This is a genomic window from Pseudomonas sp. 10-1B (assembly GCF_000935045.1).
GTDB lineage: Bacteria > Pseudomonadota > Gammaproteobacteria > Pseudomonadales > Pseudomonadaceae > Aquipseudomonas.
Map to the genome: position 1 here is coordinate 1 of NZ_JYKS01000018.1, position 48,971 is coordinate 48,971.

A 48,971-nucleotide genomic window follows, 5' to 3' on the forward strand; every position below is an offset into this window, starting at 1 on the left:
CCGGAGATGCCACGGTAAATCACAACCCCATCTGGCGGAAGGTGGGGTTCATGGATCGCACTCGATCTTCCAGCCGGCCGAGGAGGGCCAGGGTGGTGCCGAGGCGATGCTGGCCGATGGTCTGCTGGAGCGCTTCCCCTGCGATGCGCTGTTCGGCATGCACAACATGCCGGGGCTGCCGGCCGGGCACCTGGGCTTTCGTGAAGGGCCGATGATGGCCTCGCAGGACTTGCTCACGGTCACCCTCGATGGGGTAGGCGGGCATGGCTCGATGCCGCACCTGACCGTGGACCCGCTGGTAGCGGCGGCCAGTGTGGTGATGGCGCTGCAAACCGTGGTAGCGCGCAATATCGATGCGCAGGAGGCGGCGGTGGTCACCGTCGGCGCCTTGCAAGCCGGCGAAGCAGCCAACGTGATCCCGCAGCAGGCGCTGCTGCGCCTGAGCCTGCGTGCGCTGAATGCCGAGGTGCGGGCGCAGACCCTGGAGCGGGTGCGGGCGATCATCGTCAGCCAGGCGCAAAGCTTTGGCTGCCGTGCCACTATCGAACATCGCCCGGCCTACCCGGTGCTGGTCAACCATGCCGCGGAAAACGCCTTCGCCACGCAGGTAGGGGTCGAGTTGCTCGGCGCCGATGCGGTAGACGGCAACACCCGCAAGCTGATGGGTAGCGAAGACTTCGCCTGGATGCTGCAACGCTGCCCGGGTGCCTATCTGTTCATCGGCAATGGCGTATCGCGGCCGATGGTGCACAACCCGGCCTACGACTTCAACGACGACATCCTGCTGACCGGCGCCGCCTACTGGGGCGCGCTGGCAGAGCGCTGGCTCGCGCCCGCCTGACCTCTTTTGACGACTGCCGCTGGAACCCGGGCGCGACCGCGCCTGGGCGATCACCCAATCATTGTGTGGAGTGTTCCCTATGCAGACTTCGAGCACCGGCGTGTCGCGTACCCGGCAAGTGGTTGCTGCCGTCATCGGCAATGCCCTGGAGTGGTATGACTTTATCGTGTATGGCTTCCTGGCCAGCATCATCGCCCGGCAGTTCTTCCCGTCCGACGACGAGTACGCCTCGCTGCTGATGGCCTTGGCCACCTTCGGCGTCGGCTTTTTCATGCGCCCGGTGGGCGGCGTGTTGCTGGGCATGTATTCCGACCGCAAGGGCCGCAAGGCGGCGATGCAGATGATCATCCGCCTGATGACCGTGTCGATCGCCATGATCGCCTTTGCCCCCGACTACCTGGCCATCGGCATGGCCGCGCCGCTGCTGATCGTGGTGGCGCGCATGCTGCAGGGCTTTGCCACGGGCGGTGAGTACGCCAGTGCCACGGCCTTTCTGGTGGAAAGCGCGCCGGCCAATCGCAAGGGCCTGTATGGCTCCTGGCAATTAGTGGGGCAATGCCTGGCGGTGTTCTCCGGGGCGGCGATGGTGGCCCTGGTTACCCATTTGTGCTCGCCTGAAGCGCTGGACAGCTGGGGCTGGCGCATACCGTTCGTACTCGGCCTGCTGATCGGCCCGGTGGGGCTGTGGATCCGCAAGCACATGGAAGAGCCCGAGGAATTCGTCGAGGCCCGCCGCCAGGCCAAGGGCCAGTCGCCCAGCCTGTGGCAGGTGTTGCGTGAACACCGGCGCAGCCTGCTGGTGTCGATGGGCCTGGCCTGTGGCGCGACGGTGTCGTTCTACGTGGTGCTGGTGAACATGCCGACCTTCGCCCACAAGAACCTCGGCCTGCCGCTGGACCAGGTGCTGCTGGTGCAGATGCTGGCCGTGGGGTTGATGACCGTGGTGATTCCCCTGGCCGGGGCGTTGTCTGACCGGCTGGGGCGGCGCCCGGTGCTGATGGCCTTCACCCTGGCATTCTTCGTGATGGTCTACCCGCTGTATGTATGGGTGGCCGCCGCGCCGTCCCTGGAGCGCCTGCTGGTGATGCAACTGCTGCTGTGCACGGCCATTGGCGGCTTCTTCGGGCCGGCACCCACCGCATTGGCCGAGCAGTTCCCGGTCGAGGTGCGTTCCACCGGGGTGTCGGTGGCCTACAACGTGGCAGTGATGGTGTTCGGCGGCTTTGCCCCGTTGATCGTCACCTGGCTGAGCAAGGTGCTCGACACCCCGGTGGCGCCGTCGTTCTACGTGCTGTTCGCCTGCCTGCTGACGCTGCTGGGCACCTACTGCCTGAAAGAAGCCCCCCGGGCGGGCAAGCCAGCCGCCTTCAACCTTGGAGTAAAACCGTGATGCCACTAGCCATCGACCCCATCGTTGCCCTCGATGCCGAGGCATTGTCCCAGGCCATCCATGCCCGCCAGCTATCGTGCCGGGAGGTGATGCAGGCCTACCTGGCGCATATCGAACGGTTCAACCCGCAGGTCAATGCGCTGGTCTCGTTGCGCCCGGTTGAGGCCATGCTGGCCGAAGCCGATGAGCGTGACCGCGAACTGGCCGGTGGCCATTCGCGTGGCTGGATGCATGGCATGCCGCAGGCGATAAAGGACCTGGCCGCCACTGCCGGGCTGCGCACCACCCTGGGCTCGCCACTGTTCGCCGAGCAGGTGCCCGAGCAGGATGCGATCAGCGTGGCGCGAGTGCGGGCGAGCGGGGCGCTGATCATTGGCAAGAGCAATGTGCCGGAGTTCGGCCTTGGCTCGCAGACCTACAACACCCTGTTCGGCACCACCACCAATGCCTATGACCTGGGCCGGGTGGCCGGTGGCAGCAGTGGCGGTGCAGCAGCGGCACTGGCCATGCGCCTGCTGCCGGTGGCCGACGGCAGTGACATGATGGGGTCGCTGCGCAACCCGGCGGCGTTCAACAACGTGTTCGGCCTGCGCCCGTCGCAGGGCCGGGTGCCCCATGGGCCGGCGCCGGAACTGTTCGTGCAGCAGCTGGCCAGCGAGGGGCCGATGGGCCGCAGCGTCACCGACGTGGCGCGCTTGCTGTCGATTCAGGCCGGTGCCGATGCGCGTGTGCCATTGGCACTGAGCGATGGCCAGCGCGACTTTGCCGCCGGCTTGCAGCGCGATTTCCGTGGCGTGCGGGTTGGCTGGCTGGGCGACTACAACGGCTACCTGCCGATGGATGACGGGGTGATGAGCCTGTGCGAGTCGGCGCTGGCCGACTTCGCCGAACTGGGCTGCCGGGTCGAGGCCTGCCAGCCGGCATTCGACCTGGCGCGTTTGTGGCAGTGCTGGCTCACCCACCGCCACTTCCTGGTGCACGGCAACCTCGGCGCGGCCTATGCCGACCCAGGCAAGCGCGCATTGCTCAAGCCCGAAGCGCAGTGGGAAGTGGAGGGCGGACTACAGCTGAGTGCGGCGGCGTTGTACCAGGCCTCGCTGGACCGCAGCGATTGGTATCGCGCACTGGGCAAACTGTTCGAACGTTACGATTTCCTGCTGCTGCCATCGGCCCAGGTGTTCCCTTTCGATGCACGGCAGCCATGGCCGACGGTGGTCGGTGGGCGGGCGATGGACACCTACCACCGCTGGATGGAAGTGGTGATCGGGCCAACCCTGGCCGGCTTGCCGAGCATCAGCGTGCCGGTCGGTTTCAACGCCGCCGGTTTGCCCATGGGCCTGCAGATCATTGGCCCGGCCCAGGCCGACCATGCCGTGTTGCAGCTGGCGTATGCCCATGAACAGCTCACCCGTTGGGTCGAGCGGCGCCCACCCCAGGGCCTGCAAGCGCCATGAAGTTGCTGGGCAGGCGCGGATATTGCTGGCTATCCTGAGCATCCAGCTACAGGGAGGTCATACACATGGGTATAACGGCGGACAGTGGCGGCGTGCGTTCGGTGGAGCGGGCGCTGGCCATCGTCGACCTGCTGGGCGAACACCAGGCACTGGGCCTGGAAGAACTGCATTACCTGACGTCCCTGCCCAAGGCCACGGTGTCGCGCATGCTCGCCACCTTGCAGGAGCAGGGCTGGGTCTATCGTGGCCTGAGTGACCGGCGTTATCGGCTGTGCGCGCGGCGCCTGTTCGGTGATCGCCAGCAACGCTTCAAGCGGCGCCTGGTGGAAAGCGCCGCGCCCATGCTGCTGGAGCTGAGCGAGCGCACCGGGCTGGTGGCCGATTTGTCGTGTTTCGATGGTGAGCGGCTGGAGGTGATGGAAAGCGCCATCCCCCAGGTCTTGCGCAAGCGCTACCCGCACACCTGCCAGATCGTCGGGCACCATGCCAGCCTGTTCCACTCGGCGATGGGGCGGGCGTGCCTGGGTGAGCTGGCGGTCGATGAAGTGCAGCGCCTGGCGGCCCATGAACGGCTGCGCGACGACACGCTGCTGCGCAATATCGAGGAGGAGGCGCACAAGGGCTTTGGCCAGCGTACCGAAGGGCATTGGGAGTATCCGGTGCGGTTGCCGTTCCTGATTCGCGCCATTGCCCTGCCGGTGCATGCCGAAGGGCGCCTGGCCGGAAGCATTGCCTTGCACTGGCCGCTGGACCAGGCACCGGTGGAGCGGGTGCTTAACCTGCACCTGAGCAGTTTGACAAGCACGGTGGGCGAGGTGCAGCGGGCCTTGGCTGTCTGAGTCATCCTGCACCGGCCTCTTCGCGGGTAAACCCGCTCCCACAGGGATTCCACAATGTTCAAGGCTGTGGTGAATCCTGTGGGAGCGGGCGTGCCCGCGAAGAGGCCGGCACAGGCCACGGCAAAAGCCTGCAGGTGTTACTGACCCTCGCGAAACCCGCTAGGGCTCACTCCCGCCTGCTTGCGAAAGAACCGGCTGAAATACCCCACATCGACAAACCCCAGCTCATGGGCGATCTCTTTAACGCTCAGGCTCGAATGCCCGAGCATGCGCTTGGCCTCCAGCACCAGCCGGGCATTGATCACGCTCATCGGCGTCATGCCCAGGTGCTCCTGGCACAGCCGCCCCAACGTGGCCAGGGTCATGCCCAGTTCTGCAGCGTATTCACCCAATGACCAGTGCGCGCGGTAGTGCATGTCCACCAGCTCCCGAAAACTGGTCAACTGCTGGCTGCGCCGGGACGTCGGGCGCTGCTCGCCCTCGGTCACTTGCGGTTCATGGCGCAGCACCTGGATCAACAGCGTCAACAACAGCGCCATGCTGCTGGCTACATGCTCGCGGGCGCGGTTGTGGTATTCCTCGCGCAAGGCACGGCACAGTGGCAGCAACGGGTCTTCGTCAGCCGCCCACCGCGGCAGGGCGATCACCTGGGGTTTGCGCACCTGCGCCAGCAGTTTGGGTGCCAGCACCTGGGTGATGCTTTCCAATGGATGCTGGGCGGCAGTGATCACCTGGCCCTCGACCTGGCCGGCCCAATGAAAGCCATGCACCACTTGCGCCGGCACATACACCACGCATGGCGCCCGGGCTTGCAGCCGGTCGCTGTCGAACAGCACTTCACCACCACCGCTTTGCAGGTACAGCAGCTGCAGCAAGCCTTCGTGACGGTGGGCGGCAATCTCCCAGTTGTACGCGCCGGAGCGCTTGGAGATCTGCTCCACATGCAGGGCTTCGTGCCACACCGGCTGCGCGGTTTCACCGTACAGGGCGTAGTTGGGGATCTTGTTCATGTTGTTGTAGTTGTTCTGTTCGGTACCTGGCTACTGTGCCACAGCTGCACGCAGGCTTCAGGGTGCAAGGGGAAAATTGACGGAAATGTGGGGCTGGTTGCAGGTTTTGTCCATTCTGCCGGTGCGCCTGCCGGCCCTAGGCTGTGGCCCAGATCAAGCGACACTCTGGAGAGCAGCATGCACAACAACAAGATCCCCTCTCAGTGGCTGGGCCTGGATTCGGCCGTTTGCGTGATCACCGGCGCTGCCGGTGGCATTGGCGCCGCGCTGGCCGCCGCGCTGGTCGGGCAGCAGGCCCATGTGGTCCTGCTGGACCGCGACTTGGACAAATGCCGCGAGCTGGCTGCCACCCTGGCTGAGCATAGCCTCGGTGAGGTCAGCGCCCTGGCTTGCGACATCGCCGACCCGGCTAGCGTGGAGCAGGCCGCCACCCAGGTACAGGCGCTGCATGGTCGCTGCGATGTACTGGTCAACAACGCCAGCGTGCTACGCCCCGGCGCGCTGGACACGCTAGGCCTGGAGCAATGGAACCAGGTGCTGGCGGTCAACCTCAGCGGCTATTTGCTATGTGCCCAGGCCTTCGGCCGTTCGATGCTGGCCCGCGGCCAGGGCCGCATCGTGCATGTGGCCTCCATTGCCGCCCATTACCCACAACCCAACAGCGGTGCCTACAGTGCGGCCAAGGCCGGGGTCAGCATGCTGTCGCGGCAGATTGCCGTGGAGTGGGGACCACGCGGTGTGCGCAGCAACGCGGTATGCCCTGGGTTGATCCGCACGCCATTGTCGGCGGCGTTCTATGCCGACCCGCAGGTCGAGCGCCAACGCAGTGCCATGACCGCCAACCGGCGTATCGGTGAGCCGCAAGACATCGCCGAGGCCGTGCTGTTCCTGGCCAGCCCGCGCGCCGACTACATCAACGGTGCCGAACTGACCGTGGATGGCGGCCTGGAGAGCATGCCCATGGCCCTGATCCCGCGCCCGGGCTTCGAGGGGGCAGGCCAATGAACACACGCAGCTGCGATGTACTGGTGATCGGTGCGGGGGCTGGCGGCCTGGCCACGGCGATCACGGCGAAAAAGCTTGGCCTGGAGGTCATCGTCATCGAAAAGGACGACTGCTTTGGCGGCACCACAGCGTTTTCTGGTGGGGTGTTGTGGGTGCCAGGCAACAAACACGACGCCAACGACAGCCACGCGGCGGCCATGACCTACCTGCGCAACGAAACCGGCGCCTGCTTCGACGCGGAGGCGGTCGAGGCATTCCTGCGCCATGCGCCGCAGATGGTGGATTTTTTCGAGCGCGAGACGGCGGTGAAGTTCGTGCCCACGCTGTACCCCGATTATCATCCGCAGGTCGAGGGCGGTGTCGACGTTGGCCGTTCGATACTGGCCGCGCCTTACGACATCCGCGGCCTGGGGCCAGACATGGCGCGCCTGCGCCCGCCGCTGAAAACCATCACCTTCATCGGCATGATGTTCAATTCGTCGAATGCCGACCTCAAGCACTTCTTCAATGTGACTCGTTCGCTGACTTCCTTCGTGTATGTGGCCAGGCGCCTGCTGACCCACCTGAAGGAGCTGGCCCTGTATCGCCGCGGCACTCAGGTCACCAGTGGCAATGCCTTGGCGGCGCGGCTGGTGCGCTCGGCACTGGACCTGGGCATTCCGATCCTCACCAGCACCCCGGCGCGGCAGTTGTTGCGCGAAGGCGGGCGAGTGGTGGGGGCACTGGCCGGGCAAGCCGACGGCGAGCTGCGCATCCAGGCCCGGCGCGGAGTGGTGCTGGCCTGTGGCGGGTTCTCCCATGACCTGCAACGGCTGCGCCAGGCCTACCCGCATGTGCGTCGCGGTGGCGAGCACTTTTCACCGGTACCGGCGGGTAACACTGGCGATGGTGCACGCATGGCCGAGGCGCTGGGGGCCAAGGTCGATATCCGCCTGCAGGCGCCAGCAGCCTGGATGCCGGTGTCGAAGGTGCCAGTGGGTGGCGGCCGGCATATCGCCTTTCCGCATTTGCTCGACCGCTACAAGCCGGGTGTGATCGGGGTGTTGCGCTCGGGGCGGCGTTTCACCAACGAGTCCAACTCCTACCATGACGTAGGCGCGGCGTTGATCGACGCCTGTGCCGACCAGGCGGAAACCGCCATGTGGCTGGTGTGCGACCGTCGCACCCTGGCCAAGTACGGCCTGGGGTTCGCCAAGCCTGCGCCGATGCCGTTGGCGCCATTGCTGCGCAACGGCTACCTGTTGACGGGCAAGACCCTGGCCGAGCTGGCAGGCAAGGCCGGTATCGACGCGCAAGGGCTGGAGCGGACCGTGCGCGAGTACAACCTTGGCGCGGTACAGGGCGAGGACCGCCAGTTCGGCCGCGGCAGCACCAGCTTCAACCGCTACCTGGCCGACCCGCAGCAGCGGCCCAACCCGTGTGTGGCTGCGGTAGGCGAGGGGCCGTACTTTGCCGTGAAGGTGATCATGGGCGACCTGGGCACCTTCGACGGGCTGCGCACCAGTGTTGTCGGCGAGGTGCTGGCAGTCGACGGCCAAGCCATCGACGGCCTGTATGCGGTAGGCAACGACCGCGCCAGCATCATGGGCGGCAATTATCCCGGTGCGGGCATCACCCTGGGGCCGATCATGACGTTCGGCTACATCACTGGGCGTCATCTGGCAGGTGTCGAGCAGGGGCTGGCGGCGGTGGGCAATGCGCGGGAGGTGGCGTGATGGCCCCGGCAGTTGTCGATCACCGCATCTACACCATCCGCCCGCGCTGCATGGCGGCCTTTCTCGAAGCCTTCGACCAGTTGGCGATGCCGATACTGCTGCGTCACCTCGGCGCACCGTTGGCGTTCTACACCAGCAGTATCGGGCCGCTGAACCAGGTAGTGCACTTGTGGGGCTATGCCAGCCTCGATGATTTTGAAAAACGCAGCGCAGCACGGGATGCCGACCCGGACTTTGCCGCGTATCTGCACGCCACCCGTGACCTGGTGGTGGCGCAGGAGACACGCATCATAAGGCCTGTGCACTTACCCAGCCTCGTACTCGGATGACAGCGCACTTGTGGGAGCGGCCGCATAGGCCTCAGGCCCTGTGCAGTACCTGTGGGAGCTGGCTTGCCGGCGATGAGGCCGGTCCAGGCAATACAAGACAGTTGCTTCCACAGGGACCGCGCAAGTTGTCATTTCTTGAGCACGACTCCCGATACACCGTCATAAAAACAACAACAGGTGATACCCCTATGAACAACACGCTCGACGTGCGCCAACTGATCGACCAGCAACCCATCGGTCGCTACCAGAAATGGGTGGTGTTCCTTGGCTTTCTGATCATTGCCCTGGACGGCCTGGACGTGGCCATCATCGGCTTCATTGCCCCGCAACTGAAAAGCGACTGGGGCCTGGGTGCGCAAAGCCTGGGCCCGGTATTGAGTGCCGCGCTGATCGGCCTGGCCCTCGGCGCCCTGGTCGCCGGCCCACTGGCCGACCGCTACGGGCGCAAGGCGGTGTTGCTATGCAGCGTGCTGCTGTTCGGCATCTGGACCCTGGCTTCGGCCTTTTCCCCCAATCTGGAAGCCCTTGTCGCGTTGCGCTTTCTCACCGGCCTGGGCCTGGGCGCCGCCATGCCCAATGCCAGCACCCTGGTCAGCGAATATGCCCCGGCGCGCAGCCGCTCGCTGCTGATCACCCTGGCGTTCTGCGGGTTCTCCCTCGGTGCGGCGGCCGGTGGTTTCGTCAGTGCCTGGATGATCCCCAACCTGGGCTGGCGCAGCGTACTGGTGCTGGGCGGGGTGTTGCCGCTGTTGGTCTTGCCGCTGCTGTACTGGCGCCTGCCGGAGTCGGTCACCTTCCTGGTCAGCAAGGGCGCGGACCGCCAGCGCATCCTGGCCATTGTCCGCCGCCTGGCCCCTGAGCGGGTCAACGCCGACAGTACCTTCGTCATGCCTGGCAAAACGCCGGCCGCTGGTGGTGCGATCGGCACCATCCTCTCGCCGCGTTATCGCTTTGGTACCTGCATGCTCTGGGCCGGCTACGTGCTGGCGCTGTTTCTGGTCTACCTGTTCAGCGGCTGGCTGCCGACGCTGGTGAAGGAGGGGGGCGGTTTTTCGGTATCGGAAGCTGCCATCGTCACGGCCTGTTTCCAGATTGGCGGGCCGGTGGGAGCAATTTCAGTAGGTTGGGCCATGGACCGTTATCCGGCGCAACGCGTGCTGGTGCTGACCTTCCTGTTCAGTGGCGCGGTAATCTTTGCGATTGGCCAGGTAGCTGCGGATTTCGCCTGGTTGTGTGCGATTGCCTGGGCGGTGGGCTTTGGCCTGAACGGTGCCAGTGTGGGCATGAACGCATTGGCAGCAGGCTTTTACCCAACCGAGGCTCGGGCGACCGGTGCCAGTTGGATGAGCGGCATCGGGCGCCTGGGGGCGATCCTCAGTGCCTTTGCCGGGGCGCAGATGCTGGCGCTGGGCTGGAGCTTCGCCCAGGTGTTCGCCTCGCTGCTGCTACCTGCCGGGCTGGCGGCATTGGCAGTGTGGTTGCAGGGGCGGCAGGCAACGCAGCGGTTCAGCGCTCCAGGCTGTACATCCGGCACTCCGCCAGCAGTGCCAGCAGGTTCGGCTCCCGCTCCCGCGCCTTCAGGAACACCACGCCGATATGCTGCTGCAGGCGATATTGCGCCTTCAAGGCAATCAACCTGACCCGGTTTTCGTACACCGCCGCGATGCGTCCGGGCAGCAGGGCAAAGCCCACGCCCGAGCTGACCATGCTCAGCAGGGTGAAGATATCGTTCACCTGCATGGCCACCTTCGGTTCGAAGCCGGCCTGCTGGAACACCCGCGCGCCATCGCGGTGGGTGGCGAAGCCTTGGGTCAGGGTGATGAAGGTGGAGTCGGCCAGGTCGGCCAGGTCCACCTCGGCCTGCTCGGCGAACGGCGAGTTGGTGGGGACGGCGAGGAAGATGTCGTCGGAGAACAGCGGCAGTTGCTCGCAGGCCGGGTCGCTGACGCTTTCGTCGAGCGACACCAGGATGGCCTCCAGCTCGTGGTTCTTCAGGCGCTGCAGCAGGTCGACGTTGGAGCCCAGGGTCAGGTCGATGTTCAGTTCACTGCGGCGCAGCTTCAGGCCCATCACCAGCTTGGGCACGGTTTTTACCGTCAGCGAGTAGAGCGCGCCCAGGCGGAAGCGCTCGGCATAGAAGCCGGCGGCCTCACGGGTCTGGCGCACCATCTGCTCGGCGTCCTGGATCAGCTGGCGGGCTTTCTTTTCCAGCACGTAGGCGCTTTCCAGCGGGATCAGCTGGCGGCCTTCGTGCTTGAACAGCGGGCAGCGCAGGGCGCTTTCCAGCGAGTGGATGGCGCGGTGCACGCTGACGGCGCTGGTGGACAGCTCGGCGGCGGCGCGGCCGAGGTTGCCGCTGCGCATGAAGGCGAGGAAGGTTTCCAGCTTCTTGAGGGTCAGTTCTTCGTCGATGAGCATGGTATGGCCTGGGGGCGCGCAATGGCAGGGTCATGCATGTTGTTTTGGAATTCCGGGGCCGCTTCGCAGCCCATCGCCGGCAAGCCCCCACAGGTATTGCACATGGTTTGAAGCCGATGCGGTCGGGGTGGGAGCTGGCTTGCCGGCGATGGGGCGCGAAGCGGCCCCGAATGCTCATTGCATGGAATCTATCAACGCCCACAACGCTGGATCGTTGAAGTCATCTATCACCAGTTTCGCCCCCGCCGCCAGCAACCGCTCCGGCGTCTGGGTCGTGGCCACGCCCACGGTAAAGATCCCCGCACCACTCGCCGCCGCTACCCCCGGCAGCGAATCCTCGAAGGCCAGCGCCTGCCCGGCCTCTGCGCCCAGGCGCTGCAGCCCGGTGAGGTAGGGTAGCGGGTCCGGCTTGGGCCGCGCCAGTTCCTCGGCCACCAGCACATGCTCGAAGCGCTGGCCCAGGCCCATGGCGCTCAACATGTGTTCGGCGTTGAGCCGCGGTGCGTTGGTCACCACGCACATGCCAAGACTACGGGCCTGGGCATGTTCCAGCAGGCGCAGCAAGCCCGGCATCGGCTCCAGGCAGGGGGCCATCTCCCTGAACAGCGCTTCTTTGCGCTCGGCCAATGCCTGGCACTGTTCGGCATTGGCGCCCGTGAACAGCTCGGCGAACAGCTCGCCATTGGCGCGGCCACTGACCTGGGCATCGAACTGCGCCTGGCTCAGCTCGCGGCCGTCATGCTCACGCAGCAATTGGCGAAAGGCCTGCAGGTGCAGGGTATCGGTGTCGGTCAGGGTTCCATCGAGGTCGAACAGCAGGGCGGTCAGCATCAGGTATCCAGGTATGAAAAACACAAGCCCGCTGATGATAGCGAAAGCTGACGACGAAGGGGGCTGTTCAGCGTGCTCCGAAAAGAGTACAAATGTGCTCCATGAACGATCTCACCCCCAAACGTCGCGCCATTTTCGATTTCATCCGTGAACGCATCGCCGACCACGGCCAGCCGCCGAGCCTGGCCGATATCGCCACGCGCTTCGGTTTCGCCTCGCGCAGCGTCGCACGCAAGCACATCACCGCCCTGTGCCAGGCCGGCTATATCGATGTCACGCCGAACCAGGCGCGGGGCATTCGCCTGGCCGAACCCCTGCGCCGCCCGGAAATCCTCGAAGTCCCCGTCCTCGGCCAAGTGGCGGCAGGTGCGCCGATCGGCCCGGACCTCGACATCCACGAGCAACTGCTGCTCGACCCCAGCCTGTTCCGCCGTACCCCCGACTACCTGCTGAAGGTGCGTGGCGACTCGATGATCGACGACGGTATCTTCGACGGTGACCTGGTCGGCATTCGCCAGCAGGGCGAAGCCCGCGATGGCCAGATCGTGGTCGCCCGGCTGGACGGCGAGGTGACCATCAAGCGCCTGCAGCGCCAGGGCGGCAGTTACCGGCTGTTGCCACGCAACCCGGCTTATGCACCCATCGATGTACAGCCCGAGCAGGAGTTTTTCATCGAAGGCGTGTTCTGCGGCTTGCTGAGGCGTGACTGATGGGCGCAGTGGTCGACCTCGACAGGTTGCTCGACCAGCGCCGCGTATGGCGCGGCCGGCAGGCCCAGGCGCGGCCGCTCGGGTTGCAGCCGACCGGCCATGCCGCCCTCGACGAACGCCTGCCGGAAGGCGGCTGGCCAGCGGCAGCGCTCAGCGAACTGTTGCTGGCCAGCCCCGGCTGTGGCGAATTGCAGTTGCTGTGGCCAACCCTGGCCCGCCTGAGCAGTGAAGCCAGCCGAGTCGTGCTGGTGGCCCCGCCCTTCATTCCTTACGCACCGGCCTGGCAGGCAGCGGGGGTGGACCTGCGCTGGCTGGTGCAGGTGGAGGCCGAAGCTGCCGATGCCCTGTGGGCCGCTGAACAGTGCCTGCGCTCGGGCAGTTGCGCGGCAGTGCTGTGCTGGCCCGAACGTGCCGATGACCGCAGCCTGCGGCGCTTGCAGGTGGCCGCCGAAACCGGCCAGGCGCTGGCGTTCGCTTGCCGGTCCCAACAGGCGGCGCACAACCCCTCACCAGCAGCGCTGCGCATTGCCGTCGACACCCGGCCAGCGCAATGGCGCGTGCTCAAAAGCCGCGGTGGCATGCCACCGGCGCTGCCCATTGCCTGCCCGGGGCGGGGCTGATGCACCATGCTCTGGGCCTGCATCCTGTTTCCCCAGCTGGCGCTGGACACTGTCCTGCGTGAGCGTGACGACCCCGATACGCCGCTGGTGCTGCTTGGCGGGCCTGGCCAACGGCGGCTACTGCAGGCGGTCAACCCGGCGGCAGCCGCGCTCGGCCTGCGGGCCGGGCAAACCCTGACGGCTGCGCGCGCTCTGGCCGATGGTTTCACCTGCGTCGAAGTCGACTCTAAGCGTATCGAACGCGTGCAGCACTTGCTGGCCGCCTGGGCGTACCGCTTCAGTGCCCAGGTCAGCCTGCACTATCCACGGGCGCTGTTGCTGGAGGTGGGCTCCAGCCTGCAATTGTTCGGCCCCTGGCCATTGTTCGAGGCGCGCCTGCGCCAGGAGCTGGCTGAGCTGGGTTTGCGCCAACGCATCGTCCTGGCCAGCAACCCGGTAGCGGCACGTATGCTCGCCAACGGCCATGACGGCCTGGCCGTGAGCGATGCCGACGCCACCCGGGCGGCGATGCTACGCATGCCCATCGAGCGTATCGGCTTGCCCATGGAGGCCGCCGAGGCTTTTGCCCGCATGGGCCTGCGCCAGCTGGGCCAGGTGTTGGCCTTGCCGCGTGACACCCTGGCCAGGCGCTTTGCGCCTCAGGTGCAACTGCACCTTGACCAGTTGCTCGGCCTGCGCAACCTGGGGTTGGACTTCTACCAGCCACCGGACCGTTTCGAAACCCGGCTGGAGCTGAATTTCGATGTCGAGTCGCACCAGGCCCTGCTGTTCCCGCTGCGGCGCATGCTCAACGACCTGGCCGCCTTCCTGGCCGGGCGTGACTGTGGCGTGCAGCGTTTCTGCCTGCACCTGGAGCATGCCGAAGGGCCGGACACCTTGCTGAAGGTGGGCCTGCTGGCGGCCGAACGCGACGCCGCGATGCTGTTCGAACTGGCCCGTGGGCGCCTGGAGCCGCTGCGCATTCCCGCGCCGGTGCGCAACCTGCGGCTGGTCGCCGAGGATTTGCCGCCCTTCGTCCCGCAGCACCAACCGTTGTTCGCTCCCCGTGCACAACAGGCACAACCTTGGGAGCAATTGCGCGAACGGTTGCGCGCGCGCCTGGGGGATGAGGCGGTCAAGGGCCTGAGCGCCGCGGCCGATCACCGCCCCGAGTGTGCCTGGCAGGCGGTCGAGCAGGGTACCCAGGGCAGCATGCCGGTTACCCCCGGCAGCCGCCCCGGCTGGTTGCTTGCGGCGCCCATGGCGCTGGATGAGGCCGGTTACCGCGTGCAGGGGCAGGCCGAGCGCATCGAGTCGGGTTGGTGGGATGGCGGCGACGTGCGCCGTGACTACTACCGCATCGAAACCCGTGACGGCCTGCGCGGCTGGGCCTACCGCGACCTGAGCCAGGCCGGCCCGTTGTGGCTGCAGGGTTGGTTCGCATGAACGCCCCGGGTTATGCCGAGCTGCATTGCCTGTCCAACTTCAGCTTCCAGCGCGGTGCGTCGAGCGCCGACGAGCTGTTCCGGCGTGCCCATGAGCAGGGCTACCAGGCCCTGGCGATCACTGATGAATGTACCCTGGCCGGGATCGTTCGGGCCTGGCAGGCCGCCAGGCAGCACCAACTGCGCTTGATCGTGGGCAGTGAGGTGCAACTGCAGGACGGCCCCAAGCTGGTGCTGCTGGTAGAGAACCTGGTTGGTTACCAGAACCTGTGTGCGCTGATCACCCGCGCTCGGCGGCGGGCGCAAAAGGGGCAGTACCAGCTGTTTCGCGACGATCTGCAGCAGCATTCTGAAGGCCTGCTGGCGCTTTGGGTGGCCGATGACAGCGGTGATGGCGCCCCGGGCCAGTGGCTGCGAAGTGTCTTCGGTGAGCGCTTGTGGTTGGCCGTGCACCTGCACCGGGGGAACGACGATGCCCTGCGCCTGGAGCGCTTGCGCGACTTGGCGGCCAGGCTGGGTATCCGCGCCGTGGCCTGTGGCGACGTGCACATGCATGTACGTGGCCGCCGTGCGTTGCAAGATTGCATGACCGCTATCCGCCAGAACTGCCAGGTGGCGCAGGCCGGGCGCTTTCTGTTTGCCAATGGCGAGCGGCATCTGCGCAGCCAGGCGCAACTGGGCGAACTCTACCCCGCCGAACTGCTGGCCGAGACCTTGGCCATCGCCGAGCGCTGCCGCTTCGAACTGAGCGAGCTGAAATACCAATACCCACGCGAACTGGTGCCCCAGGGCCATACCCCGGCGAGCTGGCTGCGTGAACTGTGCGAACGCGGCTTGCCGTTGCGCTGGCCGGATGGGCCAAGTGACAAGGTGCGTGCAGTGCTGGCAAAGGAACTGGCGCTGATCGAGGAGCTGGGCTACGAAAGCTACTTCCTGACCGTGCATGACATCGTCACCTTCGCCCGCAGCCAGCGCATTCTTTGCCAGGGCCGGGGTTCGGCGGCCAACTCGGTGGTGTGTTTCGTGCTGGGCATCACCGAACTCGACCCCATGGAGCACCGTTTGTTGTTCGAGCGCTTCTTGTCACGAGAGCGCAACGAGCCGCCTGATATCGACGTGGACTTCGAGCACGACCGGCGCGAAGAAGTGATCCAGTATGTGTTCGCTCGCTATGGCCGACACCGGGCAGCGCTCACCGCGGTGGTGAACACCTACCATGCCGCCGGCGCGGTGCGGGATGTAGCACGGGTGCTGGGGTTGCCGGCGGACCAGGTGGATGCCCTGGCCAAATGCTGTGGCCGCTGGAGCGATCGCATTCCCGATGAGCAGCGCCTGGCCGAGGCCGGTTTCGAGGCGAGCAGCCCTTCGTTGCGGCGGGTGCTGGTGCTGGCCGGTGAGCTGGTTGGCTTCCCCCGGCACCTGTCCCAGCACCCAGGCGGTTTTGTCATTTCTCAGCAGCCCTTGGACGAGTTGGTGCCGGTGGAGAATGCCGCGATGGCGGAGCGTACGGTCATACAGTGGGACAAGGACGACCTGGACATGGTCGGCCTGCTCAAGGTCGATGTATTGGCGCTGGGCATGCTCAGCGCCTTGCGCCGTTGCTTCGACCTGCTGCAATACCACCGCGGCCAGCACCTGACCCTGGCGACCATCCCCAGTGAAGACGCGGCCACCTACGCGATGATCAGCCGCGCCGAGACCATGGGCGTATTCCAGATCGAATCGCGTGCGCAAATGGCCATGTTGCCCCGGTTGCAACCCAGGACGTTCTACGACCTGGTCATCGAGGTGGCCATCGTCCGCCCCGGGCCGATCCAGGGGGACATGGTGCATCCTTACCTGCGCCGGCGCCTGAAGCAGGAACCGGTGACTTATCCCTCGGCGCAATTGAAGGAAGTCTTCAAGCGCACCCTGGGCGTGCCATTGTTCCAGGAGCAGGTAATGGAGCTGGCGATGGTCGCGGCCGACTACTCCCCGGGTGAGGCCGACCAGTTGCGCCGCAGCATGGCCGCCTGGAAGCGCCATGGCGGCCTGGAGCCACACCGCGAGCGGCTGGTGCATGGCATGTTGCGCAATGGTTATGAGCTGTCGTTCGCCGAACGTATCTTCGAACAGATCAAAGGCTTCGGCAGCTATGGCTTCCCCGAGTCCCACGCGGCCAGCTTTGCCTTGCTGTGTTATGCCAGCAGCTGGCTGAAGTGCCATGAGCCGGCGATTTTCACCTGCGCGCTGGTCAACAGCTGGCCCATGGGGTTTTACAGCCCCGACCAGTTGCTGCAAGAGGCCCGGCGCCAGGGGATCGAGGTGCGGCCGGTGGATGTTTGCCACAGTGACTGGGATTGCACCTTGGAGCCTGAAGCTGAAGGGGCCCTGGCTATTCGCATGGGCTTGCGTCTGCTGCGCGGTTTTGCCGAGGCCGATGCCAAGCGCCTGGAGCAGGCGAGGGCGCAGCGGCCATGGCGCGATGTCGAAGACCTGTGCCTGCGCGCCGGGCTCGACGCGCGCGCCCGTGCCCGCCTGGCCGATGGCGGCGCATTACGCGCCTTGGCGCGAGACCGTCACCAGGCGCGCTGGCAGGTGGCGGCGGTGCAGCCGCAACTGCCGTTGTTCGCTGACGTGCAAGCCTTGCCGGAAAGCGCTGTGGAACTGCCTGTACCCACCGTGGGGGAGGACCTGGTGGCCGATTACCAGACCCTGGGTACCACGTTGGGGCCGCACCCGTTGACCTTGTTGCGCTCACGCTTGAGGGCTCTGGGGTGTCGCAGTTCCGGCGAACTGCAAGGTGTCGGGCATGGCGACAACATTGCCGTGGCCGGGTTGGTGGTGGGGCGCCAGCGGCCACAGACCTCCAGCGGGGTGACCTTCGTCACCCTGGAGGATGAACACGGGATGGTCAACGTGGTGGTGTGGCGTGACTTGGCCGAACGGCAGCGGCGAGCGCTGGTGGGGTCGCAGTTGCTCAAGGTCAGTGGGCGGCTGGAGCAGAAAGATGGCGTGCGACACCTGATTGCGCGGCGGCTGGAGGATGTGAGCCCGCTGTTGCAGGGGCTGGATGTGCGCAGCCGGGATTTCCACTGAGCCCTGGGGCTTACTCTAAACTCTGATATTTGCGCCGTCGCTGTGGGAGCTGGCATGCCCTAATAAGGCACATTGGGGCTGCTGTGCAGCCCATCGCCGGCAAGCCAGCTCCCACAGGTACCGTGCAGAATTCAGGAGTTGCGCGATCCCTGGAGCAACCGTCTTCCTCAAAATCTAAACAGCTTGCGCGGTATAGCGTGCGCCCGAAACCTGCACAGTACCTGTGGGAGCTGGCTTGCCGGCGATGGGCCGCACAGCGGCCCCATGCAGCCCTTTCGCGACGCAAGGCCGCTCCCACAAAATCGATTTCGTGTCAGTGGCTAGACCATCGCCAAACGCTGCTTGCGTGTCGGCGCCGGGAACGCTCGGTCGATTGCCCGCAAATCTTCGCTGCTCAAGGTCAGCGCACCTGCCGCCGCATTCAGCCGTACGTGCTCGGGCGCCACGGCCTTGGGGATGGCTATCACGCCGTCATTGCGAGTCACCCAGGCCAGGCTGACCTGCGCCGGCGTGGCGCCATGGCGCTCGGCGATTTGCGCCAGCACCGGGTGTTGCAACAAGCGCCCGGCCTGGGCCAGCGGGCAGTAGGCCATGGTCGGCAGCGCGCGTTTTTCGCACCAGGGCAACAGGTCGAACTCGATGCCACGTTGGGCAGGGTTGTACAGCACCTGGTTGGTGGCGCAAGCGGGGTTATGCAGTTCGCGCAGGTCGTCGACGTCGAAGTTGGACACCCCCCAGCGCTTGATCTTGCCTTGCTCGCGCAAGCGCTCGAACGCTTCGACGGTTTCTTCCAGCGGGTACTGCCCAGGCCAGTGCAACAGGTACAGGTCGATGCAGTCGGTGCCCAGGCGGGCGAGGCTGCGTTCGCAGGCCGCCGCCATGCCGCGCCGGCTGGCATTGTGCGGGTAGACCTTGCTGACCAGGAACACCTGGTCGCGGCGCCCGGCAATGGCCTGGCCAACGACTTCCTCCGCGCCGCCTTCGGCATACATCTCGGCGGTGTCGATCAAGCTCATGCCCAGCTCGATGCCTTGTTGCAGGGCTGCCACTTCGGCGGCCTTGTGGCCTGGGTCTTCACCCATGTACCAGGTGCCCTGGCCGATGGCCGGAACGCTCGAACCTGCCAGTTTCACGTAACGCATGTCACCTCCGGGATCCGGGTATTGGAAAGCACGACCTCGAGCAGCGCTTGCGCTGCAGTGGAAAGCTTGTGTTCGCTGAGGGCAATCACGCCGATGCGCCGCTCGACCGTGGGCTCGACCAGGGGCACGCAGCGGGCGCCCAGCTCTTGCATCTGGTTGATGCACAGCGCCGGCACGGCACTGACCCCCAAGCCACTGGCGACCATGCGGCCGATGGTTGCCAACTGGTGGCTCTCGAAGGCCACCGCCAGCTTGCCGTGCTGCGCGGCCACATTCTGCTCCATCAGCAGGCGTACTGCCGAAGGGCGTTGCAGGGCTACGAAATCTTCGGCCAGCAGTTGCGCCCAACTCACCTGGGGCAACAGCGCCAAGGGCGAATCGGCGGGTACCACCGCCACGAAGCGGTCGGTGTACAACGGGTGGAAGTCCAGGCCATCGATGTTGTCCGGTTCGAAACCGATGCCCAGTTCGACGCGGCGATGACGCACCAGTTCCTGCACCTGCTCGTTGATCACGTCATGCACGGTAACGTTGACCTTCGGGTAGCGCTGGCGAAACACCTTCAGAGAACGGGGCAGCAGGTTACCGGCGAAGGCCGGCATGGCCGCCACCGAAACCCGGCCCAACTGCAGGGTGAAGCGCTGGCGCAGCATTTCTTCGGTGTCGTCCCAGTCGGCCAGCAGGCGTCGCGCCAGGGGCAGCAGTACCTCGCCTTCGGCGGTCAGGCTGACGCTGCGCGTGGTGCGGCTGAGCAGGGCACCGCCGAGGTTTTCTTCCAGGGCCTTGATGGTCAGGCTCAGGGCCGGTTGCGAGATATGCAGGTGCTCACCGGCCTGGGCGAAGCTCTGGTACTTGGCCACGGCGACAAAGGCGCGTAGTTGCTTGACGTTCATGACTGGCCCGTTGGTTATTTTGCAAAAGTTATCAATCGATGATGAAAACAAAATTAACAAATCAGTCGCTTGCGGTGAAGATGTCTCCACACGCTCACCGACAGCCTCGTCGGTTCAACAACTACAAAAGGCGGATCAGCATGGCCGGACTGGACAAGCGCGTTGCAACCTATGAACAGGCCCTCGACGGCCTGACCGACAACATGACGGTACTGGCTGGTGGTTTCGGCCTGTGCGGCATCCCGGAAAACCTCATCAGCGAAATCAAACGGCGTGGCGTCAAGGGCCTGACCGTGGTCTCCAACAACTGCGGCGTCGACGGCTTCGGCCTGGGCGTGCTGCTGGAAGACCGCCAGATTCGCAAGATGGTCGCCTCCTACGTGGGCGAGAACGCCGAGTTCGAACGCCAGCTGCTCAGCGGCGAGCTGGAAGTGGAACTGACCCCGCAGGGCACCCTTGCCGAGAAGATGCGCGCCGGCGGTGCCGGTATCCCAGCCTTCTATACCGCTACCGGCTACGGCACCCCGGTTGCCGAAGGCAAGGAAGTGCGCGAATTCAACGGCCGCAAGTACATCCTTGAAGAATCCATCACTGGTGACTTCGCCATCGTCAAAGGTTGGAAGGCCGACCACTACGGCAACGTGGTGTACCGCAACACCGCGCAAAACTTCAACCCGCTGGCGGCCACCGCCGGCAAGATCACCGTGGTCGAAGTGGAAGAAATCGTCGAACCCGGCGTGCTGCTGCCCAGCGAAATCCATACCCCAGGCATCTACGTGGACCGCGTCATCGTCGGCACCTTTGAAAAGCGTATCGAAAAGCGCACCGTCAAGGCCTGAGCGCCATTCACCAGAACAACAAAGAGATCCTGACCATGGCACTGACCCGCGAACAGATGGCGCAACGCGTCGCCCGTGAACTGAAGGACGGCTACTACGTCAACCTGGGCATCGGCATTCCGACCCTGGTGGCCAACTACGTACCCGCCGACATGGATGTGATGCTGCAATCGGAAAACGGCCTGCTCGGCATGGGCGAGTTCCCTACCGAAAGCACCATCGATGCCGACATGATCAACGCCGGCAAGCAAACCGTCACCGCCCGCCGCGGCGCTTCGATCTTCGATTCGGCGCAATCGTTCGCCATGATCCGTGGCGGCCACGTCGACCTGACCGTGCTGGGCGCTTTCGAAGTGGACGTACAAGGCAACATCGCCTCGTGGATGATCCCCGGCAAGCTGGTCAAGGGCATGGGCGGTGCCATGGACCTGGTGGCCGGCGCCGATAACATCATCGTCACCATGACCCACGCCTCCAAGGACGGCGAATCCAAGCTGCTGCCGCAGTGCAGCCTGCCGCTGACCGGTGCGGGTTGCATCCGCAAGGTGCTGACCGACCTGGCCTACCTGGAAATCGAAGACGGCGCCTTCATCCTTCGCGAGACTGCACCGGGGGTGAGCGTCGAGGAAATCATCGAGAAAACCGCCGGCAAGCTGATCGTGCCGGACGATGTCAAGGAAATGACCTTCTAAAGCTTTACGCGATCCCACCCTGTGGGAGCGGGCATGCCCGCGAATGCGGCGGTGAATCTACCGACGCATTCGCGGGCGCGCCCGCTCCCACAGGGTTTTTGCGTTATCTGGCAGTACTGTTTCATCTCATAAAACCAATAAAAGGAATTCAACTGTGGCCGCTGAGATCCAAGACAGCCGCTCCGCCCGCTTTGCCTTGCGCTGCTCCAACTGGGCCGAACGCTGGTTCCCCGATTCCTGGGTGTTCGCCGCCCTGGCGGTGATGCTGGTGGGCATCGGTGCCCTGGCCATGGGCGCCAAACCGACCGACACCGCCAAGGCGTTCGGCGATGGCTTCTGGAGCCTGATCCCGTTCACCATGCAAATGGCCTTCGTGGTCATCGGCGGCTACGTGGTGGCCAGCTCGCCGCCTGCCGCACGGCTGATCGATCGCCTGGCGCGCATCCCTGGCAATGGCCGTTCGGCAGTGTGCTGGGTGGCGCTGATCTCGATGCTGGCGTCGCTGCTCAACTGGGGCTTGTCGTTGGTGTTCGGTGGCCTGCTGGTGCGCGCACTGGCCCGGCGCACCGAGCTGAAGATGGACTACCGTGCCGCGGGTGCCGCCGCCTACCTGGGCCTGGGCGCGGTGTGGGCACTGGGCTTGTCATCGTCGGCTGCGCAGCTGCAGGCCAACCCGGCCAGCCTGCCACCGTCGATCCTGTCGATCACCGGGGTGATTCCGTTCACCGAAACCATTTTCCTTTGGCAGTCCGGCGTGATGCTGGCGGCGCTGGTGGTGGTTTCGCTGGTGATCGCCTATGCCACGGCCCCGGGCCCGAACAGCGCGCGCAGCGCCGAAGACTGCGGCGTCGACCCCAGCTTCAGCGCGCCGCCGGCACCCAAGCGCACCCGCCCGGGTGAATGGCTGGAGCACAGCCCGCTGCTGATCCTGTTGCTGGTGGCGCTGGCCGGCGGCTGGTTGTACCAGGAGTTCGCCACCAAACCCGCGATTACCGCTATCTCCGGGCTCAACACCTACAACCTGTTGTTCATCATGCTTGGTGCCTTGCTGCACTGGCGCCCGCGCAGTTTCCTCGACGCGGTGGCGCGCGCGGTGCCCACTACCACCGGCGTGCTGATCCAGTTCCCGCTGTATGGCTCGATCGCCGCCATCCTCACCCAGGTCAAGGGCGTGGACGAACAGACCCTGGCGCATCACATTTCGCTGTTTTTCACCCAGATCGCCACCCATGACACCTATGCCGTGCTGATGGGCGTGTATTCGGCGGTGCTGGGCTTCTTCATCCCCTCGGGCGGCGGCAAGTGGATCATCGAGGCACCTTACGTAATGCTGGTGGCCAATGACCTGCAGTACCACCTGGGCTGGGCGGTGCAGATCTACAACGCCGCCGAAGCCTTGCCGAACCTGATCAACCCGTTCTACATGCTGCCACTGCTGGGGGTGCTAGGGCTCAAGGCGCGCGACCTGATCGGCTTTTCGTTCGTGCAGCTGCTGGTGCATGTGCCGCTGGTGCTGGTGCTGCTATGGGCGCTGGGCACGACGCTGCAGTACCTGCCGCCGGTGATGCCGTAAAGAAGGGGCCGCCTTGCGGCCCATCGCCGGCAAGCCGGCTCCCACACCGACCGCATAAGCCTCAAGCCCTGTGCAGCACCTGTGGGAGCCGGCTTGCCGGCGATGAGGCCAGTCCAGGCAATACAAGACAGTTGCTCTCACAGGTACTGCGCAGGGCTTGAGGCTTATGCGGTCGGTGTGGGAGCTGGCTTGCCGGCGATGGGGCGCAAGGCGGCCCCAGCATTTGTTCGGCAGTCCACGTATCATTGCCAGGCTGCCTCCGCCTGGGAAACCCGCGTCACATGTCTATCCGATTGAAACTGCTGCGAAAGAAACTGGGGATGACCCTGGAAATGCTGGCCGAGAAGACCGGCATGACCAAAAGCTACCTGTCCAAGGTCGAACGCGGCCTGAACACACCCTCGATTGCCGCTGCGCTGAAGCTGGCGCGGGCGCTGAACGTGAATGTCGAAGAACTGTTCGCCGAAGAGCAGGCCGGCCCAGGCCGCTACAGCCTGGTACGCCATGGCGAACGCCAGGCGCTGGTGGGCGATGGGGAAGGGCCGGGGTACGCGGCCCTCACCAGCCAGGTCGGCCAGCGCAGCCTGCTGCCGTTCTTGATCCAGCCACCGTCCGAATTCAGCGACCCCACGTTCAAGGAACACCAGGGCGAGGAGTTCCTGTTCGTGCATGCAGGCCAGGTAGAGGTGGACTTCATGAACGAGCGAGTGCTGCTGGAACAAGGCGATGCCCTGCATTTCAACGCCCAGACCCCGCACCGGCTACGTTCGGTGGGGCCGCTGCCGGCTCAACTGCTGGTCGTGGTACACCACGCAGACGAGTGAATGACGGGGGCGCGCTGTGGCCCCCACATTTTTCTCCCTTTCTTACCGATGAAACGCTGCATCCACCGGCCACCCCCTCCCGCGCACAATTTGCATGTCGATATTTTGACGAATACCTTCAATGCCCATTGAATTTTATTATGGTGTCGAATCATTGACGTAGTGTCATTGTGCCCATAAGCTCAATTCAACAGCGACACAATTCCCGCCACAGCGTGCCAATAAATAATTGATTTTCCTCTTTAAAGGAGGGGGCGTATGCGCACGACTCTGATCATCAAGTCGATATTCTTGTTGGTGCTGTTAAGTGGCGCGGCTCGCGCGGCAGATTCCTATATCAATCAGACCAGTATCATTCCTGTTTCAACCGCCGTGTGGCTCTTCGCATTTGCTGTAGTTGGTTTTGTGGCAGTGGCCAACAGAAGAAAGATCTAGCATCGATTGCCCATGCCTGGGGTATGCGCATGCGCCCTCGGCCCAGGGCTCGGCTTGTGAATTTCCCAACCGTTGCTATATTGCCAGTAGCCCTTGAGGCCCACGGTTGCAGGGCATTGCAGCCCTGATGTACAGCGTAAGGGCCTCCCGGACGGTCGAGGCCATCGCGGTGGAAGTATGCCGCGAAGCGGAGCGAGAGTTGGTGTGTTGTTCTCATTCAGTGCTCTTTGTCGGGCCATTTGGCCGGAGGGACCCTCATGGTGCGTTCAATGTTTGCCGCGTTCTGCATGCTGGTGGCGTGGTCCGGTGCCAGCAACGCCGACCAGAACAATGCTGCTTACCTGCTCAGCCCCGGCGATGTGGTGATGGTTTCGGTGTGGCAGGAAGACAGCCTGCGTCAAGAAGCCACCGTACTTCCCGATGGCAGTATCACCTTCCCCTTGGTCGGACGTATCCAGGTTGCCGGGCTGGATGTGACGGCCGTTGAAAAGCAAGTCGCTGGCAAACTCGAAAAATTCCTCCCCGACCCGAACGTCAGCGTTGTGGTCAAGAGCATCGCCGGCAACCTCGTCTATGTTCAAGGCAAAGTGATCAAGCCCGGGCCGGTACAAATGGCGGGTCCGACGGCAGTGCTTCAGGCGTTGAGCATGTCGGGCGGCCTGGACAAATTTGCTGACGAAAGCGAAATAAAGGTGGTCCGCGGCACCGGTGCTTCCCAAAAAATCCTGCCCGTGCGATATAAGGACCTGGTGTCTGGACGCGATATGTCCACCAACATCCAACTTCAGGCTGGCGATACGCTGGTCGTTCCTTGATCTTGCCTTTAATAAGAACACTTAATGCCTCTTCTTAGAACAACTAGCATTGCAACGGCAATCTTGGTATTGCCGTTTACGGACACGGTCCTGGCGGCAAATTGGCAATCTACGGTGGTGGTACCGACATCGGTCGAATACGACAGCAACCCCTTGCTGCTGTCGTCGGGAGAGAAGGGCGTAACACGCACGATTATCGCGCCCGACTACACCCTGATCGGTACCTTCGACCGTGACGAATTGAGGTTGGGGCTGGGCATGCATGTATTGCGCTCGTCCGACACGGCGGTGGTCGATGACCGTGAGGACCCGGATGTCAGCCTGGGCTGGCAGCGCCAGACCGAGCGGGGGCGTTTCGGCCTGGTGGCGCGCTACAACGAAAGTTCGACGCTGTCGGGGACGGTACTGGATACCGGCGTGGTCACCACCGATGGCACGCAAAAGCTGTACACGCTGACCGGTAACTGGAGCCAGGCAATTACCGAACGCAGCACCTTGAGCAACGAAACCACGTACAACCGTGCCCGTTATGACATCGATACCCTGACGGGATACGACGAGCTGGCGAACGTTTTCACCTGGACTTACGCCTGGAGCGAGCGGGCTGATGTGTATACCCGCTTTGGCGCCCGGCGTTATGACCCCGAGCAGGACGTTACCGCGACAGCCTCCAACAGCTACAGCCCGGCGGTCGGGGTCAAGTACCAGCTCTCCGAGCGCTTCAGTGCCGATGCGCATGTGGGGGTCAACAAAGTTTCCGGTGACGAAGGCGGCCAGCGCGGAGAGGGTGGGGTTTCGCTGCTGTACACCGGTGTGCGTGCCGATGCCAGTTTCACGGCCGAACGCAGCACGGTGGCCAGCGCCGAAGGCGGCTTCGCCGAACTCGACCAAGTACGCGGGGTGTGGAGTTACGCGCTCAGCGAGCTGACCCGGGTGGGCGCCGACGCCGCCTGGCAGGACAGCAAAGGGCAGACCCCCAACACGCTGCAGACATACAGCGTTTGGGCAAACCGCCAGTTTTCGCCGTACTGGGACCTGCGCCTGTCGCTGATGTACAAGGAACGGCAGCAGGATCACGAAGCCGATGCAACCGCTACGATCGTTGGTTTGACGTTGACGTACAGGTACCCCGACATCTGAACTTCAGGCAGGTGGCCCCATGAAGTCTGACTACGAGCTCTCCCTCAGAGATTACATCGCCATTATCAAGGATCGAGCCCTGCTATTGGGGGTGAGTATCGTAGTCATTCTTGCCGCGACTGTGGCGGTTGCCGTGATGGTGCCGCCGATCTACCAGTCGACCGGCACCATTCTGGTGGAGTCGCAGCAGATTTCGCCCGAACTGGTGTCGACCAACAGCTCCAGTTTTGCCGATGAGCGTATCGAAGTCATTCGCCAGCGGGTGATGACCCGCGAGAACCTGCGGCGCATCATCGGCCAGTACAACCTGTTCGCCGACAAGGGCAAGCGCTTGAGTGAGATCGACAAGATCGACCTGATGCGCAGTGCCATCGCGGTGCAGAGCCTCACCACGTTCGTGCGGGGGCGCGGTGAAGCGACGGTGGCATTCAACGTGTCCTTCGAACACAAGCAGCCGGAAGTGGCCAAGGAAGTCGCCGACGAGCTGGTGACGTTGTTCCTCAACGAAAACCTCAAGCAGCGCACTGAACGGGCCAACGAAACCACCGAGTTCCTGACCCAGGAGGCGAACAAGCTGGGGGCGGAGCTGGCCAGCCTGGAAAACCAGCTGGCGGACTTCAAGCAGACCCACGCCAATGCCTTGCCCGAGCACCAGACCCTGCGCATGAACATGCTGTCGCGGTCGGAGCTTGAGTTCCGCGAGGTCGATCGTGACTACAAGGCCGCCCAGGAAGAGCTGCGCTACCTGGAGCTGGAACTGTCCGCGGCCAATGCAGGCCTGGCCACCAAGGGCACCGAAGGTACCAGGGCGACCAATGTCGATCAGCTCCAGGACTTGCCAAGCCTGAAGGCCGAGTACATCCGCTTGCTGAGTCGCTACAAGGAAGCCCACCCGGATGTGGTGGCAGTCAAGCGCAAGATCCAGGCGCTCGAAGCCAATGGTGAGCGCAGCATGGTAGCGTCCACGGTCAGCCTCGACGTTGCCCGCGTTCGCGCCAAGATGAGCGCTGCACAGGAACGTATCAGATCGCTGGCCGAGCAGAAACGCGAGCTGACCAGGAAGATGGAAGGCTACGAGGCCGAGATCCTCGAGGCGCCGCAAGTCGAGCGTGGCCTGGTGACCTTGATGCGCGACCACGACAACGCGCGCAAGAAGTACGAGGAAATCCGTGCCAAGGAAATGGGCGCGAAAATTACCGAAAGCCTGGAGCAGGAAAACAAGGCCGAGCGCTTCGTACTGCTGGAGCCACCGCTGATGCCCGAGAAGCCGATCAAACCCAACCGCAAGAAAATCGCGGCGCTGGGCCTGGTGCTGGCGCCAGCGGGTGGTGGCGCGTTGGTGATGCTGCTGGAAATGCTCAACCAGCGTGTGCGCGGTGTTGGCGCCCTGGAAAACCTGCTGGGCAAACGGGTGCTGGTGGCCTTGCCCTACATCGATACCCGGGCCGACGTGGCCAGGCGCAAGCGCTGGCGTAACTGGCTGATTCTGGCGGCACTGGCGCTGGCGGCTATCATGGTAGTGCTGGTGCACGTGTTCTACATGCCACTGGATGTGCTGTTGTTCAAACTCATATCTCGGTTTGCATAGGGAAAGCAGTGATGGACAGGATCAAGCCGGCTGTTGGCAATAATCTTCATCAGGTTACCCCGGGTACCCCGCAGGCGTTGTCACCCGCCCCCGGCACGGCGCTGGCGGAAGTGCCGGGCCAGTTCGACTACGTGAACACCAAGGTGGTACCGCTGCGCGCGGCCCACCTGGAGCGCAACCGTATCGTCGCCTACAACAAGAACTCCAACATGAACGGGCCGATCGACCTGCTGCGTACGCAGGTCCTCAGGATCATGGACGAGAACGGCTGGCGCACCCTGGCTATCACCTCGCCCACACCTGAAGCGGGCAAGACGGTGCTGGCGATCAATCTGGCCATGAGTATCGCCCACCACACCACCAAGACAGCGTTGCTGGTGGATTTCGACCTGCGTCGGCCCAAGGTCGGCAGCAGCCTGGGCCTGCCCATGGAGCAGGCGCTGAACGAGTTCCTGACGGACAAGGCCGAGCTGCAGGACTGCCTGGTAAACCCGACCCTGCCGCGTTTCGTGGTGCTGCCGACGCGGGTACCGGTGCCGCTGTCCACCGAAATGCTGTCGTCGCCCAAAGTGAACAACCTGATCGGCGAATTGCGCAACCGCTACGAGTCGCGCATCTGCATTTTCGATTTGCCGCCGTTGCTCAGCTCCGATGACGCGATCACCGTGATACCGAAGTTCGACTGTGTGTTGCTGGTGGTGGCCAACGGGATGAACAACAAGAAGGAAATCGAAGATTGCCTGCATCACCTGGCGACGGTGAACCTGGTCGGGACGGTGCTGAACAAGGCTGACGAGCAGCCCCGAACCTATTATTGAGGTTCAAGATTTTGGGGCTGCTTTGCAGCCCATCGCCGGCAAGCCAGCTCCCACAGGTACCGTGCAGAATTCAGGAATTGCGCGATCCCTGTGGGAACCTGGTCGGGACGGTGCTGAACAAGGCCGACGAGCAGCCGCGAACCTATTATTGAGGTTTAAGATTTTGGGGCTGCTTTGCAGCCCATCGCCGGCAAGCCAGCTCCCACAGGTACTGCACATGGCTTGAGGCCTGTGTGGTCGGTGTGGGAGCTGGCTTGCCGGCGATGGGCCGCAAAGCGGCCCCCAAGATCTCAGCCCTGGCGAGTCACCCAGGGATACTGCAACTCCCACTGCCACGCATGCCGCACGATCTGCTCCAGCGAAGCGAATTCCGGCCGCCAGCCCAGCACCTGCAGCGCCTTGCTCGCATCCGCCACCAACCGGGGCGGGTCACCGGCGCGACGGGGTGCATCGAGGGTATCGATCTGCCGCCCGGTGACCATGCGGGCCGTATCGATCACCTGCTGCACCGAAAAGCCCAGGCCATTGCCCAGGTTGAACGCCGCCCGCTCACCGCCCGCCAGCAGATACTCCACCGCCAGCGCATGGGCCACCGCCAGGTCAGACACATGCACGTAGTCGCGTATGCAGGTGCCATCCGGCGTGTCGTAGTCGCGGCCGAACACCGTCACCGCCTCGCGCCGGCCTGATGCGGCCTGCAGGATCAGCGGGATCAGGTGGGTTTCCGGCTCATGGCGCTCGCCCAGTTGCCCCTCCGGGTCGGCACCCGCGGCATTGAAGTAGCGCAGGCACACCGACTTCAAGCCATAGGCCCGGTCGAAGTCCTCGAGAATCTGCTCGACCATCCACTTGCTCAGGCCATAAGGGTTGATTGGCCCTTTTGCATGCGCTTCGTCGATAGGCACATACTGTGGGTTGCCGTAAACGGCCGCGCTGGAAGAAAACACCAGGTGCTTGATCCCGGCATTCACCATGGCCTGCAGCAGCGCCAGGGTTGCCGCGACATTGTTCTGGTAGTACTTGCCGGGCGCGCTGACCGATTCACCCACTTGAATGAACGAGGCGAAGTGGAATACCGCATCGAAGCGGCAAACACCGAACAGCACGTCCAGGGCGGGTTCGTCGGCGATATCGAGCTTGGCCCACTGGATGCCGGGGCCGGGTGAAACCAGGTCTGCCACTACCACCTCATGGCCAGCGCCGAGCAGGTGCTTGACCATGTGCGAGCCAATGTAGCCAGCGCCACCGACAACCAGGAACCTCATCCGCACCTCCTGTGATCCGCTGTTTTACAGACGCAGTGAACCGTCCCTGAAACGTACAGGCGGGATGATCTGCTACAGGTGATCTCAGCGTAGATGGCCATATGCCCTATTTCAAGAACAGCCAGTTGGACATGTACTTGCCGTCGAACGTGATCAGGTAATGCCCGTCCTTGTACGCCGCCGGCAGTGCCTTGAGTTGTGCCTGCGCATCACGGGCGAACAGTTTCAGGCCGGCGGGCGCCTTGATGCTCAGGCTCCCTGCAAGGGGCTCGACGTTGAAGGGTGTCTTGTAATCGGCCTTGGGCTCGGCGCGGGTGCCCAGCGACAGCAGCAGCTCGCGCGACTGCCCCAAGGGTTTGCCGTCCAGGCTTTGCACCACGACGCTGGCGTAGGGCGTTTGCGTGTGTACCTCGATGGCCCCCAGGCTGATCGAGCGGCCCCCCAGCCAGCCGGTGGCGGCCTGGGTCAGCGGCGTGTCGATGGTGTAGATACCTTGTTGCCAGTTGCGCCTGAGCTCACCGGTATCGGTCACCGACTCCGTGGCATCGACAGCCAGCAACGATTGCTCGGGGTCGTGCAGCACTTGCGCGCCAGCGGGGATGGCGGCGGGTTTCAGCCAGGGCAATTCCGGCGTTTGCGGCAGGGCGATCTGCAACTGGCCCTTTTCCATGGCTGTGCGCAACAGCGGCGAATTGCGCGGGGTGACCTGCTGGTTGTACAGGGTAGCGGGCGTCGGTGCGAACACGTAGCGGGTACTGGCCAACTGCACATCCGCACGGCGATAGAGCAGGGCGGCAGCGGGCAGGGTGGCGAGCAGCGCCGGGTCGTTGTACGCATGCCAGTTGTCCGCCGTGCGCCAGCCAGGGTTGAAGGCCTGCTGGCTGTAGGCATACTGCAGCATGGCATCCCAGCCCTGATGGGCGGCGGTGCCGGCCACATACAGCGGCAGCGAGTGGCGGTCGGGCAGCGGGAACGGCTCGGCGTTCCACTCGGTGACGGTCAGCGGCTTGCCCACCACCTGGGCGGCGGCGATCCAGTCGATCATGCCGTCGCTGGTCAGCGGGTTCTTCTCCAGCTGGCCACCGGCACCATAGCTGTGGGCATCGATCACATCGCCCGCAGTCAATGCCGGCAGCGCGCTCAGGCCATTGCCGCCCCAGGTGCTGGTGGTGGCGATCGGCACTTTCACGCCCAGGCTGTGCAGATGGGCGATCATGTCGGCGTTGAAGCGCTGCTCCAGGTCGTTGAGGAACAGTTTCGACGGGCCATGCTCCCAGGCGCGCCAGGTACGGTCGGCAGACAGCTCATGCTGCCTGGCGAAGGCCTTGGCCGCTGCCATGTACAGCTGGTTGTGGCGGGGTACGCCCTTGTCCGGCAGCAGGGCGTTACCGTAATGCTGGGTGAGGTCGTTCTCGTTGGTGATCAGCACCGCCGCGATGGCCGGGTCGTCCTTGTAGGCCAGGCCGGTGTACTCGTTCACATGGGTCAGGTACTGCTCGGCAAAGCGTTTCATCGCCTGTTGAATGCTGCTGTTCACATAGGCGTAACCCTTCAGGTCGACGCGGTTCTCGCCCTTGGCCAGTTCCTTGAAATCGTCAATCTTGTCGTTGGCGGTGAGTGCGCGCTGCACATGCATGTCCAGCCAGATATAGATGCCTTCGTCCTTTAGCGCCTTGATCCACAGGTCGAGCTTGCGCAGCGACTCGGCATCGAGCTGCTGGGTATCGCGCACCAGGGTACCGTCGCCAAACACGTTCGGGCTGACCCAGGGCGAGTCGTGGTGGTGCAGGCGCACCAGGTTGAAGCCCAAAGCCGACAGGCGTTTGGCCTGTTGGCGGATCTCATCGTCGGGGCTTTTGAACAGCGAATAGGCAGACAGGTTGGTGCCCCAGAAGCGTACCGGGGTGTTGTCCTCGAACATCAGCTGCTCGCCGACCGCCTTGACGAAACCACGCTTGCCGGCGGGCTTTTCTGGCGCATTGAGGAACGACAGGTCCACCGGCGAGGTGCGCCAGTCGAGCTGGTCATCGGGCCAGCTGGCGGGGTCCTCCAGGCCGAAGCGTTCGCTAGCGGTGGGCCCCAGCTCGATGTCGCCGGTGATGTTCAGTAGCGCCTTGATCTGCTGGCGACCGGCGCTGATCGGGTCCTGGTAGAAGAACGCGCGTAACTCGGACGGGTTGCCCCGCTCGAAGTACACCTTGGCCAGCGGCGGGTCGAAGCGCATCTCGATGCGCCGGCCCTGGTCCGCCTTGCCCCACCACCAGCCGCGGTTGTCGGGCAGCAGCTGCGGGGCGCCCATTTCCCCGGCCATTTGCGCCGGGTCGAACTGGAACACCATGCCGCCGCCCATCACCCCGGCCTTGCGGCTGTGGGCGTCGAGGTCAAAGGCCCAGCTCAGGGTCTGCGGCTGTTCCTTGCGGATATCCGCCGCCAGGTCGAAGTCCAGTTCCTTGTTCTTGCCCTGTAGCGTGTAGTGGTAGGGGCCGTTGACCTTGAAGGCCGTGTAGAAGCCGGTCCAGCTCCAGTCGGCCGCCCAGAAGTCGAACTTGGCTTTCATCATTGGCCCGCCGCCGCGCGTCACCATGGGCAGGCCATTCTGTTCGTCGACGCTGACCTGCCAGTCCGATGACCAGCCGGCCAGTGGCCACAAGGCTAGGCAGGCAAGGGCCGATACCCGCACGAAGCGGCGCAGGGGGAGCACATTCATAGCATTACCTGGGTTGAAGGGCGGTGTCGGCCAGTGCGGTGGCCTGGCTGTTATGAAGCCGGCGGACCATCTGGATATAGGCCACGCCGAGCCCGGCGACAGACCAGTACACCACCGGGATGACGGTGATGCTGCTGACCGTGAAGATGATTACCAGAATGCCGATGAGCGTCGCCAGCAACACCCGGCCGAGCTGGCGTCGCTCGTCGTCCTTGTCGGCAAAGTTGCGCATGGCCTTGTGTATGCCCAGCAGCACGACGGCGAAAAACGCCACGAACAGGCCCAGGCCGACCAGCCCGACCCGCAGTGCCAGGTTGATATAGGTATTGACAATGTCGATGATGCCGTCGCCTTGGATCATCGCTTGCATTTCCGGGGTATTGCGGAAGTCGAACGAGCCGAACAACGGGTTGCGCTGGATGACGATCCACGAATTGTCCATCAGCCGCTCGCGATAGGTGATGTTCTCGTTTTCGATGTTGCCAATGAACGGCAGCAAGTTCAGCACCTTGTCGCCACCGGGCACGATGGCCAGCAAGGGCAGTGCCAGTACGCCGGCCGCGGCAAGCAGCGTCAGGCGCTTGACCGCACCTTTGCCCAGGGCGATGAACACCACCACGATGACCACGGCGCCGATCCACGGGCCCCGGGACAGGGGCGCGAATAGCCCGGCGGCCAGTAGCAGCGCGCCCATCGCACGCTGCAGGGGGCGGCGTACATAACCCTGGACGAACAGGAACAGGCCGATCGCCACGCTCATCACATAGCCCAGGGCAATGGCCTGCCCGGTGGTGACGCTGGCACGCAGCGAACCGCCCCGGCTCAGGTAGCTGGACATGCTCCACGGTACGCCCATGGCGTCGACCAGGGCGCTGTACAGCAGCCAGTGGCGCACATATTCGGCCACGGCTATCAGCGCCAGGACGAAGGAGGCGAGCACGAAGGCCAGCAGTGTGTCCTTGAAGTCGCTGACCTGGCGCAGGCCGCGACTGGCGACGTAATACGGCAGGAAGACGTCGATATACAGGTACAGGGTCTGGCGCAGGGTGTCGGTCAGGGTGGTTTCGCGCAGGTACAGCACGCTCATCAGCAGCAGGCCGGCGGCCAGCAACTTGTCGGGCCAGCTGCGACCAAAGCGCAGCGTGTCGCCTTGCCGACGCAGGGCCAGTGCCGCCGGCAGCAGCACGCACAAGGTCAGCAGGCGGATGTGGTTGAGATCGACCAGGTAATTGACCACGCCAAAACCAGGTACCTGCACCGACGCTGGCGGGATCAGGAACAGCAGCATGTAGAACAGCGCCATGGGGTTGTGCTCGCGGCGCCCGGCGATGTACAGGATCACGGCACCTGCGCACAGGTACAGCCAGAAACTGTGCGAGACAAAGGCCAGCAGGGTGAGCAGGAACCACAAGTTGCGCCGGCGCTTGAAGTCGCGCAGCGGGATCAGGTCAGTGGCAGGTCGCCGCGCCAGCAGGAACACCACGCTTGCCAAAAACAGAATGACGATCAACGCACGGAAATGTTCAGGCATTGGCTATGTACACCTTTCCCTCGGTGGGCAACGGCTAGCATCATGGCTAATTGAAACTATAGTGACTTTTAGCCAATCAGTCAGAGATTGAAGTCATGCCGTCGATTGATGTGTCAGCCACCACCAGCCTGCGCAAGCGGGCCATGACAGCCGGGTCGTGGAACCTGGTATCGCAGGTGGCGTCACAGGTGATGCGCCTTGGCGGCAACCTGATCATGGCCCGCTTGCTGCTGCCGGAAATGTTCGGGGTGATGCTCATTGCCACCACCGTGTCGGTACTCCTGCATCTGCTGTCTGATGTCGGCCTACGCCAGAACATCATCCAGAGCCATCGCGGCGACGATCCGCAGTTTCTCAATACCGCATGGACCGTGCAGATCATCCGCGGCTTCGTGCTGTTTGCCCTGACCCTGCTGCTGGCCCTGGGCGCCTGGCTTGCCCAGGTGGCCGAACTGTGGCCGGCTGACTCCACCTATGCCGCGCCGGTGTTGCCGCTGGTGCTGGCGGTGACCGGGCTGTCGGCGCTGATCTGGGGCTTCCAGTCCACCAAGATAGATGTCGCCGTACGAACTTTCCAACAGAAGCGCGTGGTGCTGGTCGACCTGGGCTCACAGGTGGCTGGCCTGGTGGTGATGCTGGTGCTGGGCTACCTGACCCACTCGATCTGGGCGCTGGTGGTTGCCGGCTTGGTATCGGCGGTGGTCTGGACTGTGTTGGGCCATACCGCCCTCGAGGGGCATGACAACCGGCTGCAGTGGGACCGTAGTGCGTTGACCGAACTGATTGTGTTTGGCCGCTGGATCCTGTTGTCGTCGATGGTCGGCGTGCTGGCCATGTACGGTGACCGCATGTGGTTCGGTGCCAGCATGACGGCGGCGCAACTGGGGGTGTATTCGATTGCCGTGCTGATCCTGGGCGCCGTGCAGACTGCGCTGATGAAAGTGGTCGGGTCGGTGGCGCTGCCGGCCTTCAGCGAAGCGGCCCGGGCCGATGACAGGGAGCGCCTGAAGGCGCTGTATCACCGCTTCCGTCTGCTGGTCGACCTGCTGGTGCTGTTCATATGTGGCGGCTTCCTGACCGCCAGCCCGTTGCTGATCGGCTGGCTGTACGACGAACGCTACAGTGAAGCTGGCCCTATGCTAGCAATTCTCTCGCTGTCGTTTCTCACATTGCGCTATACCTTGGCACATCAGGTGTGGATTGCCTTGGGCCTGACCAAATATCAGGCCATGGACAACATCATCCGCCTGGTCTCGCTATGGGGGCTACTGCCGCTGTTGCTGGCGTTTGGCGGTGTGGAGTGGGCGATCTGGGGGGTTGCCTTGCATGCCGTGCCAACCCTGGTGCTGATTGTGTACGTGAATTGCAAACTGGACATCTTCAGCCTCAAGCGGGAGCTGGTGGTGCTGCCGATGCTACCGGTCGGTGCGCTTTGCGGGGTATTGCTGACAAGCTTTTTCAACTGGTTGTAATGCGCTTGGCTGGGTGAAACATTCATGGGTACAGGGCTCGGGATCATGGGGAAATTCACTTTTTGCACTGCGCAGCTGGGCCGTAGAGGCTTTCTCCAGAGCTGTGTGTTGCTGGGCGCAGGTGGCGTGGTGTTCGCCGCTACGGCGCCCCTTGCGAGCAAACCGGCGGAAAAGTCCGGATTCGTGGTGATCAATGGCTGGGTATTGCCATCCCGTTACTTCCGGAACGAGCACGCATGATCAAGGACTACCAGCAGCAGAAGTCGCTGCGCGACAGCTATGATTTCTGCATCATTGGTGCCGGCCCGGCAGGTATCACCCTGGGCCTGCGCCTGGCCGCCGCTGGCTGGAATGTCTTGCTCGCCGAGGGCGGGGGCCGTGAGTATTCACCGCGTTCGCAAGGCTTGTACGCCTGCACATCCACCGGCCTTGAGCTGTATGCCGAGGAAACACGCCTGCGTTACCTGGGCGGCACCTCCAACCACTGGGCAGGCCGCTGCCGGCCATTCACCCCCTCTGATTTTGCCATTGCGCCCCCCGGCGACTTGCCTGGCTGGCCTATTCCCTATTCTGAGATCGAGGCTTACCTGCCGGCGGCCATGGACATCGTCGACCTGCAGCCCGGGTCGAATTTTCGTGCGTTGAACACCGGCCTCAATGGCGGTGACTTCGAAGCAGACTGTTTTCTGCTCAGCCCTCCAACGCGTTTTGCGCAAAAATACGCCACGGCACTTGAGCAGACCAAAGGCCTGGATGTGTTCATCAACTGCAATTGCGTGGACCTGGAGTTCGACAAGGTTTCCGGCCACCTGGCCGCGGTGACCCTGTCCGACTACAAACGCAATCGCCAGCGCCTGGTGGCCAGGCACTTCATCCTCGCCACGGGGGCCATCGAGAATGCCCGGCAGTTGCTCAACAGTGAATCGCTGCGGGCAGCGGGGGTGGTGAGCAAGGACGGGCTGGTCGGCGGGTGTTTCATGGAACACCTGAATATCGACCTGGGTACCTTCATCCTCAAATCCGGGCAGCCCCCCGAGCCACGCCAGTACTACACCAGCGATGCCTTCGTTGCCGAGTACAAGGCGGGCAAAGGCAATGTCACGGCCGTCTTGCTGGCGGATGTGCAGACCTACGGGCGCACCGCCGAGGTCAAGCACTTTCTCGAAAACCTGGCGTGTGACATGGGCATCGCCAGCAAGGTCGCGTTCGTGGCCAAGTTCAGTTGCCCCGGTGACGGCGTCATCGGCACGATGATCGAACAGTTCCCCAACCTGCACAGCCGTATTTCGCTGCTGGACGAGAAGGACGAACTGGGCGTGGCCAAGGTCAACGTCAACTGGGCGCTGAGCGCCGACGACCGGCACACCATCAAGTGCATTGGCAGCGAACTGGCCAAGCAGTTCGCCGACATGGGCCTGGGCTACGTCAAACTCAACGACTTCGTCTATGACACCTCGATACCGTTGAAGATGGCGCCGCATGCCCACCACATGGGCACCACGCGCATGGCCGCCTCGCCACAGTTCGGTGTTGTCGATGCCAATTGCAAGGTGTTCGGTACCGAAAACCTCTATGTCGCCGGCAGCAGTATCTTCGCCAAGGGCGGCGCCTCCAATCCGACCATGCCGTTGTTGCAGTTTGCCGTGCGGCTGGCGGACCACCTCAATGCCAAGATGGGAGCGGCCAGCGGCGCTGTTGCGTGATTCAGGTTGTACACGGGTTGAGTGCGCTGCGGTCAGCACCAAGAAGAACGAGACCGGGACGCCTCAGGGACACTTCAGATTGTTTTGATCATGAGGCCTGGAAGCATGAATGGATGGATACGCAAGGCAGTGGCGCATTATGTCAATGCAACCGGGCGAGGAAGCTCGTTTTACAGGAAGTACTGCGATCCTTCGGGGCTCGAGTGGGGCGCCTACCTCACCCGCTGGGGCAACTTTCACTCGGTGGGTAGCAACTTCTATGTCAACACCGGCTGCAAGTTCACCGACCCATCGCTGGTGCGCATCGGTAACAGTGTCGGGTTGTCCGACTGCACACTGATCGGCCATGACGGGGTGGTATTGCTGATCGAGCATCGCTTTGGCAAACACCTTGATTCCGTCGGCTATATCGATATCAAGGACAATTGCTTCATCGGCCATGGTGCGATCGTCATGCCCCGCGTGACCATCGGGCCTGAATCGATCGTGGCCGCAGGCTCGGTGGTGACCAAGGACGTACCGCCAGGCACGGTGTTCGGTGGCAACCCGGCACAGTTCATCTGCACCACCGAAGCGTTGATCGCACGGGTCGAGGCACGTTGCGAAGCTTACCCGTGGATCGACCTGATCAAGCAGCGCAACGGCGCCTATGACCCAGAGGTGGAGCCGCTGCTGATGGCGCAAAGACGCCAGTACTTCTTCGGGGAGGGCAACAATGGCTAGCAAACCCGTGGATGTCATGGTGGTCAATTTCAATACCGCCGCATTGCTGCAGCCGATGTTCGATGCGCTGCGCCGGGCCGACAGCGAACGGCTGGCCAGTTACCTGGTGGTAGACAACGCCTCGGTCGATGACTCGCTGCAGCGCATGGCCCAGGTGTGCCCTGAAGCACTGTTGCTGAGCAACAAGCAGAATGTGGGTTTCGGCCGCGCCAACAACCAGTTGCTGGCACACCTGAAGGGCCGCTACGCGCTGCTGCTCAACACCGATGCCTTCGTTGCCGCCGACTCCCTGCAGAAAACCCTCGACTACATGGAGGCCCACCCGGAATGTGGAGTACTGGGGGTTCGCCTCGAGGGCCGCGATGGCGACCTGCAACCGAGCTGCCGCTACTTCCCCACACCCCTGAACATCTTCGTCGGGCGTACCGGGCTGGGGCGCTTTTTCCCGGGTTTGAAAATGGTCGACGAAATGAGCTGGGACCATGCCTCGGTACGCGAGTGTGACTGGCTGCCCGGCTGTTTTTACCTGGTACGCCGCGAAGTGCTCGACCAGGTGGGCCTGTTCGACCCACGCTACTTCCTTTATTACGAGGAGGTCGACCACTGCAAGCGGGTGAAGGCTGCGGGCTGGAAGGTGGTGTTCTACCCCCACACCACGGTGGTGCATATCGGTGGTGAAAGCTCCAAGTCGGTGGCCGAACTGGAGGCGGCCAGCCGGCAGATCTCTGCATACCAGATCGAGAGCGAACTGCTGTACTTCCGCAAGCATCACGGGGTAGCCGGGCTTGCCCTGCACATGCTGCTGGTCACCCTGGGCGACCTGGTGCTGGCACTCAAGGCACTGTTGAAACGACGTGGCTGGGGCGCGATACAGGCCTGCTGGCGTCACTGCCAGGCGACCTGGTCACTGCTGTTCAAGACCCGCTACGCCAGCCAACCGACAAGGTAGGTGAAGCCATGTTCGAGAATATACGTGCGGACCTGCGCGCCCACGGTGGGGACTGGGGCGCCCAGGGTTTCTGGGTACTGCTGGTATATCGTTTTGGCCGCTGGCGCTATGGCGTGCGCCCGGCGCTGCTGCGCAAGTTGTGCTCGGTCATCTACAAGGTCCTGTTCAAATTCGTGCAGATCATCACTGGCATCGAACTGCCATGCGAGGTGGTGATTGGCCGCAACTTCGTCATCGACCATTTCGGCGGCATCGTCATCAGTGGCTATGCCCGGTTTGGCGATGATTGCCGCATACGCAACGGCGTGGTGGTGGGCTTGAAGAACGTCAGCGAGCCGATTGCCCCGGTCTTCGGCAACAACGTCGATATCGGCACCGGGGCCAAGGTGCTGGGCAGCATCCGCATTGGCGACAACGTGATCATCGGCGCCAATGCCGTGGTGCTGGTGGACGTGCCGGACAACTCCCTGGCGGTGGGCGTGCCGGCCACCATCAAGGCCCGGCAACCGGCCGCCACGGCGTCCGTCGAATGAGGCCCATGGCGACAGTGATCGGCGTGGTGGTCATTGGCCGAAACGAAGGCCCGCGGCTGGAGCGCTGCCTGCGTTCGCTGCTGCAGGGGGCGGACAAGGTCATGTACGTCGACTCGGGCTCTACGGACGGTTCGCTGCAGTTGGCCCGTAGCCTGGGGGTGGAGGTACTGGCGCTCGACATGGGCGTCCCGTTCACTGCCGCGCGCGCTCGTAACGAAGGCTTTACCGCCTTGCAGCGGCTGCTGCCGTCGATGCGCCTGGTGCAGTTCGTCGATGGCGATTGCGAGGTGGATACGGGCTGGCTGGCCACCGCGCAGGCGTTTCTCGCCGACCAGCCACAGGTGGCGGTGGTGTGTGGCCGCCGGCGGGAGCGCTTCCCCCAGCGTTCGGTGTACAACCTGCTGTGCGACCTGGAATGGGACACCCCCATCGGCGAGGCCAAGGCCTGTGGCGGCGATGCGCTGATGCGGGTGGACGCTTTTGTCGCCGTCGGTGGCTTCCGCCCCGACCTGATCGCCGGCGAGGAACCTGAGCTGTGCGTGCGCTTGCGGGCGAATGGCTGGAAAGTCTGGCGCCTGGACGCCGAGATGACTCTGCACGACGCCGCCATGACCCGTTTCAGCCAATGGTGGCGGCGTAGCCTGCGCGCCGGCCATGCCTATGCCGAGGGGGCTTATCTGCATGGCCGCGCGCCGGAACGGCACTGGCTGCGCGAGTCGCGCCGGGCCTGGCTATGGGGCTTGGGCATACCCGTAGCGATCGTGGCGGCCTGCCTGCTGTTGGGTGGCTGGGGCCTGCTGTTGCTGTTGATCTACCCGCTGCAGGCCGTGCGCCTGGCACGCCGCGGCGGCAAGTCGGCGCGGGAAAACTGGCTGCAGGCGGTGTTTCTGGTGTTGGGCAAGTTCCCGGAAATGCTCGGGCAGTTGAAGTTCTTGTGGCACCGTTTTGCCGCCGGCAAATCGGCCTTGATCGAGTACAAGTAAGAGGGATGCCCATGATGCTTGGCACGCTCGTGAAAAGTGTGTTCACCCTGCAACCGGGCTACTCGTTGCGGGCGCTGAACAACAAGTACAAGTTGACCTTGCAGATTGCCAGGCAATGGCCTGCATTGAGTGCGTTCATGCAACGGATGACGGCCGCACTGGGCCAGCAACGCTTGCAAAGGCTGGGCGTCGATTGCATTGGTATCGTGCAATGGCCCTATATCAGCAAATGCTGGGAAACTGCGCAGCGCCTGGACGTGCTGGCTTCGCACTACGAAGTGATGGCCGGACAGTTTCCGGCGCTGGTGCTGCTGGGGCGTGATGACAGCCAGACGCTTTGCGACCTGTCCAGCCATTCGCCGGGCTGCCGCCTGGTCCTGGACCGGCCGGTCTGGTTCAGGCGCGAGGGCGAACTGGTGCTGAACCTGTTCCAGGGTGACCTGCGCGTGGCGTCCCTGGCGTTTACCCTGTGCCGCACCCAGGGTGAACTGTGCCTGTTCATCGGTGCCGTGCAGGGCATTCACAAAGGTGTCGACAGCGAAACCTCGCTGGCCATCTACCGCGACCTGACCAAAGACTTCGAGGGCCTGCGCCCGCGCAGCCTGCTGCTCGAAGCATTGAAATGCCTGGCCAGGGCACTGGGCGTGGTGCACCTGTACGCCGTCAGCGATGCCTGCCGGCACCATCGCCACCCGTACTTTGGCAGTGACAAGGCCCAGGACCTGGCGGCCAACTACGACGTCATCTGGCAGGAAAGCGGCGCCACAGCGTCGAACCGTGAGGACTTCTTCGCCATCCCGCTAGCCCCAGCACAGCGGGCGGAACACGATATCCCAGCGAAGAAACGGGCAATGTACCGCCGCCGCCAGGCATTGCTCGACGATGTATTCGCCTGCTTGCAGGCAGCATTGCCAGGCGGCAGTGACAACCTTGGACTACAAGGGAAACAGGGGGATGCATTTGCTGTGAGTGCATCGGCAGTGGACAGACCGCCCGTAGTCGACAGCCTGAAGTGAAGGTTGGCATGGGAGGTCGGTCATCAAGGGCTTGGATCTGGATTCGTATGCGCATCGCTTACTTCATCAATCAGTACCCGAAAGTCAGTCACAGTTTCATCCGCCGCGAGATCCTGGCGCTGGAGCGCCAGGGGGTAGCGGTGCAGCGTATTGCCCTGCGCGGGTGGGACGCTGAACTGCAGGACGCCGAGGATGCCACGGAACGGGACAAGACCCGTTATGTGCTGCAAGGCGGCGTCAAGGGGTTGCTGACGCCGACATTGCAGGTGCTGCGCGCGCAACCGCAACGGTTCTTCCGCGGGCTGTGGCTGGCCATGCGCCTTGGCCAGCGGGCCGACCGCGCCTGGCCCTACCACCTGGTCTACCTGGCCGAAGCCTGCCAGCTGCTGCAGTGGTTGCAGGCCGGCGAGGCAAAACACGTGCATGCACATTTCGGCACCAATTCCACCGAGGTGGTAATGCTGGCCAACGTGTTGGGCGGGCCGGCCTACAGCTTCACCGTGCATGGGCCGGAAGAGTTCGACAAACCGCAATTCCTGCACATGGGGGAAAAAGTGCGGCGTGCCGCCTTTGTCGCGGCGGTGAGCTCCTACGGGCGCAGTCAGCTGTTTCGTTGGGTGGCGCACGAGCATTGGGCCAAGGTGAAGGTGGTGCACTGCGGCCTTGAGCGCGGTTTTCATGAGGTGGCGCCGGTCAGCGTACCCACGGCGCCACGGCTGGTGTGCGTCGGGCGCCTGTGCGAACAGAAGGGGCAACTGTTGTTGCTCGAAGCTGCGCGGATACTGGCCGCCCAATCGCTTGCCTTCGAACTGGTGCTGGCGGGCGACGGCGAGATGCGCGGGCAGATCGAGGCGTTGATTGCCCAGCACGGCCTGCAGCAGCACGTACGCATTACCGGTTGGATCAGCAGCGCACAAGTGCGCGAGGAGATCCTCGCCGCCCGTGCGCTGGTCCTGCCCAGTTTCGCCGAGGGCTTGCCGGTGGTGATCATGGAGGCCATGGCCTTGCGCCGGCCGGTGCTGACCACCTATGTGGCGGGTATTCCGGAGCTGGTGAGCCCGGGCGAGAACGGCTGGTTATTCCCCGCCGGCGCCGTGGACGAGCTGGCTGCGGCCATGGCCGAGTGCCTGGCGCAACCCGCCGAGGTACTGCAGCGCATGGGGGAGGCGGCCTACCAACGTGTGCTGCAACGGCATGATATTGACACCGAGGCGGCCAAGCTGGCCGGTTATTTCAAGGCATCCGCATGATGAGTGTATTGGGTTGGTTACTGGGCCTGGCGGCGGTCATCGCCCTGGTGCCTGTGTCGGTATTTTTCGCTCAGGTGCTGTTGGCGTGCCTGCCGACGCGTTCACAGCCGTCAGGCCAGGGTGGGCGTCCGTCAGTAGCGGTATTGGTACCTGCGCATGATGAGGCGTCGATCATTGGCGCGACGCTGGCGAGCATTTGCCCGCAATTGCAGGACGGGGACCGCCTTCTGGTGGTAGCGGACAACTGCACCGACGACACCGCGCGGCTGGCCCGCGCGGCTGGGGCCGAAGTTGTGGAACGCCACGATGCACTATTGCGTGGCAAGGGCTACGCGCTGGATTTCGGCGTGCAGCACCTTGCACAGTGCCCCCCCGAAGTGGTGATTGTCGTGGATGCCGATTGTCAGGTGGCCGAGGGCGCGATTGACCGCCTGGCCCGCCGTTACCGCGAAGTCGCGCGTCCAGTGCAGTCGCTGTACCTGATGCGCGCACCCGCAGGTGCCGGGATGAAAGTGCAGGTGGCCGAATTTGCCTGGCGGGTGAAGAACCTGGTACGCCCGCGTGGCTGGGCTCGGCTGGGGCTGCCGTGCCAGTTGATGGGCGCGGGCATGGCGTTCGGCTGGCGCGACCTGGCCTTGATCAACCTGGCCAATGGTCACCTGGTCGAGGATGTGAAACTCGGCCTGGACCTGTGCCAGCAGGGCAAGCCCCCCATATTCTGCCCGCAAGCCCTGGTCACCAGCCAGTTTCCTGCCAGCCAGCAAGGCCTGAACAGCCAACGCACGCGCTGGGAGCATGGGCACCTGGGCCTGATGCTGGCCGATGCGCCGAAGCGTGCGCTGGCCGCGATAAAAGGCGGTAACGGTAGCTTGCTGGCCATGACCCTGGACCTGCTGGTGCCACCCCTGGCGTTGCTGGTACTGGCTTTGCTGGGGCTGAACCTGGTGGCCTGGTTGACGTACCTGCTGGTCGGCCTTGCGGCACCTGCGTGGATCGCCCTTGGCGCATTGGGCATGCTGGGCCTTGCCGTAGTGCTTGCATGGGCGCGCTTCTGTCGCGAGTTGATCCCGTTTTCCGTGCTGCTGTACGCGCCTTTTTACGCCGCAAGGAAGATCCCCTTGTATCTGAGTTTCCTGATCAAGCGCCAGGTTGAATGGGTGCGGTCGAAACGGGATGACGACTGATGGCTGAGTGGCTGTGGCAGAAACGCTGGAAGCGCATTGTCGACAAGCTCGAGGTAGTGCGTGACGAGGTCGCGGCGCAGCACCTGCTCGACGGGCTGGCCGCACCTGAAAGCCCAACCGTGCTGGGTTTCGTCAATGCTCATGCAATGAACCTGGTGGTACGCGACGGCGAGTACTGCCACGCGTTGTCGGCAGCCGACGTGCTGCTGCGCGACGGTTCCGGCATGGCGATCCTGTATCGCCGCCTGGGGCTCGAACCCGGGCTGAACATGAATGGTACCGACTTCATTCCCAGGATCATGGCCGCATACCGCGGACGCCGGGTTGCCTTCTGGGGGACGCAGCAACCGTACCTGAACCACGCCGTGCAGCGCAGCGAAGCCTTGTTCGGCGTGGTCCCGGTGTCGGTTCACGACGGTTTTGCCAGTGTCGATACCTACCTGCGTTTGGCCAGGGAACTGCAACCAGAACTGATCGTGCTGGGCATGGGCATGCCCAAGCAGGAGGCCGTGGCGGCAAGGCTGGCGGCCATTGGCGGGCCGTGCCTGATCGTGTGCGGCGGGGCGATCCTGGATTTTCTCGGCGGCAAGGTCAGCCGGGCGCCCGAGTGGCTGCGGCGCTTGGGGGGCGAGTGGGTGTACCGATTGTTGCGCGAGCCGAAACGTTTGTTCATGCGTTATGTGCTGGGCAATCCGTTGTTCTTGCTGCGCACCTTGTTGTGCCGCAAGGCCGCGGTTTCGGCCAGGCGCACGGTATGAATCGGCCAAAATCCGCGTGGGTGGTGATTCCGGGCACGTCGGCGGCAGGCGGCTGCTACAGTGAGATCAATGGCTTGGGAGAGCTGCACGATCCTGCTGCACTGGCTTTGCATGCGCTGTTTTCAACACTTGATGTTTGATGGAAGGCACTTGCTACGCTCAAATTGATGAGGTCTGAAATGGTTTTCGAACCCAGAAGCAGTCGTTCCTTACTCCAGAGAAGAAGCAGCGTAAGTAACGCCATTCAAGCCGGCCTCGATGGAATTGCGGTCACCGGTATTGCCTGGTACCTGATCTATGACCAGTTCGGTTACATCACTTCCGATTATGTGATCATGCTGTTGTTGCTGATTGGCGCACTGGCCGTCATTTACGATCATTATGCGATCTACCGTACCAACGTCGGGCTTTCCATCAAGGCCTTCCGCCTGTTCAAGGCCTGGTCGGCAACCTTTTGCTTCCTCGTGGTCATGGCCTTCCTGACCAAGCAGAGCGAAACCTATTCCCGCTTGCTGGTCGTGCAGTTGTTCATCATTGGTTATGTTGCCCAGTTGTTCCTGCACTTTGCCGTGCGTGAATTGCAAAAGCGTTTTACCGCGCATGCGCGCCTGGATAATGCCCTGATCATTGGTGCCGGTGACCTGGCCAACTTCCTGTATCAGAAAATCAGCAACAACCCCTGGTTTGGCGAGCGAGTGCTGGGTTGCGTGCTGATCGACCAGGACGATGAGCCTGGGCGGGAAGGTGCCGAGGGCAAGCTGCGCCTACCGGTGCTCGGGCATATTGCCGACCTGGACGAGATCGTCGCCCAGCATGGTATCCGTACTGTGTACCTGGTGACACCGCTCGGCGGCTCCGAGGTGATCAACGATGTGTACTTCAAGCTGCTCGACAAGTGCATCGCGGTCAACTGGGTGCCGGATATCTTCTCGTTGCGCCTGATCAACCACAGTGTGCGGGAAATTGCCGGTATTCCTGTACTGACCTTGTCTGAAACACCGCTGACGGGTATGAGCCTGTTCTTGAAGAACCTCGAGGACCGGGTATTGGCTGCGCTGATCCTGCTGTTTGCATCACCTGTGTTGCTGGCTGTTGCGCTTGCGATCAAGATCGATAGCCGCGGCCCGGTGTTCTTCCGCCAGGAGCGCACTGGCTGGACCGGGGAGTCGTTCCGTATATGGAAGTTCAGGAGCATGCATGTTCACCAGCCGGAGGAGGGCGTGGTCAAACAGGCGCAGAAGAATGACCCGCGGCTGACCCGGGTGGGTGCCTTTATCCGCCGTACCAGCCTGGATGAACTGCCGCAGTTGTTCAATGTGCTGACCGGGGAAATGTCGCTGGTCGGGCCGCGGCCGCATGCGTTGCAACATGACACGTTGTATTCGCAAGACATCGTCGACTACTTTGCCCGCCACAACATCAAGCCTGGCATGACCGGCCTGGCGCAAGTGCGCGGGTTCAGGGGTGAAACCAAGGATATCGAGCAGATGATCCAGCGGGTGGACTCGGACATCGAGTACATCAACAACTGGTCACTGTGGCTGGATTTCGTGATTCTGGTACGTACCCTCAATGCCTTTACCGGCAAGCAGGCTTATTGAGACTGGATGTGCTTTTTGTAGCGGCCCCGGCAATTGGTGCTGCGCCGCGCAATCCTGGGGCCGCTTCGCGGCCCTTCGCGGGCACGCCCGCTCCCACAGGGATCGCATCAGGGCTGACAGGCGTTGGCCACAAGATATGCAGCGCCTGTGGCGAGCACCTGGCAACCCTGATGCCCGAAACCTGCACAGTACCTGTGGGAGCTGGCTTGCCGGCGATGAGGCCAGTCCAGGCAATACAAGACAGTTGCTCCCATAGCGCAAACAACCACATGCAAGCAGATTACTCCTTGCTCAGCGGGTGCAACTCCCTGAACCCCCGTGCTTCCTCCACCAGCCAGTCATGCACCGCCCGCGCCCCTGGCTGGTTCAACCCGCCCGGCGGGTAATGCACCACGTAGCGCTTGTGGTTGGCGATCGGTACCCCGAACGGCACAATCAGTGCGCCGCGCTCCAGTTCATCGTTGAGCAGCGTGCGTCGGGCGATTGCCACACCAATGCCGGCAATCGCCGCTTCGATGGTGAGGTGGTTGCGGTTGAAGGTGTGCCCGCGTCGCACATCCAGGCCCGCGGCGCCGATGCCCTCCAGGTAAAACTCCCATTCGGCATATTCCGAACTGCCGCGCCAGGCGGTGATGTCATGCAGCAGCGGGTAGTGCGCCAGGTCCGCAGGCCCGTGCAGCGGCGGGCGGCCGCGTAGCAGGGTGGGTGAACACACCGGAAAGATTTGCTCGTCCAGCAGCGGTGTCGAGAGCATGCCGGGGTAGCTGCCATCGTTCAGGTCGATGGCCAGGTCGAAATCGCCCGGGGTCAACGCCTGGGCGCTGTCTTCGGCCACCAGGCGCAGCTCGATGTCCGGGTAGCGCTGCTGGAAACGTGGCAGGCGTGGCGTGAGCCATTTGGCCAGGAACGACGGGATCGAACGCAGGCGCAAGGTGCCGCGGATTTCACCGGCGTCCAGGCGCAGCAGCTCGGCCTCGATACTGCCGTAGGCCTCGGCCACCGTCTGGGCCAGGCGTTGCCCTTCGGCGCTCAGCTCCACGCCGCGTGCCCGGCGCAGGAACAGCCGGTAGCCCAGGCGCTCTTCCAGCTGGCGCATCTGCTGGCTGACCGCACCCGGGGTGATGTGCAGCTCTTCGGCGCAGCGGGTGAAGGACAGGTGCCGGGCCGCACAGGCGAACACATGCAGCCAGACGAACATCTGGCCATTGAGTTGTCGTCGCATCGTTTAGTACCGCTAAAGCCTTGCTTAGGAAGTTTCGTTGGTCATCCGTGAGCCAGCGCGTCAGTATCGCGCAAATTGGCAATACCGCTCAATTTTTCCAGATAACCGTGCGTTGGTTTCATACCCGCCCACGGTCAGGCATTAGCATGGCTATCAGTGTTTTCGACCTTTTCAAAATCGGCATCGGGCCGTCCAGTTCTCATACCGTGGGCCCGATGCGGGCGGCGGCTACGTTTGCCCAGGCCCTGCGGGAACAGGGCCTGTTGGCCCAGGTAGACCGCGTGGTGGTGCGGCTGTATGGCTCGCTGTCGGCCACCGGGGTTGGTCATGCCACCGACCGCGCCTGCCTGCTCGGCCTGATGGGGCAGTGGCCGGACCGCATCGACCCAGCCACCATCGAGCCGCGCATTGGCCAGGTGATACAGGAGCACTGCCTGATGCTCGATGGCAGCCATCCGCTGGCGTTCGAGTACAGCCGCGACATGTTGCTGCTCGACGAAAACCTGCCGTATCACCCCAATGCCATGACCCTGGAGGCCATGGGCGGGCAGCGCAGCCTGTTGCATCAAACCTACTATTCGGTGGGCGGTGGCTTCATTGTCGAGCAGGCCGAGATCGATGCGCCGCAAGGCGCAACCAACGCGCTGGTGCTGCCGTATGAGTTCGACAGTGCTGCCCAGTTGCTGGCCTTGTGCAAGACCCACGGCTTGAGCGTGGCGCAACTGATGCTGGCCAACGAATGTGCCTGGCGCCCGGAGGCCGAGGTGCGTGAAGGCCTGCTGCGCATCTGGGCCGCCATGCGCGAATGCGTCGACAACGGGCTGCGCAACGAGGGCATCCTGCCTGGCGGGTTGCACGTCAAGCGCCGCGCGGCGCGGCTGCACCGCAGCCTGCAGGAACTGGGCAAACCCAACGTGATCGGCTCTACCCTCAGCGCCATGGAGTGGGTCAACCTGTTCGCCCTGGCGGTGAATGAAGAAAATGCCGCCGGCGGGCGCATGGTCACCGCGCCTACCAATGGTGCGGCCGGCATCATCCCGGCAGTGCTGCATTACTACATGAAGTTCAACCCAGGCGCTTGCGATGCGGATGTGGTGGACTTCCTGCTGGCCGCTGCGGCGGTCGGTATCCTGTGCAAGAAGAACGCGTCGATTTCGGGTGCCGAGGTCGGCTGCCAGGGTGAGGTGGGTTCGGCCTGTTCGATGGCCGCTGCCGGCCTGGCCCAGGTATTGGGCGCTACGCCGCCGCAGCTGGAAAACGCCGCCGAGATTGCCTTGGAGCACAACCTTGGGCTGACCTGCGACCCGGTCGGCGGCCTGGTGCAGGTGCCATGCATCGAGCGTAATGCGATCGCCGCGGTGAAGGCGATCAATGCAGTGCAGATGGCATTGCGTGGAGATGGCGAGCACTTCATCTCGCTCGACCGGGTGATCCGCACCATGCGTGATACCGGGGCGGACATGCATGCCAACTACAAGGAGACCTCGCGCGGCGGTTTGGCCGTTGCGTTTGTCGAGTGTTGAGTTAGCGGCTCCTGTGGGAGCAACTGTCTTGTATTGCCTCGGCTGGCCTCATCGCCGGCAAGCCAGCTCCTATCAAACAAAACATAAGTCATTGTTTTATAAGGTTTTATTTAAGAGGCCTTTACCAG

General features: G+C 63.6%; 42 protein-coding genes and 1 pseudogene. 34 read left to right on the forward strand and 9 right to left on the reverse strand.

All coding sequences use genetic code 11. The features are described 5' to 3' along the window. From TZ03_RS12110 to TZ03_RS12125, 4 genes are all read left to right on the forward strand, one after another. A partial coding sequence (locus TZ03_RS12110; RefSeq protein WP_051097879.1) for an amidohydrolase occupies nt 1-841 on the forward strand: 841 nt, incomplete at its 5' end. A 79-nt stretch (nt 842-920) separates the two neighbouring features. Then, the gene (locus tag TZ03_RS12115) at nt 921-2,231 is read left to right on the forward strand and encodes a citrate-proton symporter (protein WP_051097841.1); all 1,311 of its coding nucleotides are present in this window, start codon (nt 921-923) and stop codon (nt 2,229-2,231) included. Beyond that, complete coding sequence (locus tag TZ03_RS12120) at nt 2,231-3,685, forward strand: amidase (RefSeq protein ID WP_177328459.1); 1,455 nt, start codon at nt 2,231-2,233, stop codon at nt 3,683-3,685. Before TZ03_RS12115 ends, TZ03_RS12120 begins: the two co-directional genes overlap by 1 nt. A 65-nt stretch (nt 3,686-3,750) precedes the next feature. Continuing rightward, entirely contained in the window at nt 3,751-4,524 is a 774-nt protein-coding gene (locus TZ03_RS12125) for an IclR family transcriptional regulator (protein ID WP_051097843.1), read from the forward strand. Between the two features lie 137 nt (nt 4,525-4,661). Here the strand turns inward: TZ03_RS12125 and TZ03_RS12130 are convergent, their stop codons facing one another. Then, complete coding sequence (locus tag TZ03_RS12130) at nt 4,662-5,534, reverse strand: helix-turn-helix domain-containing protein (protein WP_051097844.1); 873 nt, start codon at nt 5,532-5,534, stop codon at nt 4,662-4,664. A 177-nt stretch (nt 5,535-5,711) separates the two neighbouring features. Here TZ03_RS12130 and TZ03_RS12135 point away from each other — a divergent pair, with 177 nt between their 5' ends. The 4 genes and pseudogenes from TZ03_RS12135 to TZ03_RS12150 all read left to right on the forward strand — a co-directional run. Continuing rightward, nucleotides 5,712-6,539: an SDR family NAD(P)-dependent oxidoreductase gene (locus TZ03_RS12135; protein ID WP_051097845.1), complete on the forward strand. Its 828-nt coding sequence runs from the start codon at nt 5,712-5,714 to the stop codon at nt 6,537-6,539. Next, entirely contained in the window at nt 6,536-8,254 is a 1,719-nt protein-coding gene (locus TZ03_RS12140; RefSeq protein WP_051097846.1) for an FAD-dependent oxidoreductase, read from the forward strand. The genes TZ03_RS12135 and TZ03_RS12140 overlap by 4 nt, the downstream gene beginning before the upstream one ends. Beyond that, nucleotides 8,254-8,583: an NIPSNAP family protein gene (locus tag TZ03_RS12145; protein ID WP_051097847.1), complete on the forward strand. Its 330-nt coding sequence runs from the start codon at nt 8,254-8,256 to the stop codon at nt 8,581-8,583. The genes TZ03_RS12140 and TZ03_RS12145 overlap by 1 nt, the downstream gene beginning before the upstream one ends. Before the next feature lie 188 nt (nt 8,584-8,771). Next, nucleotides 8,772-10,154: pseudogene (locus tag TZ03_RS12150) on the forward strand (MFS transporter); the annotation flags it as partial. Here the strand turns inward: TZ03_RS12150 and TZ03_RS28715 are convergent. Beyond that, complete coding sequence (locus TZ03_RS28715) at nt 10,090-11,001, reverse strand: LysR substrate-binding domain-containing protein (protein WP_082056618.1); 912 nt, start codon at nt 10,999-11,001, stop codon at nt 10,090-10,092. The pseudogene TZ03_RS12150 and the gene TZ03_RS28715 overlap by 65 nt on opposite strands. A gap of 174 nt (nt 11,002-11,175) precedes the next feature. Further along, on the reverse strand, nt 11,176-11,832 hold the full coding sequence (locus TZ03_RS12160; RefSeq protein WP_051097849.1) for an HAD family hydrolase: 657 nt from the start codon (nt 11,830-11,832) through the stop codon (nt 11,176-11,178). 92 nt (nt 11,833-11,924) lie between these two features. On the opposite strand from TZ03_RS12160, the gene lexA reads away from it, so the two are divergent. From lexA to TZ03_RS12180, 4 genes are read left to right on the forward strand one after another with little or no spacing between them, the layout of a single operon-like run. Further along, nucleotides 11,925-12,542, forward strand: a complete 618-nt coding sequence (lexA, locus tag TZ03_RS12165) for a transcriptional repressor LexA (RefSeq protein WP_051097850.1) — start codon at nt 11,925-11,927, stop codon at nt 12,540-12,542. Further along, entirely contained in the window at nt 12,542-13,162 is a 621-nt protein-coding gene (gene imuA, locus TZ03_RS12170) for a translesion DNA synthesis-associated protein ImuA (protein ID WP_051097851.1), read from the forward strand. The genes lexA and imuA overlap by 1 nt, the downstream gene beginning before the upstream one ends. Before the next feature lie 6 nt (nt 13,163-13,168). Beyond that, entirely contained in the window at nt 13,169-14,587 is a 1,419-nt protein-coding gene (locus TZ03_RS12175; protein ID WP_051097852.1) for a Y-family DNA polymerase, read from the forward strand. Further along, on the forward strand, nt 14,584-17,664 hold the full coding sequence (locus TZ03_RS12180) for an error-prone DNA polymerase (protein WP_051097853.1): 3,081 nt from the start codon (nt 14,584-14,586) through the stop codon (nt 17,662-17,664). Before TZ03_RS12175 ends, TZ03_RS12180 begins: the two co-directional genes overlap by 4 nt. A gap of 320 nt (nt 17,665-17,984) precedes the next feature. Here TZ03_RS12180 and TZ03_RS12185 read toward each other — a convergent pair whose 3' ends face one another. Both TZ03_RS12185 and TZ03_RS12190 read right to left on the reverse strand, forming a co-directional pair. Beyond that, nucleotides 17,985-18,806, reverse strand: a complete 822-nt coding sequence (locus tag TZ03_RS12185) for an aldo/keto reductase (RefSeq protein ID WP_051097854.1) — start codon at nt 18,804-18,806, stop codon at nt 17,985-17,987. Next, complete coding sequence (locus TZ03_RS12190) at nt 18,794-19,699, reverse strand: LysR family transcriptional regulator (RefSeq protein ID WP_051097855.1); 906 nt, start codon at nt 19,697-19,699, stop codon at nt 18,794-18,796. The genes TZ03_RS12185 and TZ03_RS12190 overlap by 13 nt, the downstream gene beginning before the upstream one ends. A 140-nt stretch (nt 19,700-19,839) precedes the next feature. Between TZ03_RS12190 and TZ03_RS12195 the strand changes: the two genes are divergently transcribed. From TZ03_RS12195 to TZ03_RS12230, 9 genes are all read left to right on the forward strand, one after another. After that, nucleotides 19,840-20,538: a CoA transferase subunit A gene (locus tag TZ03_RS12195; RefSeq protein ID WP_051097856.1), complete on the forward strand. Its 699-nt coding sequence runs from the start codon at nt 19,840-19,842 to the stop codon at nt 20,536-20,538. 35 nt (nt 20,539-20,573) lie between these two features. After that, nucleotides 20,574-21,230, forward strand: coding sequence for a CoA transferase subunit B (locus TZ03_RS12200; RefSeq protein WP_012272371.1), 657 nt, complete (start codon nt 20,574-20,576; stop codon nt 21,228-21,230). 154 nt (nt 21,231-21,384) lie between these two features. Beyond that, nucleotides 21,385-22,803 (forward strand): short-chain fatty acid transporter, encoded by a 1,419-nt coding sequence (locus TZ03_RS12205; protein ID WP_051097857.1) that lies wholly within the window; start codon nt 21,385-21,387, stop codon nt 22,801-22,803. A 281-nt stretch (nt 22,804-23,084) separates the two neighbouring features. After that, on the forward strand, nt 23,085-23,627 hold the full coding sequence (locus tag TZ03_RS12210) for a helix-turn-helix domain-containing protein (RefSeq protein WP_051097858.1): 543 nt from the start codon (nt 23,085-23,087) through the stop codon (nt 23,625-23,627). Nucleotides 23,628-23,885: 258 nt separating this feature from the next. Continuing rightward, nucleotides 23,886-24,062, forward strand: a complete 177-nt coding sequence (eppA, locus tag TZ03_RS31235) for an EPS-associated small membrane protein EppA (RefSeq protein WP_177328458.1) — start codon at nt 23,886-23,888, stop codon at nt 24,060-24,062. Between the two features lie 257 nt (nt 24,063-24,319). Beyond that, a complete protein-coding gene (locus tag TZ03_RS12215) occupies nt 24,320-24,877 on the forward strand; it encodes a polysaccharide biosynthesis/export family protein (RefSeq protein ID WP_051097859.1) in 558 nt (185 codons plus the stop codon). Between the two features lie 24 nt (nt 24,878-24,901). After that, nucleotides 24,902-26,017 carry a hypothetical protein gene (locus tag TZ03_RS12220; RefSeq protein ID WP_051097860.1) on the forward strand — a complete coding sequence of 372 codons (1,116 nt, stop codon included), beginning with the start codon at nt 24,902-24,904 and terminating at the stop codon, nt 26,015-26,017. 19 nt (nt 26,018-26,036) lie between these two features. Next, a complete protein-coding gene (locus TZ03_RS12225) occupies nt 26,037-27,605 on the forward strand; it encodes a GumC family protein (protein ID WP_051097861.1) in 1,569 nt (522 codons plus the stop codon). A gap of 11 nt (nt 27,606-27,616) precedes the next feature. Beyond that, nucleotides 27,617-28,423 carry a CpsD/CapB family tyrosine-protein kinase gene (locus tag TZ03_RS12230; protein ID WP_051097862.1) on the forward strand — a complete coding sequence of 269 codons (807 nt, stop codon included), beginning with the start codon at nt 27,617-27,619 and terminating at the stop codon, nt 28,421-28,423. Between the two features lie 290 nt (nt 28,424-28,713). Here the strand turns inward: TZ03_RS12230 and galE are convergent, their stop codons facing one another. From galE to TZ03_RS12245, 3 genes are all read right to left on the reverse strand, one after another. Further along, nucleotides 28,714-29,688 carry a UDP-glucose 4-epimerase GalE gene (gene galE / locus TZ03_RS12235; RefSeq protein WP_051097863.1) on the reverse strand — a complete coding sequence of 325 codons (975 nt, stop codon included), beginning with the start codon at nt 29,686-29,688 and terminating at the stop codon, nt 28,714-28,716. Nucleotides 29,689-29,794: 106 nt separating this feature from the next. After that, nucleotides 29,795-32,395, reverse strand: coding sequence for a cellulase family glycosylhydrolase (locus tag TZ03_RS12240; protein WP_051097864.1), 2,601 nt, complete (start codon nt 32,393-32,395; stop codon nt 29,795-29,797). A gap of 4 nt (nt 32,396-32,399) precedes the next feature. Beyond that, nucleotides 32,400-33,926, reverse strand: coding sequence for an O-antigen ligase family protein (locus TZ03_RS12245; RefSeq protein ID WP_051097865.1), 1,527 nt, complete (start codon nt 33,924-33,926; stop codon nt 32,400-32,402). Between the two features lie 95 nt (nt 33,927-34,021). Between TZ03_RS12245 and TZ03_RS12250 the strand changes: the two genes are divergently transcribed. From TZ03_RS12250 to TZ03_RS12305, 12 genes are all read left to right on the forward strand, one after another. Then, the gene (locus TZ03_RS12250; protein WP_051097866.1) at nt 34,022-35,398 is read left to right on the forward strand and encodes an oligosaccharide flippase family protein; all 1,377 of its coding nucleotides are present in this window, start codon (nt 34,022-34,024) and stop codon (nt 35,396-35,398) included. A gap of 236 nt (nt 35,399-35,634) precedes the next feature. Next, nucleotides 35,635-37,101 carry an FAD-dependent oxidoreductase gene (locus tag TZ03_RS12260; protein WP_051097867.1) on the forward strand — a complete coding sequence of 489 codons (1,467 nt, stop codon included), beginning with the start codon at nt 35,635-35,637 and terminating at the stop codon, nt 37,099-37,101. A 105-nt stretch (nt 37,102-37,206) separates the two neighbouring features. Beyond that, complete coding sequence (locus TZ03_RS12265) at nt 37,207-37,824, forward strand: acyltransferase (RefSeq protein WP_051097868.1); 618 nt, start codon at nt 37,207-37,209, stop codon at nt 37,822-37,824. Beyond that, nucleotides 37,817-38,773 (forward strand): glycosyltransferase family 2 protein, encoded by a 957-nt coding sequence (locus TZ03_RS12270; protein ID WP_051097869.1) that lies wholly within the window; start codon nt 37,817-37,819, stop codon nt 38,771-38,773. The genes TZ03_RS12265 and TZ03_RS12270 overlap by 8 nt, the downstream gene beginning before the upstream one ends. A gap of 8 nt (nt 38,774-38,781) precedes the next feature. Further along, a complete protein-coding gene (locus TZ03_RS12275; RefSeq protein ID WP_051097870.1) occupies nt 38,782-39,306 on the forward strand; it encodes a serine O-acetyltransferase in 525 nt (174 codons plus the stop codon). A 5-nt stretch (nt 39,307-39,311) separates the two neighbouring features. Then, nucleotides 39,312-40,289, forward strand: a complete 978-nt coding sequence (locus TZ03_RS12280) for a glycosyltransferase family 2 protein (RefSeq protein ID WP_051097871.1) — start codon at nt 39,312-39,314, stop codon at nt 40,287-40,289. Nucleotides 40,290-40,300: 11 nt separating this feature from the next. After that, nucleotides 40,301-41,305 (forward strand): VirK/YbjX family protein, encoded by a 1,005-nt coding sequence (locus TZ03_RS12285; RefSeq protein WP_051097872.1) that lies wholly within the window; start codon nt 40,301-40,303, stop codon nt 41,303-41,305. Nucleotides 41,306-41,352: 47 nt separating this feature from the next. Next, nucleotides 41,353-42,555: a glycosyltransferase gene (locus TZ03_RS12290; protein WP_051097873.1), complete on the forward strand. Its 1,203-nt coding sequence runs from the start codon at nt 41,353-41,355 to the stop codon at nt 42,553-42,555. Then, nucleotides 42,552-43,739 (forward strand): glycosyltransferase family 2 protein, encoded by a 1,188-nt coding sequence (locus TZ03_RS12295; RefSeq protein ID WP_051097874.1) that lies wholly within the window; start codon nt 42,552-42,554, stop codon nt 43,737-43,739. Before TZ03_RS12290 ends, TZ03_RS12295 begins: the two co-directional genes overlap by 4 nt. Next, nucleotides 43,739-44,497, forward strand: coding sequence for a WecB/TagA/CpsF family glycosyltransferase (locus tag TZ03_RS12300; protein WP_051097875.1), 759 nt, complete (start codon nt 43,739-43,741; stop codon nt 44,495-44,497). Before TZ03_RS12295 ends, TZ03_RS12300 begins: the two co-directional genes overlap by 1 nt. Continuing rightward, a complete protein-coding gene (locus TZ03_RS31100) occupies nt 44,494-44,637 on the forward strand; it encodes a hypothetical protein (protein ID WP_160297742.1) in 144 nt (47 codons plus the stop codon). Before TZ03_RS12300 ends, TZ03_RS31100 begins: the two co-directional genes overlap by 4 nt. A 39-nt stretch (nt 44,638-44,676) precedes the next feature. Further along, nucleotides 44,677-46,098, forward strand: coding sequence for an undecaprenyl-phosphate glucose phosphotransferase (locus TZ03_RS12305; protein WP_051097876.1), 1,422 nt, complete (start codon nt 44,677-44,679; stop codon nt 46,096-46,098). A 280-nt stretch (nt 46,099-46,378) separates the two neighbouring features. Here TZ03_RS12305 and TZ03_RS12310 read toward each other — a convergent pair whose 3' ends face one another. Further along, nucleotides 46,379-47,320, reverse strand: coding sequence for a LysR substrate-binding domain-containing protein (locus TZ03_RS12310; protein ID WP_051097877.1), 942 nt, complete (start codon nt 47,318-47,320; stop codon nt 46,379-46,381). 146 nt (nt 47,321-47,466) lie between these two features. On the opposite strand from TZ03_RS12310, the gene TZ03_RS12315 reads away from it, so the two are divergent. Continuing rightward, a complete protein-coding gene (locus tag TZ03_RS12315; RefSeq protein WP_051097878.1) occupies nt 47,467-48,843 on the forward strand; it encodes an L-serine ammonia-lyase in 1,377 nt (458 codons plus the stop codon). Nucleotides 48,844-48,971 lie beyond the last annotated feature (128 nt).

What these genes read in the sequence shown, in the direction of transcription:
- TZ03_RS12115 (WP_051097841.1), top strand. Translation starts at nt 921, where the DNA reads ATGCAGACTTCGAGCACCGGCGTGTCGCGTACCCGGCAAGTGGTTGCT.
- TZ03_RS12120 (WP_177328459.1), top strand. Translation starts at nt 2,231, where the DNA reads ATGCCACTAGCCATCGACCCCATCGTTGCCCTCGATGCCGAGGCATTG.
- TZ03_RS12125 (WP_051097843.1), top strand. Translation starts at nt 3,751, where the DNA reads ATGGGTATAACGGCGGACAGTGGCGGCGTGCGTTCGGTGGAGCGGGCG.
- TZ03_RS12130 (WP_051097844.1), bottom strand. Translation starts at nt 5,534, where the DNA reads ATGAACAAGATCCCCAACTACGCCCTGTACGGTGAAACCGCGCAGCCG.
- TZ03_RS12135 (WP_051097845.1), top strand. Translation starts at nt 5,712, where the DNA reads ATGCACAACAACAAGATCCCCTCTCAGTGGCTGGGCCTGGATTCGGCC.
- TZ03_RS12140 (WP_051097846.1), top strand. Translation starts at nt 6,536, where the DNA reads ATGAACACACGCAGCTGCGATGTACTGGTGATCGGTGCGGGGGCTGGC.
- TZ03_RS12145 (WP_051097847.1), top strand. Translation starts at nt 8,254, where the DNA reads ATGGCCCCGGCAGTTGTCGATCACCGCATCTACACCATCCGCCCGCGC.
- TZ03_RS28715 (WP_082056618.1), bottom strand. Translation starts at nt 11,001, where the DNA reads ATGCTCATCGACGAAGAACTGACCCTCAAGAAGCTGGAAACCTTCCTC.
- TZ03_RS12160 (WP_051097849.1), bottom strand. Translation starts at nt 11,832, where the DNA reads ATGCTGACCGCCCTGCTGTTCGACCTCGATGGAACCCTGACCGACACC.
- lexA (WP_051097850.1), top strand. Translation starts at nt 11,925, where the DNA reads ATGTGCTCCATGAACGATCTCACCCCCAAACGTCGCGCCATTTTCGAT.
- imuA (WP_051097851.1), top strand. Translation starts at nt 12,542, where the DNA reads ATGGGCGCAGTGGTCGACCTCGACAGGTTGCTCGACCAGCGCCGCGTA.
- TZ03_RS12175 (WP_051097852.1), top strand. Translation starts at nt 13,169, where the DNA reads ATGCTCTGGGCCTGCATCCTGTTTCCCCAGCTGGCGCTGGACACTGTC.
- TZ03_RS12180 (WP_051097853.1), top strand. Translation starts at nt 14,584, where the DNA reads ATGAACGCCCCGGGTTATGCCGAGCTGCATTGCCTGTCCAACTTCAGC.
- TZ03_RS12185 (WP_051097854.1), bottom strand. Translation starts at nt 18,806, where the DNA reads ATGCGTTACGTGAAACTGGCAGGTTCGAGCGTTCCGGCCATCGGCCAG.
- TZ03_RS12190 (WP_051097855.1), bottom strand. Translation starts at nt 19,699, where the DNA reads ATGAACGTCAAGCAACTACGCGCCTTTGTCGCCGTGGCCAAGTACCAG.
- TZ03_RS12195 (WP_051097856.1), top strand. Translation starts at nt 19,840, where the DNA reads ATGGCCGGACTGGACAAGCGCGTTGCAACCTATGAACAGGCCCTCGAC.
- TZ03_RS12200 (WP_012272371.1), top strand. Translation starts at nt 20,574, where the DNA reads ATGGCACTGACCCGCGAACAGATGGCGCAACGCGTCGCCCGTGAACTG.
- TZ03_RS12210 (WP_051097858.1), top strand. Translation starts at nt 23,085, where the DNA reads ATGTCTATCCGATTGAAACTGCTGCGAAAGAAACTGGGGATGACCCTG.
- eppA (WP_177328458.1), top strand. Translation starts at nt 23,886, where the DNA reads ATGCGCACGACTCTGATCATCAAGTCGATATTCTTGTTGGTGCTGTTA.
- TZ03_RS12215 (WP_051097859.1), top strand. Translation starts at nt 24,320, where the DNA reads ATGGTGCGTTCAATGTTTGCCGCGTTCTGCATGCTGGTGGCGTGGTCC.
- TZ03_RS12220 (WP_051097860.1), top strand. Translation starts at nt 24,902, where the DNA reads ATGCCTCTTCTTAGAACAACTAGCATTGCAACGGCAATCTTGGTATTG.
- TZ03_RS12225 (WP_051097861.1), top strand. Translation starts at nt 26,037, where the DNA reads ATGAAGTCTGACTACGAGCTCTCCCTCAGAGATTACATCGCCATTATC.
- TZ03_RS12230 (WP_051097862.1), top strand. Translation starts at nt 27,617, where the DNA reads ATGGACAGGATCAAGCCGGCTGTTGGCAATAATCTTCATCAGGTTACC.
- galE (WP_051097863.1), bottom strand. Translation starts at nt 29,688, where the DNA reads ATGAGGTTCCTGGTTGTCGGTGGCGCTGGCTACATTGGCTCGCACATG.
- TZ03_RS12240 (WP_051097864.1), bottom strand. Translation starts at nt 32,395, where the DNA reads ATGAATGTGCTCCCCCTGCGCCGCTTCGTGCGGGTATCGGCCCTTGCC.
- TZ03_RS12245 (WP_051097865.1), bottom strand. Translation starts at nt 33,926, where the DNA reads ATGCCTGAACATTTCCGTGCGTTGATCGTCATTCTGTTTTTGGCAAGC.
- TZ03_RS12250 (WP_051097866.1), top strand. Translation starts at nt 34,022, where the DNA reads ATGCCGTCGATTGATGTGTCAGCCACCACCAGCCTGCGCAAGCGGGCC.
- TZ03_RS12260 (WP_051097867.1), top strand. Translation starts at nt 35,635, where the DNA reads ATGATCAAGGACTACCAGCAGCAGAAGTCGCTGCGCGACAGCTATGAT.
- TZ03_RS12265 (WP_051097868.1), top strand. Translation starts at nt 37,207, where the DNA reads ATGAATGGATGGATACGCAAGGCAGTGGCGCATTATGTCAATGCAACC.
- TZ03_RS12270 (WP_051097869.1), top strand. Translation starts at nt 37,817, where the DNA reads ATGGCTAGCAAACCCGTGGATGTCATGGTGGTCAATTTCAATACCGCC.
- TZ03_RS12275 (WP_051097870.1), top strand. Translation starts at nt 38,782, where the DNA reads ATGTTCGAGAATATACGTGCGGACCTGCGCGCCCACGGTGGGGACTGG.
- TZ03_RS12280 (WP_051097871.1), top strand. Translation starts at nt 39,312, where the DNA reads ATGGCGACAGTGATCGGCGTGGTGGTCATTGGCCGAAACGAAGGCCCG.
- TZ03_RS12285 (WP_051097872.1), top strand. Translation starts at nt 40,301, where the DNA reads ATGATGCTTGGCACGCTCGTGAAAAGTGTGTTCACCCTGCAACCGGGC.
- TZ03_RS12290 (WP_051097873.1), top strand. Translation starts at nt 41,353, where the DNA reads ATGCGCATCGCTTACTTCATCAATCAGTACCCGAAAGTCAGTCACAGT.
- TZ03_RS12295 (WP_051097874.1), top strand. Translation starts at nt 42,552, where the DNA reads ATGATGAGTGTATTGGGTTGGTTACTGGGCCTGGCGGCGGTCATCGCC.
- TZ03_RS12300 (WP_051097875.1), top strand. Translation starts at nt 43,739, where the DNA reads ATGGCTGAGTGGCTGTGGCAGAAACGCTGGAAGCGCATTGTCGACAAG.
- TZ03_RS31100 (WP_160297742.1), top strand. Translation starts at nt 44,494, where the DNA reads ATGAATCGGCCAAAATCCGCGTGGGTGGTGATTCCGGGCACGTCGGCG.
- TZ03_RS12305 (WP_051097876.1), top strand. Translation starts at nt 44,677, where the DNA reads ATGGTTTTCGAACCCAGAAGCAGTCGTTCCTTACTCCAGAGAAGAAGC.
- TZ03_RS12310 (WP_051097877.1), bottom strand. Translation starts at nt 47,320, where the DNA reads ATGCGACGACAACTCAATGGCCAGATGTTCGTCTGGCTGCATGTGTTC.
- TZ03_RS12315 (WP_051097878.1), top strand. Translation starts at nt 47,467, where the DNA reads ATGGCTATCAGTGTTTTCGACCTTTTCAAAATCGGCATCGGGCCGTCC.